General features: G+C 24.4%; 63 protein-coding genes, 1 tRNA gene, 1 other RNA gene and 2 pseudogenes (1 of these 67 running past the window's edge). 20 read left to right on the top strand and 47 right to left on the bottom strand.

The genetic code is table 11. From position 1 onward, the window contains the following. The 6 genes from rpoC to NHG04_01845 all read left to right on the top strand — a co-directional run bounded on the left by rpoC (position 1) and on the right by NHG04_01845 (position 10,564). Entirely contained in the window at positions 1-4,224 is a 4,224-nt protein-coding gene (rpoC, locus tag NHG04_01870) for a DNA-directed RNA polymerase subunit beta' (protein WGH27384.1), read from the top strand. Next, positions 4,221-5,915: a phosphate acetyltransferase gene (pta, locus tag NHG04_01865; protein WGH27383.1), complete on the top strand. Its 1,695-nt coding sequence runs from the start codon at positions 4,221-4,223 to the stop codon at positions 5,913-5,915. Before rpoC ends, pta begins: the two co-directional genes overlap by 4 nt. Further along, positions 5,896-7,083 (top strand): acetate kinase, encoded by a 1,188-nt coding sequence (locus NHG04_01860; protein ID WGH27382.1) that lies wholly within the window; start codon positions 5,896-5,898, stop codon positions 7,081-7,083. Before pta ends, NHG04_01860 begins: the two co-directional genes overlap by 20 nt. A 111-nt stretch (positions 7,084-7,194) precedes the next feature. Beyond that, on the top strand, positions 7,195-10,110 hold the full coding sequence (gene dnaE, locus NHG04_01855; protein ID WGH27381.1) for a DNA polymerase III subunit alpha: 2,916 nt from the start codon (positions 7,195-7,197) through the stop codon (positions 10,108-10,110). Between the two features lie 16 nt (positions 10,111-10,126). Beyond that, complete coding sequence (gene trxA / locus NHG04_01850) at positions 10,127-10,444, top strand: thioredoxin (GenBank protein ID WGH27380.1); 318 nt, start codon at positions 10,127-10,129, stop codon at positions 10,442-10,444. A gap of 46 nt (positions 10,445-10,490) precedes the next feature. Next, a tRNA-Asp gene (locus NHG04_01845) sits at positions 10,491-10,564 on the top strand. A gap of 1 nt (position 10,565) precedes the next feature. Here NHG04_01845 and clpB read toward each other — a convergent pair. The 4 genes from clpB to NHG04_01825 all read right to left on the bottom strand — a co-directional run bounded on the left by clpB (position 10,566) and on the right by NHG04_01825 (position 15,501). Further along, complete coding sequence (gene clpB, locus NHG04_01840) at positions 10,566-13,127, bottom strand: ATP-dependent chaperone ClpB (GenBank protein WGH27379.1); 2,562 nt, start codon at positions 13,125-13,127, stop codon at positions 10,566-10,568. Positions 13,128-13,146: 19 nt separating this feature from the next. Next, complete coding sequence (gene fabG, locus NHG04_01835; GenBank protein WGH27378.1) at positions 13,147-13,884, bottom strand: 3-oxoacyl-[acyl-carrier-protein] reductase; 738 nt, start codon at positions 13,882-13,884, stop codon at positions 13,147-13,149. Between the two features lie 23 nt (positions 13,885-13,907). Continuing rightward, positions 13,908-14,969, bottom strand: a complete 1,062-nt coding sequence (gene prfB, locus NHG04_01830) for a peptide chain release factor 2 (protein ID WGH27377.1) — start codon at positions 14,967-14,969, stop codon at positions 13,908-13,910. Between the two features lie 133 nt (positions 14,970-15,102). After that, complete coding sequence (locus tag NHG04_01825; protein WGH27376.1) at positions 15,103-15,501, bottom strand: type I restriction enzyme HsdR N-terminal domain-containing protein; 399 nt, start codon at positions 15,499-15,501, stop codon at positions 15,103-15,105. A gap of 131 nt (positions 15,502-15,632) precedes the next feature. Here NHG04_01825 and NHG04_01820 point away from each other — a divergent pair, with 131 nt between their 5' ends. The 3 genes from NHG04_01820 to trxB are packed head-to-tail and all read left to right on the top strand — an operon-like array spanning position 15,633 to position 17,408. Beyond that, positions 15,633-16,022, top strand: a complete 390-nt coding sequence (locus NHG04_01820; protein WGH27551.1) for a hypothetical protein — start codon at positions 15,633-15,635, stop codon at positions 16,020-16,022. Next, positions 15,956-16,465 carry a hypothetical protein gene (locus NHG04_01815; GenBank protein WGH27375.1) on the top strand — a complete coding sequence of 170 codons (510 nt, stop codon included), beginning with the start codon at positions 15,956-15,958 and terminating at the stop codon, positions 16,463-16,465. Before NHG04_01820 ends, NHG04_01815 begins: the two co-directional genes overlap by 67 nt. Before the next feature lie 10 nt (positions 16,466-16,475). Then, positions 16,476-17,408, top strand: coding sequence for a thioredoxin-disulfide reductase (gene trxB / locus NHG04_01810; GenBank protein ID WGH27374.1), 933 nt, complete (start codon positions 16,476-16,478; stop codon positions 17,406-17,408). Here the strand turns inward: trxB and truA are convergent. After that, the gene (gene truA / locus NHG04_01805; protein ID WGH27373.1) at positions 17,399-18,139 is read right to left on the bottom strand and encodes a tRNA pseudouridine(38-40) synthase TruA; all 741 of its coding nucleotides are present in this window, start codon (positions 18,137-18,139) and stop codon (positions 17,399-17,401) included. The two genes, trxB and truA, sit on opposite strands and share 10 nt — an antisense overlap. Positions 18,140-18,192: 53 nt before the next feature. Between truA and lgt the strand changes: the two genes are divergently transcribed. From lgt to mnmA, 4 genes are read left to right on the top strand one after another with little or no spacing between them, the layout of a single operon-like run. Continuing rightward, the gene (gene lgt / locus NHG04_01800; protein ID WGH27372.1) at positions 18,193-19,029 is read left to right on the top strand and encodes a prolipoprotein diacylglyceryl transferase; all 837 of its coding nucleotides are present in this window, start codon (positions 18,193-18,195) and stop codon (positions 19,027-19,029) included. A gap of 57 nt (positions 19,030-19,086) precedes the next feature. Beyond that, positions 19,087-19,656, top strand: a complete 570-nt coding sequence (locus NHG04_01795; protein WGH27371.1) for a nucleotide exchange factor GrpE — start codon at positions 19,087-19,089, stop codon at positions 19,654-19,656. A 1-nt stretch (position 19,657) separates the two neighbouring features. Next, complete coding sequence (gene dnaJ, locus NHG04_01790; protein ID WGH27550.1) at positions 19,658-20,758, top strand: molecular chaperone DnaJ; 1,101 nt, start codon at positions 19,658-19,660, stop codon at positions 20,756-20,758. Positions 20,759-20,780: 22 nt separating this feature from the next. Then, positions 20,781-21,962, top strand: coding sequence for a tRNA 2-thiouridine(34) synthase MnmA (gene mnmA / locus NHG04_01785; protein ID WGH27370.1), 1,182 nt, complete (start codon positions 20,781-20,783; stop codon positions 21,960-21,962). Here mnmA and NHG04_01780 read toward each other — a convergent pair. Continuing rightward, complete coding sequence (locus tag NHG04_01780) at positions 21,945-22,727, bottom strand: hypothetical protein (protein WGH27369.1); 783 nt, start codon at positions 22,725-22,727, stop codon at positions 21,945-21,947. The two genes, mnmA and NHG04_01780, sit on opposite strands and share 18 nt — an antisense overlap. A gap of 3 nt (positions 22,728-22,730) precedes the next feature. Continuing rightward, on the bottom strand, positions 22,731-23,813 hold the full coding sequence (locus tag NHG04_01775) for a Nif3-like dinuclear metal center hexameric protein (GenBank protein WGH27368.1): 1,083 nt from the start codon (positions 23,811-23,813) through the stop codon (positions 22,731-22,733). 64 nt (positions 23,814-23,877) lie between these two features. Here NHG04_01775 and lipA point away from each other — a divergent pair, with 64 nt between their 5' ends. Next, positions 23,878-24,732 carry a lipoyl synthase gene (gene lipA, locus NHG04_01770; protein ID WGH27367.1) on the top strand — a complete coding sequence of 285 codons (855 nt, stop codon included), beginning with the start codon at positions 23,878-23,880 and terminating at the stop codon, positions 24,730-24,732. Here the strand turns inward: lipA and NHG04_01765 are convergent, their stop codons facing one another. The 3 genes from NHG04_01765 to NHG04_01755 all read right to left on the bottom strand — a co-directional run bounded on the left by NHG04_01765 (position 24,733) and on the right by NHG04_01755 (position 28,001). Further along, positions 24,733-25,638 carry a DHHA1 domain-containing protein gene (locus NHG04_01765; GenBank protein ID WGH27366.1) on the bottom strand — a complete coding sequence of 302 codons (906 nt, stop codon included), beginning with the start codon at positions 25,636-25,638 and terminating at the stop codon, positions 24,733-24,735. A gap of 118 nt (positions 25,639-25,756) precedes the next feature. Further along, positions 25,757-27,169: an HD domain-containing protein gene (locus NHG04_01760; GenBank protein ID WGH27365.1), complete on the bottom strand. Its 1,413-nt coding sequence runs from the start codon at positions 27,167-27,169 to the stop codon at positions 25,757-25,759. Between the two features lie 13 nt (positions 27,170-27,182). After that, positions 27,183-28,001, bottom strand: a complete 819-nt coding sequence (locus tag NHG04_01755; GenBank protein ID WGH27364.1) for a 2,3,4,5-tetrahydropyridine-2,6-dicarboxylate N-succinyltransferase — start codon at positions 27,999-28,001, stop codon at positions 27,183-27,185. A 52-nt stretch (positions 28,002-28,053) separates the two neighbouring features. Between NHG04_01755 and ruvX the strand changes: the two genes are divergently transcribed. Both ruvX and def read left to right on the top strand, forming a co-directional pair. Continuing rightward, entirely contained in the window at positions 28,054-28,476 is a 423-nt protein-coding gene (ruvX, locus tag NHG04_01750) for a Holliday junction resolvase RuvX (GenBank protein ID WGH27363.1), read from the top strand. Beyond that, positions 28,473-28,982, top strand: a complete 510-nt coding sequence (gene def / locus NHG04_01745) for a peptide deformylase (GenBank protein ID WGH27362.1) — start codon at positions 28,473-28,475, stop codon at positions 28,980-28,982. Before ruvX ends, def begins: the two co-directional genes overlap by 4 nt. On the opposite strand, the gene rplT is transcribed toward def, so the two are convergent. The 11 genes and pseudogenes from rplT to fabZ form a co-directional block, all read right to left on the bottom strand. Beyond that, positions 28,977-29,324, bottom strand: a complete 348-nt coding sequence (rplT, locus tag NHG04_01740) for a 50S ribosomal protein L20 (GenBank protein WGH27361.1) — start codon at positions 29,322-29,324, stop codon at positions 28,977-28,979. The two genes, def and rplT, sit on opposite strands and share 6 nt — an antisense overlap. A 1-nt stretch (position 29,325) precedes the next feature. Beyond that, positions 29,326-29,520, bottom strand: coding sequence for a 50S ribosomal protein L35 (rpmI, locus tag NHG04_01735; protein WGH27360.1), 195 nt, complete (start codon positions 29,518-29,520; stop codon positions 29,326-29,328). Then, the gene (gene infC / locus NHG04_01730; GenBank protein WGH27549.1) at positions 29,501-30,043 is read right to left on the bottom strand and encodes a translation initiation factor IF-3; all 543 of its coding nucleotides are present in this window, start codon (positions 30,041-30,043) and stop codon (positions 29,501-29,503) included. The genes rpmI and infC overlap by 20 nt, the downstream gene beginning before the upstream one ends. Before the next feature lie 23 nt (positions 30,044-30,066). Then, positions 30,067-31,986 carry a threonine--tRNA ligase gene (gene thrS, locus NHG04_01725; GenBank protein ID WGH27359.1) on the bottom strand — a complete coding sequence of 640 codons (1,920 nt, stop codon included), beginning with the start codon at positions 31,984-31,986 and terminating at the stop codon, positions 30,067-30,069. Continuing rightward, positions 31,983-32,672 carry an aquaporin family protein gene (locus NHG04_01720; GenBank protein WGH27358.1) on the bottom strand — a complete coding sequence of 230 codons (690 nt, stop codon included), beginning with the start codon at positions 32,670-32,672 and terminating at the stop codon, positions 31,983-31,985. The genes thrS and NHG04_01720 overlap by 4 nt, the downstream gene beginning before the upstream one ends. Before the next feature lies 1 nt (position 32,673). After that, positions 32,674-33,990, bottom strand: coding sequence for a signal recognition particle protein (gene ffh, locus NHG04_01715; GenBank protein ID WGH27357.1), 1,317 nt, complete (start codon positions 33,988-33,990; stop codon positions 32,674-32,676). Positions 33,991-34,010: 20 nt separating this feature from the next. Beyond that, positions 34,011-35,762 (bottom strand): arginine--tRNA ligase, encoded by a 1,752-nt coding sequence (gene argS, locus NHG04_01710; protein WGH27356.1) that lies wholly within the window; start codon positions 35,760-35,762, stop codon positions 34,011-34,013. A gap of 14 nt (positions 35,763-35,776) precedes the next feature. Continuing rightward, the gene (locus tag NHG04_01705) at positions 35,777-36,409 is read right to left on the bottom strand and encodes a peroxiredoxin (protein ID WGH27355.1); all 633 of its coding nucleotides are present in this window, start codon (positions 36,407-36,409) and stop codon (positions 35,777-35,779) included. Between the two features lie 48 nt (positions 36,410-36,457). Next, positions 36,458-37,336 carry a succinate--CoA ligase subunit alpha gene (sucD, locus tag NHG04_01700; GenBank protein ID WGH27354.1) on the bottom strand — a complete coding sequence of 293 codons (879 nt, stop codon included), beginning with the start codon at positions 37,334-37,336 and terminating at the stop codon, positions 36,458-36,460. Position 37,337: 1 nt separating this feature from the next. After that, a complete protein-coding gene (efp, locus tag NHG04_01695) occupies positions 37,338-37,907 on the bottom strand; it encodes an elongation factor P (GenBank protein ID WGH27353.1) in 570 nt (189 codons plus the stop codon). After that, positions 37,907-38,344, bottom strand: a pseudogene (gene fabZ / locus NHG04_01690) (3-hydroxyacyl-ACP dehydratase FabZ). The gene efp and the pseudogene fabZ overlap by 1 nt, the downstream one beginning before the upstream one ends. A 72-nt stretch (positions 38,345-38,416) precedes the next feature. On the opposite strand from fabZ, the gene tsaE reads away from it, so the two are divergent. Next, positions 38,417-38,824 (top strand): tRNA (adenosine(37)-N6)-threonylcarbamoyltransferase complex ATPase subunit type 1 TsaE, encoded by a 408-nt coding sequence (gene tsaE, locus NHG04_01685; GenBank protein WGH27352.1) that lies wholly within the window; start codon positions 38,417-38,419, stop codon positions 38,822-38,824. A gap of 106 nt (positions 38,825-38,930) precedes the next feature. Beyond that, a complete protein-coding gene (gene rpmH / locus NHG04_01680) occupies positions 38,931-39,077 on the top strand; it encodes a 50S ribosomal protein L34 (GenBank protein WGH27351.1) in 147 nt (48 codons plus the stop codon). On the opposite strand, the gene NHG04_01675 is transcribed toward rpmH, so the two are convergent. Both NHG04_01675 and ligA read right to left on the bottom strand, forming a co-directional pair. Next, positions 39,074-40,216: a peptidase M14 gene (locus tag NHG04_01675; GenBank protein WGH27350.1), complete on the bottom strand. Its 1,143-nt coding sequence runs from the start codon at positions 40,214-40,216 to the stop codon at positions 39,074-39,076. The genes rpmH and NHG04_01675 overlap by 4 nt on opposite strands. 9 nt (positions 40,217-40,225) lie before the next feature. Beyond that, positions 40,226-41,941 (bottom strand): NAD-dependent DNA ligase LigA, encoded by a 1,716-nt coding sequence (ligA, locus tag NHG04_01670; protein ID WGH27349.1) that lies wholly within the window; start codon positions 41,939-41,941, stop codon positions 40,226-40,228. Between the two features lie 45 nt (positions 41,942-41,986). Between ligA and NHG04_01665 the strand changes: the two genes are divergently transcribed. Then, positions 41,987-43,759, top strand: coding sequence for an ABC transporter ATP-binding protein/permease (locus NHG04_01665; GenBank protein WGH27348.1), 1,773 nt, complete (start codon positions 41,987-41,989; stop codon positions 43,757-43,759). On the opposite strand, the gene NHG04_01660 is transcribed toward NHG04_01665, so the two are convergent. From NHG04_01660 to mdh, 3 genes are read right to left on the bottom strand one after another with little or no spacing between them, the layout of a single operon-like run. Then, on the bottom strand, positions 43,760-44,917 hold the full coding sequence (locus NHG04_01660) for a 2-oxo acid dehydrogenase subunit E2 (GenBank protein WGH27347.1): 1,158 nt from the start codon (positions 44,915-44,917) through the stop codon (positions 43,760-43,762). 9 nt (positions 44,918-44,926) lie between these two features. After that, the gene (gene pdhA / locus NHG04_01655) at positions 44,927-45,928 is read right to left on the bottom strand and encodes a pyruvate dehydrogenase (acetyl-transferring) E1 component subunit alpha (GenBank protein ID WGH27346.1); all 1,002 of its coding nucleotides are present in this window, start codon (positions 45,926-45,928) and stop codon (positions 44,927-44,929) included. Between the two features lie 14 nt (positions 45,929-45,942). After that, positions 45,943-46,869 (bottom strand): malate dehydrogenase, encoded by a 927-nt coding sequence (mdh, locus tag NHG04_01650; GenBank protein WGH27345.1) that lies wholly within the window; start codon positions 46,867-46,869, stop codon positions 45,943-45,945. Between the two features lie 70 nt (positions 46,870-46,939). On the opposite strand from mdh, the gene ffs reads away from it, so the two are divergent. After that, positions 46,940-47,039, top strand: an RNA gene (gene ffs / locus NHG04_01645) — signal recognition particle sRNA small type. 7 nt (positions 47,040-47,046) lie between these two features. Here the strand turns inward: ffs and rplQ are convergent. From rplQ to rpsC, 21 genes and pseudogenes are all read right to left on the bottom strand, one after another. Then, a pseudogene (rplQ, locus tag NHG04_01640) lies at positions 47,047-47,415 on the bottom strand (50S ribosomal protein L17). Beyond that, the gene (locus NHG04_01635; GenBank protein ID WGH27344.1) at positions 47,415-48,401 is read right to left on the bottom strand and encodes a DNA-directed RNA polymerase subunit alpha; all 987 of its coding nucleotides are present in this window, start codon (positions 48,399-48,401) and stop codon (positions 47,415-47,417) included. Before NHG04_01635 ends, rplQ begins: the two are co-directional and overlap by 1 nt. A gap of 4 nt (positions 48,402-48,405) precedes the next feature. Beyond that, on the bottom strand, positions 48,406-49,020 hold the full coding sequence (gene rpsD, locus NHG04_01630; protein ID WGH27548.1) for a 30S ribosomal protein S4: 615 nt from the start codon (positions 49,018-49,020) through the stop codon (positions 48,406-48,408). Between the two features lies 1 nt (position 49,021). Beyond that, entirely contained in the window at positions 49,022-49,408 is a 387-nt protein-coding gene (gene rpsK, locus NHG04_01625) for a 30S ribosomal protein S11 (GenBank protein ID WGH27343.1), read from the bottom strand. A gap of 15 nt (positions 49,409-49,423) precedes the next feature. Then, complete coding sequence (gene rpsM / locus NHG04_01620) at positions 49,424-49,801, bottom strand: 30S ribosomal protein S13 (protein ID WGH27342.1); 378 nt, start codon at positions 49,799-49,801, stop codon at positions 49,424-49,426. A gap of 4 nt (positions 49,802-49,805) precedes the next feature. Beyond that, on the bottom strand, positions 49,806-49,922 hold the full coding sequence (gene rpmJ, locus NHG04_01615) for a 50S ribosomal protein L36 (protein WGH27341.1): 117 nt from the start codon (positions 49,920-49,922) through the stop codon (positions 49,806-49,808). Further along, positions 49,885-50,145, bottom strand: coding sequence for a translation initiation factor IF-1 (gene infA, locus NHG04_01610; protein ID WGH27340.1), 261 nt, complete (start codon positions 50,143-50,145; stop codon positions 49,885-49,887). The genes rpmJ and infA overlap by 38 nt, the downstream gene beginning before the upstream one ends. Before the next feature lie 3 nt (positions 50,146-50,148). After that, the gene (secY, locus tag NHG04_01605) at positions 50,149-51,456 is read right to left on the bottom strand and encodes a preprotein translocase subunit SecY (protein ID WGH27339.1); all 1,308 of its coding nucleotides are present in this window, start codon (positions 51,454-51,456) and stop codon (positions 50,149-50,151) included. Continuing rightward, positions 51,453-51,908: a 50S ribosomal protein L15 gene (gene rplO / locus NHG04_01600; GenBank protein WGH27338.1), complete on the bottom strand. Its 456-nt coding sequence runs from the start codon at positions 51,906-51,908 to the stop codon at positions 51,453-51,455. Before rplO ends, secY begins: the two co-directional genes overlap by 4 nt. A gap of 35 nt (positions 51,909-51,943) precedes the next feature. Continuing rightward, positions 51,944-52,465: a 30S ribosomal protein S5 gene (gene rpsE / locus NHG04_01595; GenBank protein ID WGH27337.1), complete on the bottom strand. Its 522-nt coding sequence runs from the start codon at positions 52,463-52,465 to the stop codon at positions 51,944-51,946. A 5-nt stretch (positions 52,466-52,470) separates the two neighbouring features. After that, positions 52,471-52,806 carry a 50S ribosomal protein L18 gene (gene rplR, locus NHG04_01590; GenBank protein WGH27336.1) on the bottom strand — a complete coding sequence of 112 codons (336 nt, stop codon included), beginning with the start codon at positions 52,804-52,806 and terminating at the stop codon, positions 52,471-52,473. A 7-nt stretch (positions 52,807-52,813) separates the two neighbouring features. Further along, complete coding sequence (gene rplF / locus NHG04_01585; GenBank protein WGH27335.1) at positions 52,814-53,365, bottom strand: 50S ribosomal protein L6; 552 nt, start codon at positions 53,363-53,365, stop codon at positions 52,814-52,816. 12 nt (positions 53,366-53,377) lie between these two features. Continuing rightward, positions 53,378-53,767, bottom strand: coding sequence for a 30S ribosomal protein S8 (rpsH, locus tag NHG04_01580; GenBank protein ID WGH27334.1), 390 nt, complete (start codon positions 53,765-53,767; stop codon positions 53,378-53,380). 18 nt (positions 53,768-53,785) lie between these two features. Beyond that, positions 53,786-54,055 (bottom strand): 30S ribosomal protein S14, encoded by a 270-nt coding sequence (gene rpsN / locus NHG04_01575; protein ID WGH27333.1) that lies wholly within the window; start codon positions 54,053-54,055, stop codon positions 53,786-53,788. Positions 54,056-54,058: 3 nt separating this feature from the next. Further along, positions 54,059-54,610, bottom strand: coding sequence for a 50S ribosomal protein L5 (gene rplE, locus NHG04_01570; protein ID WGH27332.1), 552 nt, complete (start codon positions 54,608-54,610; stop codon positions 54,059-54,061). A 2-nt stretch (positions 54,611-54,612) separates the two neighbouring features. After that, complete coding sequence (rplX, locus tag NHG04_01565; GenBank protein ID WGH27331.1) at positions 54,613-54,924, bottom strand: 50S ribosomal protein L24; 312 nt, start codon at positions 54,922-54,924, stop codon at positions 54,613-54,615. A gap of 10 nt (positions 54,925-54,934) precedes the next feature. Then, complete coding sequence (gene rplN, locus NHG04_01560; GenBank protein WGH27330.1) at positions 54,935-55,297, bottom strand: 50S ribosomal protein L14; 363 nt, start codon at positions 55,295-55,297, stop codon at positions 54,935-54,937. A gap of 2 nt (positions 55,298-55,299) precedes the next feature. Beyond that, positions 55,300-55,542 carry a 30S ribosomal protein S17 gene (gene rpsQ / locus NHG04_01555; protein WGH27329.1) on the bottom strand — a complete coding sequence of 81 codons (243 nt, stop codon included), beginning with the start codon at positions 55,540-55,542 and terminating at the stop codon, positions 55,300-55,302. Positions 55,543-55,579: 37 nt separating this feature from the next. Beyond that, a complete protein-coding gene (gene rpmC, locus NHG04_01550; protein ID WGH27328.1) occupies positions 55,580-55,762 on the bottom strand; it encodes a 50S ribosomal protein L29 in 183 nt (60 codons plus the stop codon). Continuing rightward, positions 55,752-56,186, bottom strand: coding sequence for a 50S ribosomal protein L16 (rplP, locus tag NHG04_01545; protein ID WGH27327.1), 435 nt, complete (start codon positions 56,184-56,186; stop codon positions 55,752-55,754). The genes rpmC and rplP overlap by 11 nt, the downstream gene beginning before the upstream one ends. A 5-nt stretch (positions 56,187-56,191) precedes the next feature. Further along, positions 56,192-56,437, bottom strand: the 3' portion of a protein-coding gene (gene rpsC / locus NHG04_01540; GenBank protein WGH27326.1) for a 30S ribosomal protein S3. The gene runs 414 nt beyond the window's last position; the window shows 246 of its 660 coding nt (coding positions 415-660); its start codon lies beyond the right edge, outside the window; its stop codon occupies positions 56,192-56,194.

The following is a 56,437-nucleotide window of genomic DNA, read 5'->3' as shown; positions in this document are numbered from 1 at the left end:
ATGAAAAAAATAGATAGTAAATTCAATAAAATTACTATTAGTTTTTCTTCTCCTGAATCTATTTTAAAAGAATCTTATGGAGAAGTATTAAAACCTGACACAATAAATTATCGTACACATAAACCTGAAAGAGATGGACTTTTTTGTGAACGCATATTTGGACCTGTTAAAGATTACGAATGTGCTTGTGGTAAGTATAAACGTATACGTTACAAAGGTATTGTTTGTGATAGATGTGGGGTAGAAGTAACAGAAAAAAAAGTTCGTCGTGAACGAATTGGTCATATTAATCTAGTTATACCAGTAGTTCATATTTGGTGTTTTAAATCTGCTAATAATAAAATAGGTAATTTATTAGGTTTGTCATCAAAAAAATTGGATATGATTATTTATTATGAACGGTATGTAGTAATTCAATCTGGTATAGCCAAATATCCTAATGGAAAACCTGTTAAAAACTTTGACTTTCTTACTGAAGAAGAATATTTAAATATTTTAGATCTATTGCCCACCGACATAGAAGATGAAAAAAACAAATTTATTGCAAAAATGGGAGGAGAATGTTTACAACATATGCTAAATAATTTAGATCTTAATTTATTATCGTGTGAATTACGTAATAAAATTAATAAAGAAACTTCTAAACAACGTCGTAAAGAAGCAATTAAACGTTTACAAGAAGTTGAAGCTTTTATTGAAGGAAAAAATAAAGGTAGCAATCCTGCATGGATGATAGTTAATGTTTTAGCTGTTATACCTCCCGATTTACGTCCTTTAGTACCTATAGACGGAGGACGTTATGCAACATCTGATTTGAATGATTTATACCGTCGTATACTTCTTCGTAATAATCGTTTAAATCGTTTAATAGAAATTAAAGCACCTGAAGTTATACTTCGTAATGAAAAACGTATGTTACAAGAAGCAGTAGATTCTCTATTTGATAATTCAAGAAAAATTTCTTCCGTAAAAACTGACGCTAATCGTACTTTAAAATCTTTATCAGATTCTTTAAAAGGAAAGCAAGGACGTTTTCGTCAAAATCTGTTGGGAAAACGTGTAGATTATTCAGCTAGATCAGTAATTGTAGTAGGTCCCAAACTTAAACTACATGAATGTGGTTTACCTAAAGATATAGCTGCAGAACTTTATAAACCTTTTATTATTCGTAAACTTATTGAAAGAGGTATTGTTAAAACAGTAAAATCAGCTAAAAATATTATAGACAAAAGAGAATCTATAATATGGGATATATTAGAGAATCTTTTAAAAGGACATCCTGTATTATTAAATCGTGCTCCAACGTTACATAGACTTAGTATACAAGCTTTTCAAGGAAAATTAATTGAAGGAAATGCAATTCAACTTCATCCATTAGTATGTTCAGCTTTTAATGCTGACTTTGATGGAGATCAGATGGCTGTCCATTTACCACTGTCAAATGGATCTATTTTAGAATCACAATTGCTAATGTTGGCATCACAAAATATTTTAAATCCAGCTAATGGATCTCCCATAACTGTTCCTTCACAAGATATGGTATTAGGATTATATTATATGACTAAAGCTTTAAAATCTACAAATAAAATTAAAGTAAAAGGAGAAGGAATTACATTTTATTCACCTGAAGAAGTTTATATAGCATATAATCAAAATGTTGTAGATTTACATGCAATTATAAATGTAAAAGTAAATATTCGTTATTGTGATAAATTAATTAATAAAATTGTTGAAACTACTGTAGGAAGAGTTTTATTTAATCAAATAGTGCCTAAAAAAGTAGGTTATATTAACGAATTATTAACTAAAAAATCTTTACGTGATATTATTAGTAATATATTAAAATTAACTGATGTTCCAACTACGGCCATTTTTTTAGACAATATAAAAGATATGGGATTTTATAATGCTTTTAAAGGAGGTTTATCTTTTAGTTTAGGAGATATTATAGTCCCTAAAGATAAAGATAATATGATAGAAAATGCTTTTAAAGAGATAGATATTGTAAAAATGAATTATAATATGGGGCTAATTACTAATAATGAACGATATAACCAAGTAATTGATATATGGACTAATACTAATGCTAGACTTACAGAATTAGTTATGAAATATATGCAATATGATAAACAAGGATTTAATTCAGTCTATATGATGCTAGATTCAGGAGCCAGAGGTTCAAAAGAGCAAATACGTCAACTATCAGGTATGCGAGGATTGATGGCTAAACCTCAAAAAATAGGTTCTTATGGTGGTGAAATTATCGAACATCCTATTATAGCAAATTTTTATAGAGGTCTTTCAATATCAGAATATTTTATATCTACTCATGGTGCTCGTAAAAGTTTATCTGATTCAAATTTAAAAACTGCAGATGCTGGATATCTGACACGTAGGTTGACTGACGTAGCTCAAGACGTTGTAATAACAATTGAAGATTGTAATACTTTAAGAGGTATAACAATTTATTCATTAAAACGAAACGAAGATATAGTAGAATCATTATATTATCGTATATTAGGACGCATTTCTTTAAATAATATTTATTCATCAAAAGGAATATTAATTGTAAAGACAGGTGAAATGATTGATGAAAATATTGCCAATTTAATAGAAAATGAAGGATTAGAATCAGTAGAAGTTCGTTCACCATTAACTTGTGAAGCTAACGAAGGAGTATGCGCTAAATGTTATGGCCGGAACCTGTCTACTGTAAAAATTGTTCAAATTGGTGAAGCAGTAGGAGTTATAGCAGCACAATCTATAGGAGAACCAGGGACGCAACTAACTTTACGTTCTTTTCATGTTGGAGGTGCTGCTGGTAATATTGTTGAATCTTCACAAATTATAGCTAAAAATTCAGGTATTATAGAATTTGATTATATTAAAACTGTAAAAGTAAAGGATGAATTTGGAAATAATATAAATGTAGTTGTATCTCGTTCTTCTGAAATGAAATTAATAGATACAGGTACAGTAATAATGAATAATCATATTCCTTATGGGTCTACTTTATTTTTTATGCATGGAAATAAAATTAATAAAAACGATATTATTTGTAAATGGGATCCTTATAATGCAGTAATAATTGCAGAAGTAGCTGGTACCGTAGTATATGAAAATATAGAGAAAGGTTCAACTTATCAAGTTGAAATTGATGAACAAACAGGATTTAAAGAAAAAGTAATTTCAGAATTAAGAAATAAGAAATTAATACCTACACTAAAAATTTTAGACAATACAGGAAAAGAATTGAAAGTATATAATTTACCAGTAGGTGCACATTTGATAGTTAATAATGGAGAAAAAATAGAAATTGGTAAAATTTTAATTAAAATACCCCGTAAATCTTTTAAATCAGGAGATATTACAGGTGGATTACCTCGTTTATCAGAATTATTTGAAGCACGTAATACTTCTAATAAAGCTATTCTATCAGAAATAGATGGTACAGTAAATCATGGTAATTTAAAAAGAGGAAATCGTGAGATTATAATAGAATCTAAAACAGGAATTATAAAAAAATATTTAGTAAAATTATCAAATCATATTCTTGTACAAGAAAATGATTATATTAAAGCAGGACAACCTATATCTGATGGTACAATAACTCCTCATGATATTTTAAATATCAAAGGTACTAGAGCTGTTCAAGAATATATAGTTAATGAAATACAAGAAGTATATCGTTTACAAGGAGTTAAGATTAATGATAAACATTTTGAAACTATAGTTAGACAAATGATGCGTAAAGTAGAAATTATGGAAGTTGGAGATACTCGTTTTATAGAAGGAAATATTGAACATAAAGATGACTTTTTAAAAGAAAATAAAAAAATTTTCAGAAAGAAAATAGTAGTTAACTCTGGAGATTCTGAAAATTTTAAACAGAATGATATTATTACTTCTAGTCAGCTTTTATGTGAAAATTCTATACTTAAACGTGAAAATAAAAAATTAATATTAGCTAGAGAGGCAATTACTGCAACAGCAAAACCTATATTGCAAGGTATTACAAGAGCTTCTTTACAAACTAAATCTTTTATTTCAGCAGCTTCATTTCAAGAAACAACAAAAGTTTTATGTGAAGCAGCTATTAGTCGTAAAACTGATTATTTAAAAGGATTGAAAGAAAATGTGATTGTAGGACGTAAAATTCCAGCAGGAACTGGATTAAAAGAATATGAAAATGTAATTGTTGAATCTAAAAATGATAAAAAATGAAGAACTATTCTGTATTTATTACAGCTAATTCAGATACATATGGAAAATATATAATTACATTTGGAATTATACGAATGTTAATTAATAAAAAATTAAATGTAGCTTTTTTCAAGCCTATTAGAGAAGATATAGAAAATAATTACATTAACACAATATTGTCATATTTTAATATGAGTTATAAAGAATCTTTTGCATTTACTACTAAAGAAGAAGCTCTGGAAAATTATCTGAAAAATAAAAATAATTTTTTTAATATTATTATTAATAAATATTACAATTTAAAAAAAAAATATGATTTTATCATAGTAGAAGGAACAAAACAAACAAGTATTTTTGATTTTAATATCAATAATTTAATAGCACCAACTATACAAATACCTATAATTTTAATTATTAATGGAGAAAATAAAAGTGTAGAAACTATTGCTAATAATATATTTCTAGAATATGATTCTATGCAAAAAAAAGGAAATAAAATTATTATGATTGTTATCAATAACTCTATAATTTCAAAACAAAAACTTGAAGTATTATTATATAATCGCATAAATATTGATACAATTATATCAATTATTCCTTATAATGTTACTGATAATGTTACTGATTTAATAATAGCTATAGAACGTTTTGAACGTTATATAGACATAATATTATTGGAGAAAAGAATCATTAATTTTAAAATTAAAATTGTAAATCACCAATTGTTCCAATACAATATTTTTAATATAAGTAAAAAACTTCAAAAACATATAGTATTACCTGAAGGTTTAGATGAACGTATATTATGCGCTTCTTCAAAATTTGCATATAATAAACTTGGTTTATTAACTTTATTAGGAGATAAAGAAAAAATTTTAATAAAAGTTAAAAAATTAGGATTATTTTGGGATGAACAACGCATAAAAATTATCAATCCAATAAAATCTCACAAATATGAAGAATTTTATAAAAAATTATATGAATTAAGAAAAAATAAAGGCTTGCAATATGACCAATCTAAAACACTTATGCTAGATGTCTCTTATTTTGGTACTATGATGGTTTATAATGGATTAGCTGATGGTATGGTATCTGGTGTTATTCATACTACAGCTCATACTATACGGCCAGCACTTCAAATTATAAAAACTATTAATAGTATAAAAACAGTATCATCAATTTTTTTAATGTTATTATATGATAGAGTTATAATATATAGTGATTGTGCTATTGTCCCTAATCCTACATCTGAACAACTAGCAGAAATTGCTATATGTTCAGCTATAACTGCAAAATCATTAGGAATAGACCCTAAAATTGCTATGCTTTCTTATTCATCAGGAGATTCTGGATTAGGAAAAGAAGTAGATAAAGTTAAAAACGCTACAATTATTGTTAAAAATAGAGCACCTGAACTGATAATAGAAGGACCAATTCAATATGATGCTGCAGTAGATTTTAATGTAGGTATACGTAAATTGCCTAATTCTAATGTCATTGGACAAGCTAATGTATTTATTTTTCCTGATTTAAATTCCGGTAATATTACATATAAAGCTGTTCAACGTGAGACTAACACTATAGCAATTGGACCAATTTTACAAGGTATTAAAAAACCTATAAATGATTTAAGTAGAGGTTCTACTGTGGATGATATTTATAATACAATTATTATTACTACTATACAAGCTAATGAAAATACTAATTATTAATTCAGGAAGTTCATCAATAAAATATCAACTAATTTCTATGCCAGAAAAATTGGTTTTGTCTAAGGGTTTAATTGAACGTATTGGTACACATGAAAGTAAAATTAAATATATACATAATAATTATAAAGAAGAAAAAAATATTAACTTAATTATTAATGATCATCAAACAGGTATTGAAAAGATTTATATGTTATTATCAGATCCTAATACTGGTATAATTAGTTCTCGTAATGAAATATCTGCTATAGGACATAGAGTAGTACATGGTGGAGAATATCTTAGAGATACAACTTTAATTACTGAATACGTTAAAAAACTAATTAAATCACTGTTTAATATAGCACCATTACATAATAAAGCTAATTACATGGGTATTGAAGTAGCAGAAAAAATATTTCCTAATATACCACAAGTAGCTGTTTTTGATACAGCTTTTCATCATAGTATGCATGAAAAAGCTTATAGGTATGCAATTCCTGATTTTTTTTATAATAAATATAAAATTCGTTCTTATGGATTTCATGGAATTAGTCATAAATATGTATCACAGTGTGCAATAAAATACTTAAAAAAATCAAAAAAATTAATTATTTTACATTTAGGTAATGGAGCTAGTGCAACAGCAGTGGAAAATGGTCTTTCTGTAGAAACTTCTATGGGATTTGGTCCTAATAGTGGTTTAATAATGGGTACACGTGTTGGAGATATAGATAGTACTGTTATATTTTACGCATTAAAATATAATTATACTCAATATGAATTATCAGAAATTTTAAATAAAAAAAGTGGCATGCTTTCTATATCAGGTTATAGTGATATGCGTGATATTAAATTAGCTTATAATAAAGGTAATCCTAAAGCAATTTTAGCATACGAAATGTATGCACATAAAGTGAAAAAATATATAGGTAGTTTTATTGCAATAATGAATGGTTTGGATGCTTTGATATTTACCGGAGGAATTGGAGAAAATGATGAATTAATTCGTTATTTAATTTGTAATAAAATGGAATTTTTAGGTATTTATTTAGATAAATATAAAAATAAACAAAATTTTAAACAAAATATTGAAGAAATACAAAAAAATGATGAACGTATTAAGATTCTTGTAATACCAACAAATGAAGAATTACAAATTTCTTTAGAAGTATATAACTTATTAAAGTAAAATGTGAAACTATTAAAAACACGTATAGTACCAAAACAAAGTGTTTTTCAGAACTTATAGTAGTTATTTCCCATAATAATAAAAATAAATTTGAAATAGAATAAATCTGAAATGGCAAATTATAAGAATCAAAATATATTATCACACCAATTTGCTAATTTACATAATCATACATGTTTTTCTATTTTGTCTTCTACAATTGATATTAAATCATTAGTAAATAAAGCAGTTGATTGGAATATGCATGCATTAGGTATTACTGACTATGGTAATATGATGGGAGCTTTTTATTTTTTAAATGCTATTCAAGAAGCTAATAAAAAAAAAGATAAATTAATTAAAGGAGTTATAGGGAGTGAATTATTTCTTTCATACAATGATGATAAACGTTATAATCAAGTTTTTTTAGCAAAAAATAAAAAAGGATATCATAATTTATCTAAACTGTGTTCACAAGGTTTTATATACGGATACTATGCTGGTATCCCCCATATAAATAAAAAATTAATTGAACAATACAAAGAAGGTTTAATTGCTTTAAGCGGAGATTTAAATTCAGAAATTCCATATACAATCATAAATTTTGGAGAAGATGCTGGCGAAAAAGTATTCAATTGGTGGATTGAATGTTTTGGTGAAGACTTCTATATTGAATTATTACGTCATGGTATAGAAAATGAAAATTACGTTAATAACGTATTGCTTACGTTAGCAAAAAAATATAATGTAAAATATATTGTACAAAATAATACTTTCTATCTTGAACAAATAGATGCTAATGCACATGATATTTTATTATGTGTACGTGATGGAGAAAAACAAAATACTCCTATAGGACAAGGAAAAGGATATCGTTTTGGTTTACCAAATAATGAATTTTATTTTAAAAGTCCTTTGCAAATGGTAGATCTTTTTAAAGATCTACCAGAAGCTTTTATTAACTTAGATGAATTACTTTCTAAAATAGAAATTTATAAATTAAATAAACCAATTTTAGTACCTAAATTTAAAATTCCTGACAATTTTATTAATAAATATAATCATGAAAATGCATATTTAAAATATTTAACATATAAAGGAGCAAAAAAACGTTATTTAAAATTAAATAATATTATAAAAGAACGAATAGAATATGAACTTAATACAATTAAAAATATTGGTTACTCAGGATATTTTTTAATTGTATATGATTTTATCTTACACGCAAAAAAAATGAATATTGGTGTAGGACCAGGAAGGGGTTCAGTAGCGGGCTCTGTAATTGCTTATTGCATAGGTATAACTGAGATAGATCCAATTAAATATGATCTACTATTTGAAAGATTTTTAAATCCAGACCGTATATCTCTTCCAGATATTGATATTGACTTTGATGATCGGGGTCGCGATAAAATTATTAAATGGGTAGTAAAAAAATATGGATACAATCATGTAGCTAAAATCATTACTTATGGGACAATGGGTGCTAAATCAGCTATACGAGATACAGCTAGAGTTCTAAATTTTCCTTTAAATGAAACTAATAAAATTACTAAACTAGTACCTAATAATATATCACTTAAAAGTATTTATTCAACAGAAATATTGGTGTTAAAGGAAAAATTTAATAAGTCTGAAATAGAAAATATTCTAATTTTAAAAAAATATTTAAATAGCAAAAAAAGTTTAAAAGGAAAAATTATTCAACAAGCAAAAATAATTGAAGGATCTCTACGAAATACAGGAATACACGCTTGTGGAATTATAATTACACCATTAGATATAAAAGAAATTATTCCAGTAGCTATATCAAAAGATTCAGATTTACTAGTTACCCAATTTAACAATAAAATAGTAGAAAGTGCTGGTTTATTAAAAATGGATTTTTTAGGATTAAAAACACTAACTATTATAAATGATACTATAAAACTTATTAAAAAGATAAAAAATATAACTATAAAACAATTTCCTTTAGATGATGCTAAAACTTATGATCTTTTTAAAAAAGGAGAAACAATAGGAATCTTTCAATATGAATCTATTGGTATGCAAAAATATTTACGTAAACTTAAACCTGATCAATTTAATGATTTAATTGCAATGAATGCTTTATATAGACCAGGTCCATTGCAATATATACCTAATTTTATAGCTCGTAAACATGGTAAAGAACCTATAGTTTATGATTTACCTGAAATGAAAAACATTTTAAAAAATACTTATGGTATAACTATTTATCAAGAACAAGTAATGTTATTATCTCAAAAATTAGCAAATTTTAGCAAAGGTGAAGCAGATATTTTAATCCAAGCTATAGGAAAAAAACAAAAAAATGTATTAAATAACATTAAAAAAAAATTTATAGAACAATCTATTAAAAATGGATATTCTTATAAAAAAATAAAAAAAATATGGCAAGATTGGGAAGCTTTTGCATCATATGCATTCAATAAATCACACTCTACTTGCTATGCTTATCTAGCTTTTAAAACTGCTTATCTAAAAGCACATTATCCTTTAGAATATATGACCTCTGTATTAAGTATGCAAAATATAAAAGACATCCCTATATTTGTAGAAGAATGTATAAGAATGGGTATAGAAATTTTAAATCCAGATATAAATAAAAGTTCAGAGACTTTTATAATTAATGATAATGGAGCTATTATGTTTAGTATATTAGCAATAAAAGGTATAGGTGATGTGGCGGTAGCAAATATTTTACGAGAACGTAAATTAAATGGGATATATATTTCAATTTTTGATTTTATTAAACGTATTGATTTACGCATAATAAATAAAAAAATATTAGAAAATTTAATTTTATCAGGTGCTTTTGACAGTTTTAATATAAAAAGAGAACAATATTTAAATGTATTAGAAAATATAATACTTTTTGGTATTAAATATCAAAAATTTATAAAACAAAAAAAACAATCTCTATTTAGCCAAGAAGAAATAGATATAAAAGAACCTATTATACCACATTGTGATCCATGGCCAAATATAATTAAATTAGAAAAAGAAGTATTAGGCCTTAAAAAATAATTAAATAAAAAATATTATGGTACAAGAAATAAATGATATTAATTTTGATAAAAAAGTAATTCAATCCAATAAACCTGTTTTAGTATATTTTTGGGCAGATTGGTGTGGACCATGCAAAATACTTTCTCCTAAAATAGATGAATTATCTAATAAATATGATGACAAAGTCTTTATATATAAAATTAATATTGACAATAATCAAAAAAATGTTAATGAATACTTAATTAAAAGTATTCCTACATTAATTTTTTTTAAAAATGGTAAAGAAATACATAGATCTATAGGAATAGTATCAATAGATACTATAAGTAATAAATTAAATGAATTATTATAAATAATATTTTTATATTATTTTATTAATCAGTAAATTTGTTTTATTTGGTCTGGTAGTTCAGTTGGTTAGAATGCGTGCCTGTCACGCACGTGGTCACGGGTTCGAATCCCGTCCAGACCGCTTATTTATTTATTATAAAACCTTTTTCTTTATTATAGTCTAATAAAACTTTACTATTATCTGATATATTGCCTTTTAACATTTCTTTTGAAAGCTTATTTAATACATAATGTTGAATTACACGTTTTATAGGACGTGCTCCAAAATAAGGATCATAACCTTTTTCAGACAAATATTCAATTACTTCATCAGTTACTTTTAACCTAATGTTTCTTTTAGATAAAATATTGACTAAGTCAGTCAACTGTAATTTGACAATTTTATGTATTTCTTTTATAGTTAACGGTTTAAATAAAATAATATCATCAATACGATTTAAAAATTCTGGCCGTAATATTGTTTTCAACAATGTTATTAATTGATTTTTAATATTTTTAATATCTTTAAAATTATCACGTATAATATCTGACCCAATATTAGAAGTCATGATAATTATAGTATTTTTAAAATTTACTGTACGACCTTTATTGTCAGTTAGCCTACCATCATCTAATACTTGTAATAAAATATTAAAAGTATCTGAATGAGCTTTTTCTATTTCATCAAGTAGAATAACAGTATAAGGACGACGACGGACATATTCTGTTAATTGCCCACCTTCTTCATAACCAATATATCCTGGAGGTGCACCAATTAGTCGACTAACCGAATGAGGTTCTTGATATTCACTCATATCAATACGAACCATATTATTTTCATCATCGAATAAATATTCAGCTAAAGCTTTAGCTAACTCTGTTTTTCCTACTCCAGTAGGACCCATAAAAAGAAAAGATCCTATGGGACGTTTTTCATCTTTAAGACCTGCTCTAGAACGACGTATAGCATTAGCTACAGCTTCAATAGGTAATTCTTGACCAATAACACGTTTATGAAGGACTTCTTCTAGAAGAAGTAATTTTTTACTTTCACTTTGTAACATTTTAGTTATTGGAATACCAGTCCATTTAGAAACTACTTCAGCTATATCTTCACTACAAACTTCTTCTCTAATCATTTTATTACCCTTATATTTTATCAATTCTTTTTCAAGTGCTTTTACTTTAGATTCTTCGTCTTTGATTCTTCCATATCTAAGTTCAGCTACTTTTCCATAATTTCCAACACGTTCAGCTTGTTCAGCTTCAAATTTAAAATTTTCTATAATTTCTTTAGATTTTTGTATACCTTCTACTAATTCTTTTTCACATTTCCATTGATCCGTCAATTGATTACGTTGTTCGTTTAATTTTAAAATCAATTCTTTAATTGAAGCTAATTGTTTTTTATCATCTTCTCTTTTTATAGCTTCTCTCTGTATTTCTAATTGCATTATCTTTCTGTCTAATACATCAATTTCTTCAGGTTTTGAATTAATTTCCATACGTAATTTAGCAGCTGCTTCGTCAATAAGATCTATTGCTTTATCAGGCAAAAATCTATCACTAATGTATCGTTGTGAAAGTTCTACTGACGCAATAATAGCTTCATCTTTAATACGAACTTTATGATGTGTTTCATATTTTTCCTTAATTCCTCTAAGAATAGAAATAGCCGATTCTGTGTCTGGTTCACTAACATATACTTTTTGAAATCTTCTTTCAAGTGCCTTATCTTTTTCAAAATATTTTTGATATTCATTTAGAGTAGTAGCTCCAACAGCTCGTAATTCGCCTCTGGCCAAAGCAGGTTTTAAAATATTAGCAGCGTCCATAGCTCCTTCACTGGCTCCTGCACCTACTAATGTATGAATTTCATCAATAAATAAAATAACCATACCATTAGATTGAATAACTTCTTTAATAACCGATTTAATTCGTTCTTCAAATTCTCCTTTATATTTTGCTCCAGCAATTAATCCAGATATATCTAAAGCAAAAACTTCTTTGTATTTTAAATTATCTGGAACATCACCACTAACAATACGATGAGCAATACCTTCAACAATAGCTGTTTTACCAACTCCAGGTTCACCTATAAGTATAGGATTATTTTTTGTTCTTCTAGATAGAATTTGTAATACCCTTCGTATTTCTTCATCTCTTCCAATAACAGGATCTAATTTTCCTTCACGTGCTAATTTATTAAAATTTTTAGAGTATTTATTTAAAGCGTTATATATATTTTCATTTGTTGGTGAATTTATATTACCATTTTTTTTTCGCATTTCTTCAATAATATTTATTATATTTTTTTCTGTAACTCCTATATCAATTAATAATTTAGATATTTGATCTCCTACTTTTAGGAGACCCCATAATATATGTTCTATAGATATATATTCATCATGTAAATTTTCAGCTAGCCTATTAGCTTGATTTAACATATTAACTACATTGGTACTTAGATGTTGTTGTGTTTGTGATGTTATTTTAGGATAAGTATTAATTATTTTATTTAAATTATCTTCAATTAGTTTTAAATTAATATTTTTTAATATAAAAGGAGCAATATTATCATCAATTTTTAATATACTTTTTAAGATATGCGCATTTTCTATAAATTGTTGCCTATTTTCTTGTGCAATTAACTGAGCTTGTTGTATAACTTCTTGAGTTTTTATAGTGAATTTATTAAAATTCATATTTATTTTTTTTTATTATTTACCAATACATTCCTCCATTTACATTTAATACTTCTCCAGTAACATAAGAAGATAAATCAGAAGCCAAAAATAAACAACAGTTAGCTACATCTATTGGCTTACCAATTTTTTTTAAATAAATATAATTTTTTATTTTTTTATCATTTAATAAGGAAGCATTCATTTCTGTATTAATAAATCCAGGAGCTATAGCATTACAACGAATATTTCTAGAACCTAATTCTTTTGCTATAGATTTAGTAAAACCTATTATTCCTGCCTTAGAAGCAGCATAATTAGCCTGCCCTACATTACCATTTATTCCAATAATAGAACTCATATTAATAATTGAACCATGACGTTGTTTTATCATTGGAATAATTACAGATTTTGTAAAATTAAAAACCGAACTTAGATTTGTTTCTATAACTTTATCCCAATCTTCTTTACTCATACGTAGTAATAAATTATCTCTAATAATTCCTGCATTATTAATAATAATATCTATTTTTCCAAATTCTTGATAAATTTTATTTGAAAATTCTTGAGATGCTTGTAAATCAACTGCATCAACTTTATAACCTTTGATTATTGAATATTTACTAAATTCTTTCTCAATATTTTTAGCTAATTTTGTTGAATTAATAAATGTAAAAATTACTATAGCACCATGTTTACAAAATAATTTTACAATTGCATTACCAATTCCCCTAGTTCCTCCTGTAATAATAGCTACTTTTCCTTCCAACAGTTTCATTATAAAAAAAATTTATTAATCATTTATTTTTTATTAAACAATAAATTTTTTTTTAAAAAAAAATTTATTTCTCCGTTTAAAACTGAATTTATATTAGAAGTTTGATATCCTGTACGTAAATCTTTAACCAATTTGTAAGGATGCATTATATAATTACGTATTTGAGAACCCCACTCAATTTTCTTTTTTATCATTTCATTTTTTTTAATATTACGTTTACAAATTTCAATTTGAAATAATCTTGATTTTAATAATTGTAACGCTCTTTCCTTATTTTGAAATTGTGAACGTGATTCAGTATTTTCAATAATTATTCCTGTAGGTCTATGATGTAACCGCACACCTGTCTCAACTTTATTAACATTTTGACCACCTGCTCCACTAGACCTAAATGTTTCCCAAATAATTTCATAGGGTTTTATATTAATTTCTATAGTATCCTTTACTATAGGATAAACATATACAGAAGCAAAAGATGTATGTCGTTTACTACTATACGGTGATATACGTACTAATCTATGAACACCGTTTTCACATTTAATATAACCAAAAGCATATTGTCCTTTAATTTCTAAGGTTACAGATTTTATTCCAGCAACATCTCCTGGTAAATTGTGAATATTCATAATTTTATATCCATTTTTTTCAGCCCACATTAAATACATTCGCATTAACATGGCAGCCCAATCGCAACTTTCTGTACCGCCAGCTCCCGAAGAAATTTGTAAAATAGCATTTAAAGTATCTTCTTTATCAGAAAACATATTTTTAAATTCAAAATCTGATAATAATTGTTTTGTTATGTTAAATTGATTATTAAACTCGTAATAATTTATTTCTCCTTTTTTGAAAAATTCAAATAATATATTTAAATCATTTACAGAGTTTTTAACTTGGTCATAAGTTTCTACACATAATTTTTTAATACGTAATTCTTCTATTATACTATTATTTTTTTTTTTCCAAAAATTAGTATATGCGATTTCTTTTTCTTTATTTATTATATCTATACGCTTATTTTTAATATCAAGAGATACATATAGTTCTTTAATACGATTATATATTTCTTTTATTTCTTCTTGCATGTATAATTTTTTACATGTAAATTTTTATTAATTAATAATGAATGTATGTAAAAAAAATTTCATAAACAAATTATATGTTTTTGATTAAAGGATTATTATTAAAGGGACTATTATAGGTTATTTTTATATTTTATTAGCTTTTAAAAAAAGGAATTTTTTTTAAAAAAATAAATTTTTTATTTTTTTTTATAAAAAACACATGTTGTATACCATTAGTAATCATTAAATAATGACTTTTAATTACAAGATTATATATCAATATTTGATTAAAATCATTTTGTGATGGTATTATATTTTTTGGTGATTTACATTCTATTATAATATAGGGAATTGCACATTTATAGACTACAATATCTATACGTCTTCGTATATTATTTACCAATATTGGAACTTCTACAGCTATTCCCGATAAACTATAACCTTTTTCAAGTACTAAAAATTTAATAACATGTTGACGGACCAATTCTTCTTGTGTTAATAAGTATTTTTTTTTTCGAATTATACAATAAATAAATTTTTTATTATTTTGCATGCAAAATTAATTATTAAAATGAATATAAAAAATATTAATAATATTATTTATGATATAAAAAAAAAATATATAAACCAATATATTTATTAATTGGTAAAGAATATTATTTTATAGATCAAATAAGTACTTTTATTGAAAAAAATATTTTAAACGAAAATGAAAAAATTTTAAATCAAATTGTAATATATGGTCAATCTACTGATATTAAATCTATTATTACATATGCTATAAAATATCCCATTATGAGTAATTATACTGTTATAATTGTAAAAGAAGCTCAATTATTATCTAATATAGAAAATTTATCTATATATACAGATAATCCTATAAATAGTACTATATTGATAATATGTTATAAAAATATTTTAAATAAAACAAATAAACTTTATCAAAGCATAAAAAAAAATGGTATAATCTTTCAAAGTAACAAATTATATACTTATCAAGTTTTTGATTGGATAGTTTCAAACTTAAAAAAAAAGGCTTTACTATTACTAAAGAAGCAACAATGCTTATTATAGAATATTTAGGTACAGATATTTCACGTATTGCTAATGAATTAAAAAAAATAAATATTCTTTTACCTGAAGGTAGTAATATTACTCACAATTTTATTAAAAAATATATATCAAACTATTATAATTTTAAACAATTATATAAATATATAGCAATTAATGATAGTTTTAATGCGTATAAATTAATTTGTAGTTTTAATGATTCAATCATACCTATTATAAATCTTTTATATAAGTTTTTTACACAACTTATAGAATATCATTTATATAAAAAAAATACAAATGAATATATATATAAAGCTTCAAAAAATTATTCTTTGAAAAAGATTATAAAAATTATTTCATTTATTAGAAAAGCAGATGCTAAATCAAAAGGAATTGATAGTTCTGTAAATAAAAAAACAGAAATTTTAAAAGAACTTATATACAATATATGTCAACAAAAATAGTATACAATATATGTCAACAAAAATAGCTAAATGCGTTATTATTGGATCTGGTCCAGCTGGATATTCAGCCGCTATATATGCAGCAAGAGCTGATTTAAATCCTATTATATATACTGGATTAGAACCTGGAGGTCAATTGACTAAAACTACAATTATCGATAATTATCCAGGATATCCTACAGGAATTACAGGATTTGAACTAATGGAAAATTTTAAAAAACAAGCCGAACGTTTCGGAACTATTATAATACATGATAAAATTTCTAAAGTTTTTATTTCTAAATCAGGTATTCATACTATACAATTTTCTGATAAAACGTTACAAAGTAAAGGTTTAATTATTGCAACTGGAGCTTATTCAAAGTATTTAGGGTTAAAAAATGAAAAACGATTACTTGGATATGGTGTGTCTACATGTGCTACATGTGATGGTTTTTTTTATAAAGAAAAGTATGTAGCAGTAATTGGAGGTGGAGATACTGCCATTGAAGAAGCTATTTATTTATCCAAAATATGTAAACATATATATATATTTGTAAGAAAAAATATATTAAAAGCTTCTAAAGTAATGCAACATAATGTTTCTTATATAAAGAATATTTCAATATTATTTAACCATGAATTGAAAGATATTTTGGGAGAAAAAGAAGTAAATGGAATAAAAGTTATAAATAAAGAAAATGGAATGGAAAAAATATTTGATGTAAAAGGTATATTTATTGCGATAGGTCATAGTCCTAATACCCAATTATTTAAAGGACAACTTAAAATGGATGAAAACAATTATATTATTACTGAAAAAGGAACAACACAAACTAATAAACCAGGAGTATTTGCAGCTGGAGATGTACAAGATCCACGGTATCGTCAAGCAATAACATCAGCAGGAACTGGCTGTATGGCAGCATTGGATTTAGAAAAATATCTAAATTCTCATTCATAAATTTTATTATTATAAATTATTTTAACTAAAAATAAACCATATGGTGGTGCAGAACTACCTAATAAATTACGATTTTTATTTTTAATAATTTTTATAAAATCTTCTATACTAAGTTGTTCTTTTCCTATTTTTATAATAGTACCTACTATAGATCTTACCATATTTCTTAAAAAACGGTTAGCTTCAATAGTAAAACATAATTTTTTATTACCATTAACATCCCAATACGCTTTATAAAGTATGCAATAACTACTTTTAGTACTTTTTTTACAAAAAATACTAAAATCTCTATTTTTAATTAAAATTTTAGATGCTTGGTTCATTTTTTTAATATTCAATTTTCCACATAACAATTGCCAAGTGAAATCATTACAAAAAGGATCTTTTTCTAATAAAATGTGATACTGATAAGTACGGCTAATAACATCGAATCTAGCATGAGCATTATTTTTAACACGAAAAATACGAAATACTTTAATTGATTTAGGTAAAAAACGATTCAATTTATCTACCAAAGATATTTCAATATTTTTTTCAAAATCAAAATGAGCAAACATTTGTAGTGCATGTACACCACTATCTGTCCGTCCAGCTCCTATTAAATTTATAGAACATTTTAATAATTTAGATAGACAATATTCCAAAACTTCTTCTATTGAAATATTATTTTTTTGTATTTGCCAACCATGATAATTATTTCCATTATAAGAAACTTCTATAAAATATCTCAATTTTTTATTTATTATTTAATAATAATATCTAATTTTTATTAATTTTTTTGTTTATGATTATATCAATAATATGGGATCTTAATCCTGAAATTATTAAAATTTTCAATTTCTTCTCAATAAGATACTATAGTGTTTTATTTGTTATTGGTTTATTATTAGGATATAATCTATTAAAATATATTTGTGTTAATAGTAATAGTAGTATAATAACTATTCAGAGATTTGAAACTTTGGTAAGTTATATTTTAATTGGTATTATTCTAGGTGCTAGAATAGGTCATTGTTTATTTTATAATTTTAAATACTATTTCAAAAATCCTATAGAAATTCTTTTACCATTACAATTCAAACAAGGAGAAATTAAATTTATAGGATTTCAAGGATTAGCAAGTCACGGTGGTGCATTAGGTATTTTATTATCAATATTTATTTATAACATAAAAAATAGAATAAATATATTATCTATTTTAGATAGGATATCTATTGTGACTCCATTAACAGCTTTTTTTATTAGATTAGGAAATTTTGCTAATTCAGAAATTATTGGAAAACCTACAAATAGTAATTATGGAATTATATTTAAAAGAATTGATTTAATACCCAGACATCCTACACAAATATATGAAGCTATTGCTTATTTAATAATATTTATTATTATATATTATATATATAAAATAAATATAACAAAAAACAACGGTGTTATTTGTGGAATATTATTAATATTATTATTCTCAATAAGATTTATTATTGAATTTTTCAAAGTAAATCAAACTTATTTTGAATCAAAAATGCCACTAAATATGGGACAAATATTAAGTATACCATTTATAATAGTAGGTATTATTTTAATATTAAATAATAAATATGCCTGTCAAAATGACAATACATAAAATTTGCATAAATTTTGCTTATTTATTTGTTATAAACTCAAAAACATAAAATTACTTATGGTAGATAAATTATCCGAAGACTTATCAAATTCAAATTTGACTAAATCTGAAAAAGATGAAAAAGATTTAAAATCTGAAAAAGATGAAAAAGATTTAAAATCTGAAAAAGATGAAAAAGATTTAAAATCTGAAAAAGATGAAAAAGATTTTTTAATAAAAAAAATAGCAGAAGAAAAAGATAGATTTTTGCGACTTTATGCAGAATTTGAAAATTATAAAAAACGTACTCAAAAAGAGCGGTTTGAACTATTCAAAACAGCAAATAAAGCTCTTATTATGGGGTTATTACCTATTTTAGATGATTTTGAACGAGGAATTGAAGAAATTAAAAAATATAAAGGTATGATACTTATCCAAGATAAATTAATGAAATTATTAGAATATGAGGGTTTAAAAAAAATAAAAGTTGAAAAAGGATCTGATTTTAATACAGATTTTCATGAAGCTATTACGCAAGTACCAGCACATGAAGATAATCTAAAAAATAAAATTATGGATGTTGTTGAATCTGGATATTTATTACAAGAAAAAGTTATTAGACATGCTAAAGTAATTGTAGCAAAATAATATTAATATGAAAGATTATTACGATATATTGGGTGTCTCTAAAAATGCTTCATCAGAAGAAATTAAAAAGGCTTATCGCAAATTAGCTATTAAATATCATCCAGATAAAAATCCTAATAATAAAAAAGAAGCTGAGGAAAAATTTAAAGAAGCAGCTGAAGCTTATGATGTTTTAAGTAATCCAGAAAAAAGACAACGATATGATCAATTTGGTCATACTGGGGTACATAGTCAAAGTTCTTCCATGAATATGGAAGATATTTTTTCTAATTTTGGTGATATCTTTGGAGATGCTTTTGGTTCAGCATTTGGTTTTGGTAGAAGTTCAAGACGTGGACGTATTAAAGGAAGTGACCTTCGTATAAGAGTTAAACTTAATTTAGAAGAAATAGCTAAAGGTGTTGAAAAAACAGTTAAAGTAAAACGTATGAAAATAGCACATGGTACAAAATACAAAATTTGTAATAGGTGTCAAGGAATTGGACATATTTCACATGTTACTAATACTATATTAGGAAGAATGCAAACTACTACTACGTGTAATATATGTCAAGGTATTGGTGAGATAATAGATATTCTACCAAATGGTGCAAATAATCAAGGATTAATTAAAGAAGAAGAATTGGTAAATATTAAAATACCAGCAGGTTTAACTGATGGAATACAACTAAAAGTTCCTGGAAAAGGAAATCAAGCACCATTTGGTGGTGAATCTGGAGATCTTATAGTTATGATTGAAGAAATTCATCATAATTTGTTAAAACGTGAAGGTAATAATTTGCATTATGATTTATATATATCTATACCAGATGCTGTATTAGGTGCTTCTAAAGAAATACCAATTATTGGTGGAAAAGTCCTTATAAAAATAGACAAAGGAACTCAATCTGGTAAAACTCTTAGATTGAAAGGAAAAGGATTACCTAACATTGAAAGAAGTTATGAAAAAGGAGATATTTTAATTCATGTTAATGTTTGGACACCTAAAAAATTAACTAAAGAACAAAAGGATTTTTTTGAAAAAATGAGGGAAAATGATAATTTTATACCTAAACCTAATGAAAAATCATTTTTTGATAGAGTCAGAGAAATGTTTTCTTGAATATTAAGATATTTTATAGATAATGAATAATAATAGTAAAAAACGTGTTGTAGTAGGACTTTCTGGAGGGGTTGATTCTAGTGTAGCTGCTTTATTATTAAAATTAAAAGGTTATGAAGTTATTGGTATTTTCATACGTAATTTGTATGATACAAATTTACGAACATGTTCTTGGATAGAAGATAGTATAGATGCTATGTTAGTAGCAAAAAAAATAGGTATTCCTTTTCAAATAATTGATATTAGCAAAGAATATAAAAATAATGTTATAGACTATATGTTGAATGAATATTCAATTGGTAGGACTCCTAATCCTGATATACTTTGCAATCGCACAATTAAATTCGATATTTTTTTGAAAAAAGCTCATTTGTTAGGTGCCAATTTTATTGCTACTGGTCATTATGCAAAAATAAAAATTTGTTTTGAAAAATATAGGTTATTATCAGGAAAAGATAATAATAAAGATCAATCATATTTTCTTTGTCAACTTAACCAATATCAATTAGATAAAATTATTTTTCCTATAGGAGATTTTACAAAAAAAGAAGTTAGAAGAATAGCCACTAAAGCTGGATTAATTACAGCAAAAAAAAAAGATTCTCAAGGACTTTGTTTTGTAGGAAAAATACGATTACCTGATTTTTTGAAATCAAAACTAAAATTAAAAAAAGGAGATATTGTCGAGATACCTTCATCTGCTCCTATATATAAAAAACAACAATATAATTTTTTATCAAAATATGATTATTTAAATTTTCTTTCTAAAAGAAAAATATATAAAAAAAATGATGGAAAAATTATTGGACAACATATAGGAGCATGTGTATATACTATAGGTCAACGTAAATGGTTAGGAGTTGGAGGATATAAAGAAGCACTTTTTGTTATTGATACTGATATTAATAAAAATATAGTATATGTTGGTATGAGTAATATGCATCCAGGTTTATACCAAAAAGTATTATTCATAAATAATAAAGAATTACATTGGATACGTAATGACTTTTCTCTAAAGAATGGAGAAAAATTAGAAGTAAGTTGTAGAATTCGTTATAGACAATCATTACAAGAAGCTATTTTATATAAAGTATATAATGGTATGTATATAGAATTTAAAAATCCTCAAAGGGCTATAACTAGAGGACAATTTGCAGTTTGGTATCTTGGAGAAGAAGTAATAGGATCAGGAATTATATCTTGAAAAGATTTCATTTTCTACTATTTTTCTTTCTTTTTCAGCTAACTCATTATCTATGAGTATTCTACCACTATGTTCATCTATAATTATTTTTTTTCTTTGAAAAAGTTCTGAATATGTTTGAAGTGGAATAAATAAAAAAGATCCTACTGCAACTCCTCTTTCTATTGGTACTACAGCCAATCCATCTTCAACATTATGGCGTATTTTTTTATAAGTTTGTAATAAATTATCTTCAATTTGTTGAGAACACAATTCTTTTTTTTCTAAAAGAAATTTTTCTTGTTTTTTACTTTCTAAAAAAATTTGATTTAAAATTTCTTTTTTTTTAAAAAGATTATCATTATGATTTTTAATAATAACTTCTAACTCTTGTATATAAATATTATTATTATTAATTTTTAATTTGTATTCTTTAATTTCTTTTAAAGATAATTCTATTACTAATTCTTGATATTCAATTTCTTTATTAAGAAATTCATATTCACGATTATTAACATTTATTTTATGTACGTTGTATTTTTTAATAATGTCTTCTGCTTCTTTAATATTTTTATTTTTTTTATTTATATTTTGAGACAATAAATTAATTTCATTATTAATATTTTCTATTTTTTGTATTAATACTTTAATTTCATTTTCTATTTTTTTTACCTCTAAAGGAAGACTGACTCGATAATCTCGTATTTCATCAATACGAGAATCTATTAATTGTAATTTATATAATGCTCTTAACTGTTTTTCAAATGTAAATTCTTGTTTTTTCATTATTTAAAAATAATTAACTGGATTAGTGTTAATTTTTGATTTAAAAATAGCTAAATTAGGAAATTTATCTATTAAATAAGTTTCTATTAAGTTTTTTGTAAATTGCTCAGATTCATAATGTCCAATATCAGCAATTAAGAAATCTGTTTCAAAAAAATGATGATATTTAAAATCAGATGATATAAAAATATCTGCATTTACTTCTTTAGCATGAAATAATCCAAAACTACCGGACCCACCTATTAAAGCTACTTTTTCAATAGGTTTACCTAAAAAAGGAGAATGACGAATGTTATTCGTACACATTTTTTCTTTTAAAAAAGAAAAAAAAGATTTTTCTGACATACTTTCTTTTAAAAGTCCAAATGTACCTAAACCTAGGTATTGATTATTAATATCAATAATTTCATAAGCAACATCTTCATAAGGATGATTTTTAATAAGAGATTCTATAACTAAACGTTCTTTATGTATAGGAAAAATTACGTTAATACACGTTTCTTCTTTAAAATTAATTTTTCCTTTTTTTCCAATAAAAGGATTTGAATCTTTTTTTCCCCTAAAACTACCTATACCTTCCCAATTGAAACTACAATAATCATAATTACCTATATTTCCTGCTCCTACTTTAAATAAAGATGTTCTTACAATATTGGCATATTTTTTAGGTACATAAGTTGTTAACTTTTTAAGACAACCTAATTTTGGAACTAATACTTGTTGTTTAATTAAACCCAAACGCTTACCAATATAATAATTGGTACCATTCGGCATAAAATCCAAATTAGTGTGAATTACATATATAGAAATATCATGTTTAATTGCAGATATTATTATTCGTTCTCTATAATTAGATCCTATTATTTTTTTTATTCCATTAAAAATAAGTGGATGATAACTAATAATAAGATTATATTCATTATCAATAGCTTCTTTTAATACTGCTTCAGTAATATCTAAAGTTATTAATATTTTAGATATTTTATTATCATAATTTCCTATTAAAAGGCCTACATTATCATAATTTTCAGCATATTCTGTAGGAGCAAGTTTATCAAGTGCATAAGTAACATCTTTTACTTTCATATCTATATAAATAAAATTACTTATTTTAAAATAAGTAATTTTTTTCAAAACCCTAAATTAAATAATGAAAATAGATAATAAAAAAAAACCTAATTGGATAAGAGTAAAATTACCAATAGGAAAAAATTATCATAGATTACAAAATCTAGTAGATAAGTATAAATTAAACACTATTTGCCAAAGTGGAAATTGCCCTAATATTGGTGAATGTTGGGGAAATGGCATAGCTACTTTTATGATATTAGGAAATATTTGTACTCGTTCATGTAGATTTTGTAGTGTAAAAACTGGCCGTCCCCAAATGATAGATTGGAATGAACCTGAAAAAATAGCATTTTCTATAAAAAAAATGAATATAAAACATGCTGTAATTACTTCTGTAAATAGAGATGATTTAGAGGATATGGGATCATTACTATGGATAAAAACTATTAAAACTATACGATATTTTAATCCATTCACCACTATTGAAACATTAATACCTGATTTTAAAGGAAAAACCCAATTTTTAGATAAAATTATAAATACAAAACCTGAAGTTATATCCCATAATTTAGAAACTGTTCGAAGATTAACTAAAGAAATACGTATTCAAGCTAAGTATGATCGTAGTTTAGAACTTTTACGTTATTTAAAATATAACGGACAAAGTCGTACTAAAACAGGCATAATGTTAGGTTTAGGAGAAACTGAAGAAGAAATATTAGAAACAATGGCAGACATAAAAAAATCTAATGTAGATATTATTACAATAGGACAATATTTACAACCATCAAAACAACAGATAGCTGTACGGACTTTTATTTCACCAGAACAGTTTAAAAAATATGAAAATATAGCATTAAAAATGGGTTTTTTGTATGTAGAAAGTGGAGCTTTAGTTCGCTCTTCATATCATGCAGATAGACATGTAAAATAATTATAAGTTTATTCTTTGAAGAATTTTTTTATATATAGGTAATATGCTAAGAAAATATTTAATAGTTTCATTTAAACTTTTATAATAGATGCCTCCTGCAGCATTTTTGTGTCCTCCTCCCGAAAAGTGCTTTTTTGCAAAAGCATTAACATCAAAATTTCCTTTAGACCGAAAGGATATTTTAATAAACTTAAGATTTTCAATAAATATCAAAGAAAATACAATATTTTTTATATCTAAACCATAATTAACAAAACCTTCAGTATCTCCATTATTTTTTAAATCATAAGCATTAATTATGGTATAAGCAGTTCTATATAGAGATATAATTTTGACGTTTTGCAAAGTTTTTCCTAATAGGAACATACGATATTTAGTATATATGCTATATATTCTATTATTTACATAAGATATATCTATACCAGTTTCTAATAATTTGGCAGCTATATAATGTGTTTCAGGAGTAATATACGAAAAACGAAAAGAACCAGTATCTGTTACTAAACTTACATATAAGCAGGTAGCTATACGTATGTCAACATGATTAAAATCACCCATACTGTTTATAATTCTAAAAATTATTATACTTGTAGAAGAGGCTGTAGGATCATAAAATTTTAAATCAAAAAAATCATAATTTTTAAAATTATCATGATGATCAATTAACATTTTTATTGCTTTTGATTCTTGTAAAAAAATATCAATTGGTTTTATTCTATATAAATCATGAAAATCTATAAATATTATTATATCTGAATATATAATTTTTTCTTTTATGACTATTTTGTTTTTTTCTGAATAAATTATAAAATCTTCATTATTAGGTAACCACTTTAAAAAATTAGGATAATTTGTAGGAAGAATCATACAAACATCATGGTTAAGTTTTTTTAAATATAAAAACATTGCTAATGATGAACCTATAGCATCACCATCTGGATTTCTATGTGATAATAATGTAATTTTTTTTTTAAACTTTTAAATATTTTTTTTAAGTCATCCATATATTTATTTATTTATTTATTTATTTATTTGTTTTTAATCCTAATTCTTTTCCTTTTTTTAACATTAATATATAAGCATCATTTTTTTCATTATTTATTTCTCCTTCTAAAATAGCTTCTTTTATAGCATTTTTTATAATACCTACTTGTTTACAAGGTTTTAAATTAAAAGTATTCATAATACATTCTCCTGATATAGGATGTTGCCAATTACGTATTTTATCTTTTTTTTCAATTTGCTTAAGTTTAGTACTTACTAAATTAAAATTACTTTTGTATTGTTGTTTTTTTGATAAATTTTTTGTTGTAATATCTGCTTCGCATAACATTATTAAATCTTCAATATCATTTCCTAAATCAAATAATAATCTACGTATAGCAGAATCAGTAGTTTTATCACTTATTAATGCAATTGGACGTGAACTATATCGTATTATTTTTTGAATATATCGCATTGTAACTCCCATAGGAAGTTTAAGACGTCTAAATATATACGGTATCATTTTAGAACCTAAAACTTCATGTGAACGAAACGTCCAGCCAATACCTGACAAATATTTTTTAGTATTAGTTTTTCCAATATCATGAAGTAATGCTGCCCATCTTAGCCAAAGATAATTTGTTTTTTTGCTAATATTATCTATTACTTCAATAGTATGAATAAAATTATCTTTATGTGTGTAACCATCTTTTTCTTCTATTCCTTTCAGTGCTGTCAATTCAGGTAATATAATATTCAATAACCCAGAATCATAAAGTAAATTAATACCTATAGATGGTTTTTCACAAGAAAGTATTTTATTAAATTCATCCATAATACGTTCTATAGATACAATATGTATTCTTTCTTTATTTTTTTTTATAAATTCATAAGATAAATCTTCAATTTTAAATTTTAATTGTGTAGCCAAACGTATAGCACGCATCATTCTTAGAGGATCATCATAATAAGTTATATTGGGATCTCTAGTAGTCCGTATAATTTTTTTTTTTAAATCATCTTTTCCCATTAAAGGATCTATTAACCTTCCGTAATCATTATTATTAAGACTAATAGCTATAGAATTAATAGTAAAATCTCTTCTATTTTGATCGTCTATAAGTAAACCTTTTTCTATTAGAGGATTTCGACTATTAATATTATATGATTCTTTTCTAGCTCCTACAAATTCTACTTTATCATTTTCGTATATCAACATAGCAGTACCAAATTTTTTGAAAAAATTTACTTTAGGTTTTTTTTCAATATTTTTAGATACTTGCTCTGCTAAATGAATACCACTTCCTGTAGTTACAATATCAATATCTTGAGATTGCTTACCCAATAAAAAATCTCGTACGTAACCTCCTACAATATAAGAATCTTGTTTAATTTCTTTAGAAGATTTACTTATTATCTTAAATATTTTTTTATTAAATATATTATTTAACATTATTATGTTAAACTTAAATAATATTATGTTCTCGTAAAACTTCATTAAGTGATGTTTTTTTATTTGTACTTTCCTTACGTTTTCCAATTATTAAAGCACATTGAACATTATATCGTCCAGCAGGATATTCTTTAGAATATGATCCTGGTATTACTACTGAACGTTTTGGTACTCTACCTTTTATTTCAATAGGATTGTTACCAGTAACATCTATAATTTTAGTTGATGCTGTTAAAACTACATTAGCGCCTAAAACAGCTTCTTCTTCTATATAAACGCCTTCAACTAAAATACATCTAGATCCAATAAAAACATTATCTTCAATAATAACAGGTGCAGATTGTAAAGGTTCTAAAACCCCACCTATCCCAACACCTCCACTTATATGGACATTAGATCCAATTTGCGCACAACTACCTACTGTAGCCCACGTATCTATCATACTATTAGTCCCTATATAAGCACCAATATTAACATAAGAAGGCATTAAAACAGAACCAGGAGAAATATAAGATCCATATCTAGCTATAGCAGGAGGAACTACACGAACTTTTTTTTCGTCATAAGAATTTTTTAAGGGAATTTTGTCATAAAATTCGAATGGACCTACTTCTAGAAGTTCCATTTCTTTGATTGAAAAATACATAAGAATTGTTTTTTTAATCCATTCATTTATTATCCATTTTTTATCATTTTTATCATATGTAGCTATCCTAAGTGTACCGTTATCAAGTTGTTTTATAACATCAAAAATAATATTTTTTATTTCGGTAATTTTCCAATTTTGTTTATAGTGCCAAACTTTTTCTATTGTTGTTTTATATTTATCCATAGTTTATTATATTTTTACATATTTTATACAATTTATAGTAATATTTCAACATATGTCAAAAATACTAGGTATAGATTATGGCCGCAAAAGAACAGGTATTGCAATTACTGATCCTCTAGAAATAATAGCTTATGGATTAGAAACTATAAATACAGAAAAATTAATGTTATTTATAAAAGAATATCTTTATAAAGAAGAAATAAAAAAAATTGTTATAGGATTACCTAAGCAATTAAATGGTAAATATGCACCTATTGAAATAGATATTAGACAATTTATTAAATTAATAAATCAAAAATATAATCATATTATTATAAAACGTATAGATGAACGTTTTACTTCTAAATTAGCAAAACAATATATGATAGAAGGAGGATTAAATAAAAAAAAAAGAAAAAATAAAACATTAATAAATAAAATTAGTGCTACTTTAATTCTACAATCTTATCTTTTGCAAAAAGATAATTTATTATGATATTACCTATAATAATTTATGGTAATTCTATTCTAAGAAAAAAATGTGTTAACATTTCTGATTCTTTTCCTAAACTTAATTTATTGATTTCAAATATGTTTGAAACGATGTATAATGTAGAAGGAATAGGATTAGCAGCACCTCAAATTGGACAAAATATAAAATTATTTATTATAGATTATTCTAATAATTCTAAGTATAAGATTTCTAAGTATAAGAAAGTTTTTATTAACGCTAAAATAATAAAAAGTTATGGTCCAAAATCAATTTTTAAAGAAGGTTGTCTTAGTATACCCAATATTATTGAATTAGTCAAAAGAGAATCTCACATCTTGATAAGATATTATGATGAATATTGGAATAGACATACAGAAATATTAAATGGATTACCAGCAAGAATTGTACAACATGAATATGATCATCTTTATGGAAAACTTTTTATTGATCGTTTATCTACTGGTAAAAAAAAAAATATTTATAATAAATTAAATAAATTATATTTATAGAATATATTCTATAATAATTTTTTTTAAAATATTAGGATTGTTCATTGCTAAATCCGCAATAACCTTGCGGTTAAGATTGATATTTTTATTATATAATAAATCTATAAATTTTGAATATGACATTCCAAATGTTCTAACTACTGCATTTATTCTTTGAATCCATAAAGAACGAAATATTCTTTTTTTTTGTTTCCGACCAATATAAGCATGCTGAAATGCTTTTTCAACTCTATTTTTAGCTATTGTATATACTTTACTTCCTACTCCATAATAACCTTTAGCATTTTTAAGTATTTTTTTTCTTTTGCGTTTTGAAGCTACTGAATTTACAGATCTTGGCATATTATAATAATAATTGTTTTTTTATATTTTTAATATCTGCTTTTGTTATTATAGCATATTTAGTTAAATATCGTTTTTTTTTGGTAGATTTTTTAGTCAGAATATGATTTTTAAATGCATGTTTTCTTTTAATAAGACCACTAGCAGTAATTTTAAATCTTTTTTTTGATCCAGATTTACTTTTCAATTTTGTCATGTTTTGAATATTTTATTGGTGATATAATCATATACATTTTTTTTCCATCCATTATTGGCATTTTTTCTACTTTTCCATAAAGATTTAGTGCATCTGCAAATTTAAATAAAAGAACTTTTCCATGATCTTTATACATTATAGAACGTCCTTTAAAAAAAATAGATATTTTAACTTTTTCTTTATCTTTTAAAAATTTTTTAGCATTTTTTATTTTAAATTCAATATCATGAATATTTGTTTGTGGCCCAAGACGTATTTCTTTTATAATAACTTTATCTTGTTTTAATTTAATTAATTTTTGTTTCTTTTTTTGTTCGTATAAAAACTTTTTATATTCAAGTATTTTACATATAGGTGGATCAGTTTTAGAATTAATTTCTACTAAATCTAGTTCATTATATTTAGCCATTTTAAGTGCATTTTTTAATGTATAAATACCTATTTTTACATTTTCTCCAACTAAACGTACTTTAGTAGCAACTATATATTCATTTATACGATAATATTTATCTTTTATATTTATAATATTAAAATGTTTTTAACTATTTAAAAAGTTAATTCTTTTTTTATAATTTTCAAAAATTTTTCTATTTGAATTTCTTCAAAATTATTTGATCCTCTCCGTCGTAGAGAAATTGATTTATTTTTTTCTTCTTTATGTCCTATTATAATCATAATAGGAATTTTACTAATTTCTGCATCTAGTATCTTTTTACCTATTTTTTCATTTCTATCATCCATTAACAATCTTATATTTGAACTTAATATATTAAATATTTTTTTAGCATATACTAAATATTTTTTACTTATAGTAAGAATAACTCCTTGATAAGGAGCTAACCATAATGGAAAATCACCTCCAGTATGTTCAATAAGAATTGCAATAAAACGTTCTAAAGATCCAAAAGGAGCACGGTGAATCATTATTGGTCTATGTAATTTATTATCATTTCCTTTATAATTAAGATCAAAACGTATAGGCATATTATAATCTACTTGAATTGTTCCTAATTGCCAATTACGTCCTAAGGCATCTTTTACAATAAAATCAAGTTTTGGACCATAAAAAGCTGCTTCACCATAAACTAATTTTGTTTTTAAATCTTTTTCTTTAGTGGCTTGAATTATATATTCTTCTGATTTTTTCCAATTTTCATTAGTACCAATATATTTTGAAGTGTTATTATAATCTCTTAACGAAATTTGGGCAGTATAGTCTTTAAATCCTAAAGAATTTAATATATAAATAACTAAATCAATAACCAATTTAAATTCATTTAATAATTGATCAGAAGTACAAAAAATATGAGCATCGTCTTGTGTGAAACTTCGTACACGTGTTAGTCCGTGAAGTTCTCCACTATGCTCATAACGATATACAGTACCAAATTCTGCAAAACGTTTTGGTAAATCTTTATAAGACAATTGATGTGAACGGTAAATTTCACAATGATGAGGACAATTCATTGGTTTTAAAATAAATTCCTCTTCACTATTAGGAGTTAGAATAGATTTAAAACTATTTTCCATATATTTATCCCAATGTCCAGAAGTAGTATATAAATCTTTATGCCCAATATGCGGGGTTATCACCATTTCATAACCTATTTTTTGTTGAAGTTTTGTTAAAAACTCTTCTAAAAGTTTACGCAACAAAGTTCCTTTAGGTAACCACAAAGGTAATCCTGATCCTACACGTTTAGAAAATGTAAAAATTTCCAATTTTTTTCCTATTTTTCTATGATCACGTTTCTGATATTCAGAAATATTAGATAAATATTTATTGAAATAATATTCATTAGGGAATGAAATTCCATAAATACGTGTTAATTGTTTATTATTTTTATTACCACGCCAATATACTCCTGAAATATTTATTAATTTTATATATTTTATAAATGCTGTATGTGGAATGTGACCTCCTTTACAAAGATCAATAAAATTATCGTGCTTACAAAAAGTAAGATCTTTATCTTTAATATTTTTTATTAATTCAGTTTTATATATATTATCTTTATAATAAGATAAAGCTTCTATTTTAGAAATATTATATACTTTAAATTGTGAAGCTTTTTTAGCATTTTTAATCATTATTTTCTCTACAATAGAGAAATCTTTTTTAGTAAATGATGTATTTACAAAATCTATATCATAGTAAAATCCATTATTAATAGCTGGTCCAATAGTAAGCTTAACTTGTGGATATAATTCTAAAATAGCTTGAGCCAATAAATGAGCAGAAGAATGCCAAAATGCTTTTTTACCTAATTCATCTTCCCAAGTATAAAAACATAATTTTGCATTTGCATATATTGGAGTATTTAATTCTATTTGATTATCATTAATACTAGCAGATAATAATTTATCTATTTTTTTTTTACAAAAAATATCTTTAGCAACTTCAATTGGTGTTACTCCTACTTTGTATTCTTTAACTGTATTATCAACTAATGTTATATATATCATAACAAACAATATAAAATATAAGCAATTATAGTACCTATTATTGGTCCTACAACAGGTATCCAGGCATATTCCCAATCGCTTGATCCTTTTCCAGGAATAGGTAAAATAAAATGCATTAGTCTTGGCCCCAAATCACGAGCAGGATTAATTTCGCTACCTGTTGTACCTCCTAAAGATAGACCTATACTCCAAATTAAAAAAGATATTGGTAGTGCATCTTTAGAGTCTGTAAAATTAAAAATGAAAAACATTAACATAAAAGTAGCTATAATTTCACTTGTAATATTTAATAGAGGATTTTTTATAGCTGGAATTGTATTAAAAACCGATAGTTTAACTAAAGGATCTTTAGTTATCAAAAAATGATCTTTATAAATTAACCATACTAAAAATGCTCCTATCATAGATCCAATAAATTGAGCTAATATTAATAGAGGAACTTTTATCCATTCAACTTTTTTTATCAAAGCTAAACCAATAGTTATTACAGGATTTAAATGGACTCCACTACTATATTTACTGGTAATTACAATACTTACAAAAACTGCTAATGCCCAACCGGTTGTTATTACAATCCATCCAGAATTATTTCCTTTAGTTTTAGACAAAACTACATTAGCTACCACTCCATTTCCTAATAAAATTAGGAATATTGTACCAATTAGTTCTGCGTAAAATTCTGTCATTTTATTGATTATAAAATTTTGATTTTATCATTGATAAAGCATCTTTTATTGAAATATTTTTCAGGGGTTTAAGCATATTACTAATATATGAAAATTTAGAAATAATATTATTAATATCTTCAAGTGAAGTACCAGATCCTTTAGCAATACGTATTTTTCTACTTTTATTTAAAATTAAAGGTTGTTTACGTTCCAGAGGTGTCATTGAATAAATAATTGCTTCTATTTTACTAAAATTTTCTATATTAATATTAGTAGTAGGACAAGGTATCATATCTATGATATCTTTTATATTGCCCATTTTTTTTATTTTTTTAATATGCTCTAAAAAATCATTAAAATTAAATGTACTTTGTTCTATTTTTTCTTGTATATTTTTAACTTGTGTTTCATCAAATTGCTCTTTAACTTTTTCTACTAAAGAAACAATATCACCCATACCTAAAATACGACTAGCCATCCTATTAGGATAGAAAACGCTTATAGATTCCATATTTTCACCAGTACTAATAAATTTAATAGGTTTATTAATAACACTACAAACAGTTAAAGCAGCTCCACCCCTAGCATCACTATCTAATTTAGTTAAAACTACTCCATCCAAATTAATCTCATTATTAAATGATTTAGCTATATTAATAGCATCTTGACCCATCATAGCATCAATTATAAATAAAGTCTCTGTTGGTTTTATTGAATTGTAAATATTTTTTATTTCATTCATCATAAATTTATTAACAGATAAACGACCAGCTGTATCAATAATAATAACATTATTATTATTAACTTTTGCTTGTTCAATAGATTTTATAATTATATCTACGGGATCTTTGTTATTTTTAATAGAAAAAACTGGAACATTAACTTTTGTACCTAAAATATTTATTTGATTAATAGCTGCTGGACGGTAAACATCTGCTGCCACTAGCAAAGGATTCTTATGTTTTTTTATTTTTAAAAATCTAGCAAGTTTAACTGAAAAAGTAGTTTTACCACTACCTTGTAAACCCACTATAAGAATGATATTAGGATTTTCTAACAAATTAATATCTACATTATTTCCACCCATTAAATTAGTTAATTCACTATAAACAATTTTTATTAAATAGGTTCTATAATCAATTATATTAGTAGAATATATGACTTTATTTTTTATTTTTTTAATAAAATCTTTTGCTATGTGATAGTTAACATCAGCATAAATTAAAGCATTATGTATTTCTTTAAGTGTGTTTGTAATATTTTCTTCATTTATTATTTTTTTTCCCTTTAACAATTCAAAAGCTTTATTTAATTTTTTTTGTAAAATGTTAAACATATTATTTATTTATTTTTGTGTTACATACGTTCAAGCATTGAAATTCCTAATAATTCCATACCATGTTTTAAAATATCTCCTACAATTGATGATAAATTAATACGAAAATATTTTTTATCTTCATTTATTTCATTAATAACCTTAATATTTTGATAAAAATCATTGAATTTTTTCGATAAATTATATATATAATTTGCTAAAATAGAAGGATCTAAATTATTTGCTACACTTTTAATAATTGAAATATACTGTTCCAACGTTTTAATAATAGTACGTTCATATATATTTAATGATATAGATTTACTATAATTTTTATTATTTTGGATTTTTATTTTTAATGAGCAAATACGTGCGTAAGTATATTGAATATATGGACCAGTACATCCTTTAAAATCAATAGACTCCATAGGATCGAATATAATACTTTTCTTAGGATTAACTTTAAGTATATAATATTTTAAAGCAGCAATACCAATTTTTTCAAATAATTGATATTCTTCTTGTTTTGAACAATTTTTAAATTTTCCTAGTTGTTTAGTAATATTCATAGCTGTATGATGCATTTTGCTCATTAAGTCATCTGCATCTACAACAGTCCCTTCTCTTGATTTCATTTTTCCATAAGGTAAATTTACCATACCATATGAAAGATGGAAAAGTTTTTTAGCCCATGGATACCCTAAACGATTTAAAATAATAAATAAAATTTTAAAATGATAATTTTGTTCTTCACCTACAGTATAAATTAATTTATCTATAGGATATTTTCTAAAACGTTCTACAGCTGTTCCAATATCTTGAGTAAGATATACTGAAGTGCCATCAGATCGTAACAGTAATTTTTTATTTAATGTTTTATTTTTAAAATCAATCCATACAGAACCATCATCTTTTTTATAAAAAATACCTTTTCGAATACCTTCTTTTATAATTTTTTTTCCTAAAATATAAGTATTACTTTCATATTGAACTTCATCAAAAGTAATTCCTAATCTACGATAGGTTTCTTCAAACCCTTCATAAACCCATTTGTTCAATTTATTCCAAATTTCAATAGTATAATGGTCACCATTTTCCCATTTACGTAAAGTTTCACGGACAGATTGCATTATTTTAGATTTTTCTTCAGCTTCATTATGATTATATCCTAATGATAATAATGTTTCAATTTCTTTACGTTTCAAATTTTCAAATTCTACATAATATTTACCAACAAAATGATCTCCTTTTATATTTGTATTTTGTGGAGTTTTTCCTTTACCCAATTTTTTCCAAGCAACCATAGATTTACAAATATGTATTCCCCTATCGTTAATAAGTTGGGTTCTGATTACTTTGTATCCTAGAGTATCAAATATATTGGCAATTGATTGGCCTAATATACAATTACGAATATGTCCTAAGTGTAAAGGCTTATTAGTATTAGGTGAAGAATATTCTATCATTAATAATTGTTTTTTTTTTTTATTTATTTGAAATAATCCTTGTTTTATTATTAATAATAATTCCAAATAATACTCATCTTTAAATTCTAAATTTAAAAATCCATTAATAACATTAAATGATTTAATAAATGATAATTTTTTTTTTATGTTATTGCCTAACTCTTGTCCAATTTCTTTCAAAGGTTTTTTAATAATCTTTAATAATGGAAATATAATTAATGTAACATATCCTTTATATTTTTTGTCAGTATATTGAATTTCTAATTCCCGCGTATCTATAAATTTAATATCTTTTAAAACTGATTTTATACATTTTATACTATTCATTATTTTTAAAAGGATTATTTCTTTTTAGATAAATATAGTGCTACACTTTTATGATCAGTTTTTATACCTTTATCACCTAATTTCCAATTAGCTGGACATACTTCTCCATTTTTTTCAAAAAAAATTAGTGCATCTACGATACGTAGCGCTTCATTTACATTTCTACCTATTGGCATATCATTAATTAATTGATGACGTATAATACCTTCTTTATCAATTAAAAAAAGTCCTCTATAAGCCACCAATTCTTTATCTGCTTCTATTTGATCTTTTTCTTCATCATAAATCCAATCACCTGCTAAAACTCCATAATTATAAGAAATAGTTTTATTAGTATCAGCTACAATAGGATAGGTAATGCCTTTTATTCCACCTTCTTGTTTTGATAGCTGCATCCATCCCCAATGGGATTGTTCTGTATCTGTAGAGACAGCAATAATTTGTACATTTCTTGATTCAAAATCTTGTAGTTTTTCTTGAAAAGCATGTAATTCAGTAGGACATACAAAAGTAAAATCTTTAGGATAAAAAAATAATAATACATACTTTCCTATAAATTGTTTTAATTTAAAGTTTTCTATTATTTTGTTATTTATTATAGCATTCGCTTTAAAATTAGGAGCATATTTTCCAACTAAAACTTTCATATATATTTTATTTATTACAAAGTAATAAATATATATAATTATATTTTATTATTTCATAAGTATTTTACTTATATCATCTCCTATTTTAGCAATAGATGTTACTACATATATACCACATTTTTTCATTATTTCAATTTTAAATTGTGCTGTTTCATTATGGCCACCAATTATAGCTCCAGCATGTCCCATAATACGTCCTTTTGGTGCAGTTAAACCAGCAATAAATCCAATTACTGGTTTATTACACTTATTTTTTTTTATCCATTTTGCTGCTTCAATTTCAAGTTGTCCACCAATTTCTCCTATCAATACAATAGCATCAGTATCTGGATCGTTCATAAATAATTTTATTATTTCTAGTATACTAAAACCAATAATATAATCACCCCCAATACCAATTGCTGTAGATATACCATAACCTGCTTTAACTATTTGATCAGCTACTTCGTAAGTTAATGTTCCAGATCTAGATATAATACCTATATTTCCTTTTTTAAATATATAACTAGGCATAATACCTATTAAAGTTTCTTCAACTGTTATTATTCCAGGACAATTGGGACCAATTAATTTACAATTTTTATTATTTAGATAATATTTTACTTTAATCATATCTGAAATAGGTATACCTTCAGTAATACAAACTATAAGTGATATTCCAGCGTAAGCTGCTTCAAGTATAACATCAGCAGCAAATATTGCAGGAACAAAAATTATGCTTACATCAATTAATCCTAATTCTTTTACTGCTTCTTCTACTGTATTAAATACAGGTTTTTCTAAATGTATTTGGCCACCTTTACCTGGTGTAACTCCTCCTATTACATTAGTTCCATAATCAATCATTTTCTCTGAATGAAAACTTCCCTCTTTTCCAGTAAATCCTTGTACAATCACTTTTGAATTTTTGTTAACTAAAATGCTCATTTTAATTTTTTTTTATATCTTTATATCTTTCTATATATGAACATTTTTCAATGTTTATTTTAATATATTCTCCAATATCTATAAATAAAGGGACTTGCACAGTAATTCCATTTTCTAATTTAGCCTGTTTTGTAGCATTTATAATAGTGTCTCCTTTTATACATTTCTCTGTATAAATTACTTGTAATATTACATTATTAGGCATATCTACATATAATGGAATATCATTACGAAAAATTATTTTAACTGTAATCCCTTCTTTCAAAAATTGGTAATTATTTATAACTTTTTTATCTAAAAAAATTTGATCATAATTTATAACATTCATAAAATAAAACAATGTTTTATCTCTATATAAATATTTGTAATTACGAGTTTCTATACGGACGTTTTCTATCTTATGTCCAGATGGAAAAGTATTTTCTAATATATGTCCTGTAATTATATGTTTTAGTTTAGTCCGTACAAATGCCGATCCCTTTCCAGGTTTTACATGTAGAAATTCTATTACTTTATAAATTTCACCATTTAGCAATAAACATAAACCTTTTTTAATAGTTGTTGATGCCATTAATTATTTTTTTTAGATATTTTTGATATTAATTCTGTTTCTACTACTATATTATTATTAACATATCCATACCCCTGCATATTTATTATGTTTTTTATAATAGGTCTTAATAAAATTAATTTAAATATAATAATATCTCCAGGAACTACTTTTTTTTTAAATTTTGTTTTATCTATTTTTAATAAATAAGTAGAATATTTTTTAGGATCATCTACTTTACTTAGAACAAAAATACCACCTACTTGTGCCATTGCTTCAATTAATAATACACCTGGCATTATTGGTTCATTAGGAAAATGTCCTACAAAAAAAGGTTCATTTATAGTAACAGCTTTTATTCCAACAACATGATTATCTGTAAATTCTATAATTTTATCTACAAAAATAAAAGGTGGTTTATGTGGTAAAATAGACATTATATGATTAATATCATATAATGTGTTGTTATGTTTTTTTATCAAATTTTTATTAATTAATAATTAGTTTAATTTAAATTAAAATTTAATTATATGCATTTTTATATAAAAAAAATAAATAACTTATTACAAGTAGGCAATTACATTTCACAACATTATTATCATAATATAATAGCTGTTTATGGAAGTATGGGATCAGGAAAAACTACTTTGATAAGTTATATATGTAAATGTTTAGGAAGTACTAATTTAGTAAATAGTCCTACTTTTACTATAGTAAACGAATATTTGTATGCAAACACAAAAAAAATTTATCATTTTGATTTCTATAGAATAGAAAACGAATATGAAATATTCGATTTAGGATATGAAGATTATTTTTTTTCTAAAAATATTTGTTTAATTGAATGGCCTGAAAAATATGAACATATTTTACCTATTAATTATCATAAAGTAATAATAAAAAAAAATGGAAATATTCGTAATATTAAATTTATATAAATTATTAATTTTATTATGAATTTTTATAAACGTTTTTTATATTTTTTATTTGGAATTTTATTAGGTATAATTATTTTAATTTTATTAGGCAATAGAAAAACAAAAAATGAAAAGAACATATCAACCATCAAAAAGAAAAAGAGTCAACAAACACGGATATCTTAAACGTATGATAAATAATAATGGTAGGAAAATTTTAGCACGAAGACGAAAAAAAAATAGAAAAAAATTAACAGTTAGTAATGAAACTTAAATAAGTTGGAAGTTAGCAACTTCACCAATGTTAGGATAAGTTTTACCATATTGGCCAATATAATTTTTTCCATAAGCTTTTACCTCAGTTCTACAAAAAAAATACTTAAGATCACCTATTTCAATTATTTTAGGAATAAAATCAATAGTATTTGTGTCAATATTATATTTTTCTTCATACATAATCCCAATATCTACGGAAAATTCCATTCCTTTTTTTCTAATTTTTACATTTTTATAAATTATATCAATAAGATTTTTGCTATTTTCGGGAATAGAAAAATAATATCTATAATCTTGTTCAATATTTTCTTCATTAGCTAAATAAAACAATCCTGCTAAAATTGCAATTGCATTATATTTTCTAACTTTAATTTTTTGCCAATCATTTAAATAATACCCTGCCTCAAACAGTACACATGGATATCCCATTCTTTGAAGATTATCTCCTGTAGCTGTAGGATAAAATTCGTCATAATATCTTCCAATCATACCTGGTAAAATGATTTTAATATTTTTTTCAATAAAATTTATTATATTCATAGTTTTTTTTCTATAATATGTTATAGTACGTTTTTTATCTTCAGAAGGAGCTAAAAAAGATAATACTGCAGGTTTATGTGTATCACCTACATTGTATATGCTTTTTTGATCATGTAAATTAAAAAGAATATCAGGATTTAAAGATTTAATATTATTAAAAAGTATATTACTTTCAGGAGACTTTAAAGCTCTTGCATCTCTATTTAAATCAATATCTATTGCATTATTACGTTTAAATATTTCTGATCCATCAGGATTAAGTATTGGAATATATGAAATATTCAACTTTTCTTTTAAAAAGTTAGTCAATGAGTTATCCTCATTAAGATAACGTAATACATCAAACATAGCTATTGTACCGGTCGTTTCATTTCCATGCATTTGAGACCATATCATTATTTTTTTTTTTCCTAAACCCAATTGTAGTTTATAAATTTCTCTTTTTTCTATAGAATGTCCTATTAAATCAATAATACATTTATTACTATATTTTTCTAATTGTATTAATAATTCAGAATGTCTAAATATTCTAGAGGTAATTGTATGTTCTTTAAATATATCATAATATTTATCTAAATAAATAATGTCAAATATCATTTTTAAATTTTAAATGGTAAATTTAATACCATTTTTTTTTAGTTTATTTATAATTTTTATGTTAAAATCTTTTGAAAAATATTCTTTTAAAGAAAGAATAATTTTATTTCCTATATTGTTAATATTTATTAATTTATCGTAATCAGCCAACATTAATTCATCAATATTAAAAAATATATGTGTTAGTTTTTTAGCTATATATTCTCCAACATTAGGAATACATAATGCATATAAAACTTTATAAAAAGGATTTTTTTTAGATTTTTCGATTTCTTCTATAATATTTTGTGCATTAAAAAATGGCTTTACTTTTTTTATTGTATATAAATCTGCAATTGTACGTAATAAATTAGCATTATATAACTGTCTAATAGTATTACGACCTATATTAGCAATATTCATTGCTTTTACAAAATGCTGTATTTTTTCTATTATTTGTGAATAACAACCAATTTCATTGGTACAGTAATATATATTATTTTTTTTAATTAAAAATGTATTACAAGCAGGACATATATTTATAAATTTATATTTTTTATTAGTAGTCCGTTTATCAACGCCTATTATTTTAGGAATAATATTTCCACCTTTTTCTAAAACAACAAAATCATCCTTATAAAGACCTAATTTATTTATAAAAGCTTCGTTATATAACGAAGCTCGTTTAACAGTTGTTCCATCAAAACCAATAGGTTTAAGTTCTGCTACAGGAGTTACTACTCCAGTACGTCCTACTTCAAAATTAACATTTAAAATTTGCGTTATTACTCTTTGTGATTTGAATTTATAAGCAATAGCCCAACGTGGATATTTAGAGGTATAACCTAATATTGCTTGTTGATGATAATTATTAACCTTTATAACAATTCCATCAATATCATATTCTAAATTAGATCTAGCAATATTCCAATAATCAATATAATTAAAAATATTTGTAATTGATTTACAAATCTGAATACTTTTAGGAACTTTAAATCCCCATTCGCGAGCATACATTAAATTATAATATTGATAATTATAAATATTATTATTAATATTATTATTATTAATAATAGAATAAACTAAACATTCTAAATAATTTAAATAATGTTTTTTATTTTTTTGTTTTAATAAACCATTAACTGTATTGCGAGGATTAGCATAAGGTTTATTTCCTTTTTTTATACGTTCTTGATTAATTTTTTTAAATTCTATTAAAGGTAGAATAATTTCTGCACGAACCTCAATATCATAAGGATAATTACCTTTTAGTTTAAGTGGAACTGAATCTATAGCACGTATATTATTAATTATTTCATTTCCATGAATACCATCTCCACGAGTTAAAGCACTAATCAAATATCCATTTTTATAACGTAAACTTATTGATATTCCATCATATTTTAATTCACATACATATTCTATATAAGATTTTAAATGTTTTTTTATACGTATTTCCCAATCAATAACCTCTTGTTGACTATAAACATTATTTAATGAGTACATTTGATAACGATGATTTACAACAGGAAAAAATTTAATAACATCTTCACAAATTTTTTTAGTGGGAGAAGCTAAATCATTATATTCAGGATATTCCTTCTCAATGCTATCTAATTCTTTTAATTTCATATCAAATTCATAATCTGATATTTCAGGATTATTAGATATATAATATTTATAATTATGTTCATAAATTTCTTTTCGTAAAGAAATTATTTTTTTTACAATTTTTGTTTTATTCATTTTATATTATATTATTGATTTTTACCTTTGATAGAATTTAATTAAATGGAACATTTGAAAATAATATTACATTATTTAATATATTATAAATATTATTATTTATTAAATATAATATTTCATGCACTTTATTCTTTGCTGTCAGTTATATCTATAATATCTATTACTCCTGTTTTAAGTATATTACTTGAACCCAATTCACAAAATACTGCTATATCTATTCATAATAATCGTAATATATTTGATATAATCAAATTCTTTTTTAAAAAGAATATTCTTATTCTGTATCAAGAATTTGGTAAATCATATACATTAGCAATATTTTGTGGATTAACTATTTTTCTTTTTTTTATTAGAAATATATTTCATTATATATATGAATATTACATGATTATTATCAAAAATTCTATGGTCTGTGATATTCGAAACGATTTATATAAAAAAATATTATACTTACCAATTTTTTTTCTTTATTCTAAAAAAAAAGGAGATATAATGTCAAGAATATTTAACGATGTTATTGAAATAGAACACACTATAATTATTCCATTAGCAAATATTATAAGTTTGCCTATAATGTTATCTTTTCATTTTATTGCTCTATTCTTCATGAATCATAAACTTACAATTTTTGCAATAATGATATTACCATTAATGGTAACTGTTATATATTTGATTGGAAAAAATCTACAAACAGATTCTTATAAATCTCAATATGAATTAGGAAAACTTTTTTCAGTTACTGAAGAAACTATTAATGCTATAAAAATTATTAAAATTTTTAATGCAGAAAATAAAATGCAAAATATATTTGAAAATATATCACTTTTACAGAAAAAATTTTCCTCACGTGTAAATATAAAAAAAGAATTAGCTTCTCCAATAAGTGAATTTTTATCTTCAATTATAATGATATTAATAATTTTGTATGGTGGAATTCTTATAGAAAGAAAAGAGATTTCAACTGAAATTTTATTTCCTTTTATTGGTTTATTTTATCAAATAATTAATCCAGCTAAAAATATTGTAAATTTTGCTTCAAATATACATAAAGGAAAAGCTTCAGTAGAACGTATATTTGAAATATTAAACTCAAATGCTAGTGAGTATTATTCTATGTATAGAATAGAAAATTTTAAAAATGAAATAGTATTTAAAAATGTATATTTTGGATATAACGATACCTTATTAATTAAGAATATTAACTTTAAATTGAAAAAAGGAAAAACTATTGCATTAGTTGGACGTTCTGGAAGTGGTAAATCTACTATAGTTAATTTATTGGCACGTTTTTATAATGTTACTTCAGGTCAAATTCTAATCGATGGTATCAATATAAAAGACATAAATATAAAAGATTATAGAAATCTATTTGGAATAGTTCTAGAAGAATCAGTCATATTTAATGATTCTGTTTTTAATAATATCGCTATAGGTAATGAAAATGTATCTTTTAATTCTGTAATTAACGCTGCTAAAATAGCTAATGCTCATGATTTTATCCAATCTCTTAATCAAGGATATAACACTTTAATAGGAGATTGTGGAATTCAATTATCTAAAGGACAAAAACAAAGAATTAATATTGCTAGAGTTATACTAAAAAATCCTAAAATTATTATTTTAGATGAAGCTACATCTTCATTAGATACTGAATCAGAAAAAGCAGTACTAAACATTATGAAAAATCGTACTTCATTAATTATTGCTAATAGAATTTCTACCGTTAAAAATGCCGATAACATTATTGTATTAGATAAAGGTAATATTATAGAAGAAGGCACTTACAACAAACTTTTACGAAAAAATAAATTACTATAATTATATTAAAATAAGTATAGGATTTTCAATTATATCTTTAAAAGTTTGTAAAAAAGCACTACCTATAATACCATCTACAATACGATGATCACAAGCAAGAGTGACTTTTATTGTTTTACCTATTACGATATTTCCTTCTTTAACAATAGGTTTTTCTAAAATAGAACCTATAGAAAAAATACAAGAATTAGGTTGATTTATAATAGAAGTAAAAAATTCTATTCCAAACATTCCCAAATTAGAAACAGTAAATGTACTACCACATATTTCATTAGAATATATTTTATTGGCTTTAGCACGATTAACTTTATCTTTTATTTCAAAAGATATTTGAAGCAATGATTTTTGATCAACTTTTGAAATAACAGGAACTACTAAACCATCTTTTATTGCCACCGCTACACCTATATTAACATCAGAATGATAAATTATTGAAGAATCTGTCCATGAAGAATTAATTTTTGGATTTTCACGTAATGCAATAGCAGAAGCTTTAATAATGATATCATTTATAGATATTTTTTTATCCTCATCAAGTTTATTGTTAATATCAAGTCTTAATTGAATAAGATTATCCATATTAATTTCCCTTATTAAATAATAATGAGGAGCAGTAAATTTAGATTCAGTTAAACGTTTGGCAATAATCTTACGCATTGAAGAATGCGTAACAATATTATCTAGTTGTTCTATACGTTGTTTTTCACGTAAATATTTTTCCACATCACGTTTAACAATACGATTATTAAAACCACTTCCTACAATATCCTGTAAATATATATTTTTTTCTATAGCTAGTTTTTTAGCTAATGGTGAAGCTAAAATTTTATCTTTAGTTTCCTTTATGTCTTCCTTTATGTCTTCCTTTATGTCTTCCTTTATGTCTTCCTTTGGTGAAATTAATGAACTTATGTTTTCATTAGATTCTCCAATTATAGCTAATATATCATTAACTTTAGCACTTTGTCCTTCAGGGACCCCAATATAAAGCAATATGCCATTAATGTCAATTTCAAAATCTTGAATAGCTTTATCAGTTTCTATTTCAGCTAAAATATCACCTTCGAAAACTTTATCACCTACTTTTTTATACCATTTAATTACTTTACCCTCATTCATAGTGTCACTTAAACGGGGCATTGATACTACTTCTGCCATATATTTTTTTTATGTTATTATTTTATCTACAAAAGGATAATCCTTTTGATAATAAACTGTATTATACATTGTCTCAATATAAGGAAAATCAGATTTTTCAGCAAAATTAACACATTCATCAATTTTTTTATTAATATTAGATTCAATCTCTTTAATATCTTTTTCTGTATACCACTTATTAGTTATGATCATATTTTTTATTTTTAAAATAGGATCTTTTTTTTTGTATTTAAGTACTTCCTCTTTAGTTCTGTAAGTTGATGCATCAGAAACTGAATGTCCTCTATATCTATAAGTACGCATTTCTAAAAATGTTGGCCCACATCCTTTTCTAGCATTTTCAATAGCTTCATAAGTAGCGTATGCTATTTTGTTAGGATCCATACCATCTACTTCTATAGATGGCATATTATATGCTGAACCAATTTTATAAATATCTTTTATGTATGTACTTCTTTTAAATGAAGTCCCCATTGCATATTTATTATTTTCACATATAAATATAACTGGTAGTTTCCAAATCATAGCCATATTAAAAGTTTCATGTAAAGATCCTTGATTAACGGCTCCATCTCCCATAAAAGTTAACGTTACAGAATTACGACCAAAATATTTATCTGCAAATGCTATACCTGCTCCTATAGGTATCTGTGATCCTACAATCCCATAACCTCCATAAAAACGATTTTTTTTACTAAAAATATGCATTGATCCACCCAGTCCCTTAGAAGTACCAGTAATTTTTCCAAAAAGTTCTGCCATTACCATTTTAGGATCAACCCCCATAGCTATTGCCAGTATATGACACCTATAAGCTGTAATGACTATATCTTTGTTAAGATCCATTGCGTGAGTAATTCCTGCGGGAATAGCTTCTTGTCCATTATATAGATGTAAAAATCCTCTAATTTTTTGTTTAAAATATAAATAACGACATTTATCTTCAAATCGTCTCCATAAATACATATCCTTAAACCATTTGAGATAAGTTTCATAGGTAATATTTTTCATGATTAATAAATATATTATAAATCTATTACTTTTATCATATTTTTTATATGTTTTGCTGATTTATTCAATAAATTCATTTCTTCATCATTTAATTTTAGTTCTAAAATTTTATCTATACCATTTTTTCCTAAAATTACAGGAACACCTAAATATATATTTTTTAAACCATATTCTCCTTGTAACCAAGCACAACAAGGAAATATACGTTTAGAATCTTTAATTATTGATTCTACCATTTGAGCAACAGAAGCACCTGGAGCATACCAAGCAGAAGTACCTAACATGTTAACAATTTCTATACCACCTTTTTTAGTACGTTCTATAATAGAATCAATCCTTGATTGATCAATTAATTCTATTATTGGAATACCAGATACAGTAGTATAACGAGGTAAAGGTACCATAGTATCTCCATGACTTCCAATTAATAAAGTTTGAATATCTTTAGGATAACAATTTAATTCCTTAGCTAACAAAGTACAATAACGAGCTTTATCTAAAATTCCAGACATTCCGAATACACGATAAGCATTATTTATTTTAGATGAAATAAAAGCAACATATGTCATAACATCAATCGGATTAGATACAACAATAAATATTGTTTCAGGAGAATATTCTATAGATTTTTCAATTACTGATTTTACAATACTAGCATTTATATTGATTAAATCATCTCTACTCATACCAGATTTTCTAGTAATTCCTGAAGTAATTACTATTACTTTAGAATTGGCTGTTTTAGAGTAATCATTAGTTACGCCAATAATATTACTTGAAGATCCATTTAGAGTAGCAGTTTGCGAAATATCTAGAGCCTTTCCTTCAGAAAGATTTTTTTTGACATCTAATAAAATTATTTCTTTTACAACATTTTTTTTAAATAAAATATCAGCACATGTAGCTCCTACATTACCTGCTCCTATTATTGTAATTTTCATTATTAATAAAAATTTTATATATTATGTATATATATATATTATGTATATATATATGTATGTATTTAAGGATAGGCAAGTTTTGCACAATCAGCTACTACTAAATCCCTCCAGGGTGGGAACACAGCAAAGGTAAGGTAGTTTAGCGATGTGTAGCATATTACTTGCCTATTCTTTTTTATTATATGTTTTATTAAAATCAACTAATTCAATCATAGCCATATCTGCTCCATCTCCTGAACGATATACAGTTTTTATTATTCTGATATATCCACCTAAACGATTTTTTACTTTATTAGAAATTACTTCAAACAATTCTGAAATAATTTTTTTATTTTGCAATTGTTTAAAAATTATGCGTCTTGTATTAAGATCATTTTTTTTGCTTTTAGTTATAATGGGTTCTATATATTTTTTTAATGCTTTGGCTTTAGATAAAGTAGTATTAATCCTTTTATATTTTAAAAGCGATATAGCCATATTTGAAAGCATAAGTCTGCGATGAGCAGATTTCATACCTAAATGATTTATTTTTTTTCCGTGTCTCATTATAGTTCATATTTTGATATATCCATTCCAAAATACAATTCATTATTATTCATTTCTTCTTCCAATTCAGATAAACATTTTTTTCCAAAATTTCTTACTCTTAAAATATAATTTTTATCATGAGATACTACATCAGCCCAAGTTTCTATTTCAGCTGAATGTAAACAATTTAATGTACGTCTAGATAGCTTATCTGTATCAGTCAATTTTGACTTTAACAATTTTTTAATACGTATAAATTCATTATCAACATTATCAACATTATGTGGTTTAACCTCATTATTTTCAGATTTTAATTTTGAAAAATTATTATCATTAGATAAAAGTAAAAAATGATCTATTAATATTTTTGAAGCTTTATTTAAAGCATCTTTTGGATAAATTGAACCATCTGTTTGAATATATAATAAAAGATTTTCAAAGTCAGTTTTTTGTCCAACTCTACAATTTTCAATTGTATATTTTACGTTTATTATAGGGGTATATATTGCATCTATAGCTATAGTACCTATATCTTGACTCCTATTAGCTGGTACATATCCTATACCCTTTTCAATACAAAAGGTTATATTAAAGGGAACTGATTTATCCTTATTACAAATAACTAAATTTGTATTAATTACTTTAAATCCTGTAATAAATTTATTAAAATCTCCAGCTATAATTTGTTCTTTATCTGTTATAGACGCTGTAACAATTTCTTTATCTATTTCTTCTATTTCTTTTTTAAATCTAACCTGTTTAAGATTAAGAATAATTTCAGTTACATCTTCTACTACTCCTTTTATAGGACTAAATTCATGCGTTATACCTATAATTTTAATATAAGTTATAGCAAAACCTTCTAAAGAAGATAATAAAACACGTCTCATAGCGTTACCTATAGTACAACCAAAACCAGGTTCTAAAGGTTTAAATTGAAAAATTCCATTGAAATTTGTTGACTCCAACATTATATATTTTTCAGGTTTTACAAAATTTTCCATGTTTTTAGAATTTAGAATAAAATTCAACTATTAAATTTTCTTTTATGTTCTCTGGAATTTGTGATCTATTAGGAATAGCTTGAAAAGTTCCTATCATTTGTTCATCATTCCATGTTAACCAATCTATTAACAATTTTTTATTTTTTTTATTTATTAATTGTTGTTTAATTACAGTATGATTTTTTTTATTATTAATACCTATTATATCACCAGGTTTTAATAAATAAGAAGGTATATTAATAATTTTATTATTTACTGTAATATTACGATGGGAAACTATTTGACGAGCTTCAGATCTAGAACGTGCAATATTCAATCTATATACAATATTATCCAAACGAGATTCACACATTTGAATAAGCAATTCTCCAGTAATTCCCTTTTTTTTTGATGCTTGCTTAAATAAGTTTAAAAATTGACGTTCTAATATACCATAAATATATTTTGCTTTTTGCTTTTCAAATAATTGAATAGCATATTCAGAACGTTTTTTACTTTTCCTACGATTATTACCATGTTGTCCTGGTGGATATTTTCTACGTTTAAGTATTTTAGTTCCAAATATTGGTTCTCCAAATCGACGTTCTATTTTCCCTTTAGGTCCTATATATTTTGCCATATTAAACTCTTCTTCTTTTAGGTGGTCTACAACCATTATGAGGTAATGGGGTCACATCTTTTATTACATTAATTTGTAGACCCATATTATTTAATGTTCGTATAGCTGCATCTCTACCAGATCCAGGTCCTTTAACAATAACATCTACTCTTTTTAATCCAGCATTCAATGCTGCTTTAGCAGCATCTTCTGCTGCAATTTTAGCAGCGTAAGGTGTATTTTTTTTAGAACCTTTAAATCCCATTTTACCGGCTGATGACCAAGCTATAACTTCTCCTTTAGTATTAGTTAATGTAATAATAATATTATTAAACGTAGAACTTATATGTGCCTCTCCTTTAGCTTCAACTATAACTTTTCTTTTTTTTGATTTTATAGATTTAACCATTTATTTTAAAATTTATTATTTAGTAACTTTTTTCTTATTAGCTACAGTTTTTCTTTTACCTTTTCTAGTACGACAATTATTTTTTGTTTTTTGTCCTCTAACAGGTAATCCAATTCTATGACGCATACCTCTATAACACCCAATATCTATCAAACGTTTGATATTTAATTGAATTTCAGAACGTAACTCACCCTCTACTTTTAATGTATTTGATATATATTCTCTAATATTATTAATTTGTTCATCTGTCCAATATTTGACTTTAATATTTTTATCAACGTTATTTATATTTAAAATTTTTTTAGATGTACTTTTTCCTATACCATAAATTTCTGTTAAAGCTATCATGCCTATTTTATTTTTAGGTAAATCTATACCTGATATTCTAGCCATTTTTTTAACCTTGTTTTTGTTTTAATCTAGGATTTTTTTTATTTATAATATAAAGACGTCCTTTACGTTTTACTAATTTACAATTAGCACTTCTTTTTTTTATTGATGTTCTTACTTTCATATGTATTTTTATATCTAAATATAATTCTAGCTCTACTCAAATCATAAGGAGACATTTCTAATTTTATTTTATCACCAGGTAATAATTTAATATAATGCAATCTCATTTTTCCCGATATATGAGCTATGATAAAAGATCCATTATTTAATTTAACACGAAATGTAGCATTGGGCAATGCTTCAGTAATAATACCGTAAATTTCTATATTTGCTTGCTTGGCCATATATTATCCATATATAAAATGATCATATTTATAATTTAATAAATAAATATTAATTTGTTGAATTGTTTCAAATATTACACCTATTATAATAAGTAATGAAGTACCTCCATAAAATAAAGCAATATTTTTGGTTATACCTATTTTAATTACTAATGAAGGTAATATTGCTATTATAGATAATAATAAAGCTCCTGGAATAGTAATTTTATATATAATATTATCTAAATAATTTATTGTATTTTTTCCAGGTTTTACATTAGGTATATAACCACCATTTCGTTTTAAATCATCAGATATTTTGCTAACAGATATAGTCAGAGAAGTATAAAAAAATGTAAATATTATAATCATAATTACAAATATTAAATTATACCAAAAACCATATATATTATTAAATATATCCAATATATATTTAATTTTTTCGTTTTTAATATATGTTGATATAGTCATTGGAAATAACATAATAGATTGTGAAAATATAATAGGCATAACTCCAGCTGTTGTTACTTTAATAGGAATATGTTGAAATATATTATTAGAATAATAACTATTTACATATCGTATTGGTATTTTTCTTACTGCTTGAATTACAAGTAGACAAAAAATTATAACTAAAATCCACAATAAAAATTCTAAAAATATTAATCCATAATTCCACTTACCAATTCCCATTCCCATTTTATTATTAATTTCATTAATTACAGAAATAGGAAAACGTGATATAATACCAGTCATAATAATTAATGATATTCCATTGCCTATTCCTTTCTGAGTAATTTTATCTCCTAACCAAACAGTAAATAAAGTTCCTGTAGTTAATATTATTACCGATATTATTATAAATAATAATTTATTATTGTAAATAAAATAAATTTCATTTGTATATAAAGGTATAAAATGTGTAGTTAGTGCTATTATGTATGCAGGAGCTTGAATTAAACATACTAATATAGTAACCCATTTTATAATATAATTCATTTTTCTATTACCACTTTCCCCATCTTTTTGTATTTTTTGAAAATAAGAAAATGCAAAACTCATTAATTGTACAATAATAGAAGCTGATATATAAGGCATTACACTTAATGCTAAAACAGATACACGATTAAAAGCACCTCCTGTAAATGAAGATAATATTTGCATAATTCCACTATAACTAGCATAAGAACTATAACCATTAGGATTTATTCCTGGTAATGGAACATAAGACCCAAAACGATATATTAATAATAATATTATAGTTATACCTATTCTATTACGTAATTCACTAATATTATATATATTTTTTATAGTTGAATATATATATTTCATATTTTTATAGTTTCTCCTCCTACTTTTTTAATTAATTTATCAGCTTTTTTGCTAAATTTATTAGCGGTTATTTTTAATTTAACTTTTAATTCACCCCTACCTAAAATTTTAATTAATTCATTGGTTTTTTTTATCAAACCATTAGCTACTAAAATATTATTGTTTATAATATTGTTTTTAAGTTTTCCTTTATCAAATAAAATTTGCAAATCATCTAAATTAACTATTGAATATTTTTTTTTATTAAAAGGTTTAAAACCTACTTTAGGAACACGTCTTTGTAAAGGCATTTGTCCTCCTTCAAACCCCAATTTTTTACTAAATCCTGATCTAGACTTAGCTCCTTTATGTCCTCTTGTAGATGTTCCACCTCTACCTGATCCTTGACCTCTTCCTAAACGTTTATTCGTTTTGACAGAACCTTTTGCTGGACTTAAATTATTTAATTTCACTTTTTAATTATTTATTAAATATTTTAAATATTTTTTTATCCATTAAAAACTTTATTAATAGAAATACCTCTCTCTTTAGCAATTATATTTACATTTCTAATATTTATTAATGCTTTAATTGTAGCTTTAACAACATTATGAGGATTAGATGATCCTTTAGATTTAGATAATACATTATATATACCTGCAATTTCTAAAACATACCGCATAGCACCACCAGCAATTATTCCAGTCCCTTCAGAAGCGGGGCGTATAAATATTTTAGATCCTCCAAACTTAGCACTTTGTTCATGAGGTATTGTTCCTTTATATATTGATATTTTTACTAAATTTTTATTGGCTTGTTCACCAGCTTTATGAATAGCATCCGATATTTCATTAGATTTTCCTAAACCATAACCAACTATTCCATTTTCATTTCCTTTAATAACAATAGCACTAAAACTAAAATAACGTCTACCTTTAGTAACTTTGCAAACTCTTTCAACTGTTACTAAACGTTCTTTTAATTCAATATTTTTGGATATTTTTAATTTTTTTCTAAATGAATAAAACATAAATTTTATAATTTTAAATATTTTTTAACACCTTCAGCTAAATTTTTAATTCTACCATGATATAAATATCCATTTCTATCAAAAACTACTTTTTCAATTCCTATATTTTTAGCTTTCATACCTAAACGTTTACCTACTTCAGTAGCAAATTTTGATTTATTATCCTGTTTAGGTAGTTTTAAAGAAGACGCTGATACCAATGTTATACTTTTAGTATCATCAATAATTTGTGCATAAATTTCTCTATTACTTCTAAAAACAGATAATCTAGGAATTTTCGATGTTCCAAATATTTTTTTTCTAATTCTATATTTTATTCTTAATCTTCTATTAGTTTTCATTTTTAATTTAAGCTGATTTACCAGTTTTTCTTATAATATATTCTCCTAAATATCTTATGCCCTTACCTTTATAAGGTTCTGGTTTTCTAAACGAACGAATTTTAGCAGCAACTATTCCTAATAGTTGCTTATCATAAGATGACAAAATGATTAATGGATTTTTTCCTTTTTCATTTTTAGTCTCTACTTTAATTTCATCAGGACATTTAATCATAATATTATGAGAATAACCTAAACTTAATTCTAAAATACGTCCATTATTAGAAGCTTTATATCCTATACCAACTATTTCTAATACTTTTTGAAAACCTTTAGTAACACCAATTATCATATTATTGATTAGTACTCGATATAATCCATGCATAGCTCTTCCTTTTTTTTCATTTAAAACTATATTATTTATATATAAATAATTTTCCTTAATTATTATTTCAATATTTTTTATTGAAAATGATTGATATAATTCTCCTAATGGACCTTTTATTATAATTTTTCCATTTTCTATTTTTATAATAACTTCTTTAGGTATTAATATAGGAATTTTACCTATTCTAGACATTATTTTTAATATTTAATAAATATAACATAATATTTCTCCTCCTATATTTTTTTCTTTAGCTTTTTTACAAATCATTATCCCTTTAGATGTTGAAATAATTGCTATTCCTAAACCATTTAATACACGAGGAATTTTTTTTGAACTACAATATTTTCTTAATCCAGGTTTGCTAATACGTTTCATAAATTTTATAACTGGATAATTTTTATGGTATTTTAATGCAATTTTAATATATTTTTTATTATCATTTATTACTTTGTAATTTAAAATATATCCTTGATCTAAAAGAATCTTAGTAATTTCATTTTTTAAATTAGAATATGGAATTTTTACTATCCTATTACATGCATGTAAAGCATTACGGATACGTGTTAAATAATCAGCTATAGTATCTATATTCATTTTTTTTTTAATTTAAGTTTACCAACTTGCTTTTCTTATTCCTGGTATTAAACCTTCAGAAGCAATACGTCTAAATTCTATCCTAGATATTCCAAAATCACGTATATAACCTCTTTTCCTGCCTGTAATATTACATCTATTACATAATCTTACAGGAGATGCATTTTTTGGTAATTTTTGCAATGAATCATAATCTTTAGCCTTTTTTAAAAGGAAACGTTTTTTTTTATATTTTAAAACTATTTTTTCACGTTTTATTTGTCTAGCTTTTACTGATTCTTTAGCCATTTTTTAATTTTTTTTAAAAGGTATTCCAAAATATTTTAATAAAGATAGAGCTTCTTTATCTGTTTTAGCAGATGTTACAAATGCAATATTCATACCTAAAATTTTTTTTGTTTTATCAATATTTATTTCAGGAAATATGATTTGTTCAATAATTCCCAAATTATAATTACCTTTTCCATCAAAACTATTATTTTTAATTCCGTTAAAATCTCTTACTCTAGGTAAAGCTATAGTAATTAATCTATCTATAAATTCATACATTTTTTGTCTACGTAAAGTTACTTTACATCCTACCAACATTCCTTTACGTAATTTAAATCCTGCTTCATCACGTTTTGAAAAACACGGTATAGCTTTTTGTCCCGTAATAATAGAAATTTCTTCTATTGCATTATTAATAATTTTTTTATCATTAAGAGCATAACCAATTCCTTTACTAATAACTATTTTTTTTATTTTAGGTACCTCCATAATTGATTTATACCCAAATTCTTTAATAAGAATAGGAATTATTTTTTTTTTATATAAAAGTTGAGGTCTAGGTGAATAAAACATTTTTAATTAATATTTTCATATATTTTTCCAGTTTTTTTAATTATGCGAATTTTTTTATCATTATTTATTTTAAATCCTATACATCCTATACGTATAGGATTTCCACTATCATGATCAATAAGAGATATATTAGAAATATGAATTGGTGCCTCTATCTTTAGAATTCCATCTTTTTTTATATGTTTTTTTATTAAATTTATACCACTAACAATTACTTTATTTTTTTTTTTCAAAATTTTCATAATAATACCTTTACGGTTCTTATAATTTCCCGATAAAATAATAACTTTATCTCCCACTTTAATTTTTAACATATTATTTTTTTTATAAAACTTCAATAGCCAATGAAATAACTTTCATATATTCTTTATCTCTTAATTCTCTTGCTACTGGACCAAATACCCTAGTTCCTAATATTTCTTTCGAAGAAGAAAGTAATACACACGCATTATCGTCAAATGAGATATATGATCCATCTTTACGACGTGTTTTATATTTTGTTCTAATAATAACTGCTCTAGATATTTGTCCTTCTTTAATACTTCCTCCAGGAATAGCTTCTTTTACAGAAACTATAATAGAATCTCCTACATATCCATATCTTTTTCCTCCTAATACACGTATAAGCAAAACTTCTTTTGCACCAGTATTATCAGCTACTTTAAGTATTGATTCTTGTTGTAACATATTCAAATTTTTTTTATTAATCTCCAACGTTTTTTTTTACTTAATGGACGAGTTTCCATAATAATTACATTATCTCCTTTATTAGAAACATTTTTTTCATCATGTACCATATATTTTTTAGACTTTACTATACTTTTTCCATAACGTGGATGATTGACACGTTTAGTTTCCAAAACTACTATAGTTTTATTCATTTTAGTACTTATTACTAATCCTGTCCTTTCTTTTCTAGAATTTCTAGTCATATATATTCTTATTATTGAAATAGAAATATAATATTATTTATAAATTATTTATAATTGTATTAATACGAGCTATATCTTTTCTAAGATTCTTAATTAAAAGAGGATTTTTTATAGTTGATATTGTATTATCAAATTTTAATTTTTGATAATTATCTTGTTTCATTTTTAATAATGACTTAAGTTCTTCAATAGATAATTTTTTTAATTCATTAATTTTCATTGTTTTTAATATTTAAATCATTTGCAATAACAAATTTAGTTTTCACAGGTAATTTATGTGATGCTAATCTTAAAGCTTCCTTAGCAATAGTTATACTAACACCACTAATTTCAAACAAAATACGTCCACGTTTAGTATTTGCTACCCAATGATCTACATTCCCTTTTCCTTTTCCCATACGTACTTCTTGGGGTTTTTTTGTAATAGGTTTATCAGGAAATATATTAATCCATAATTTTCCTTCTCGTTTCATATAACGAGTAGCTGCTATACGTGCAGCCTCTATTTGACTAGCAGTAATCCATGATGATTTTAGAGTTTTAATACCATAGTCACCATATGAAAGCCTAGTTCCTTTTGTAGAATTACCTTTTACAGGTTTTTTTTGTTGTTTATTATATTTTGTTCGTTTAGGTTGTAACATATTTATTATCTTTTTCCACCTCCACCTACTATTAAAAATTCTTTTTTATTATAAATTTCTCCTTTATTTATCCATACTTTAATGCCTATTCTTCCATAAATAGTATGTGCTTCCACCATAGCATAATCTATATTTACACGAAAAGTAGATAAAGAAATGCTACCTTCTTTATAAGATTCTTTACGCGCCATTTCTACTCCATTTAATCTACCTGACACTTGTATTTTTATACCTTCTGCACTAAGACGCAT

Origin of the sequence: Candidatus Bostrichicola ureolyticus, assembly GCA_029851125.1 — a bacterium.
GTDB lineage: Bacteria > Bacteroidota > Bacteroidia > Flavobacteriales > Blattabacteriaceae > Bostrichidicola > Bostrichidicola ureolyticus.
Note: the sequence above shows the minus strand (reverse complement) of the source record. Positions and strands in the feature narration are given on the sequence as shown.

Bases quoted from the DNA above. Each gene is read 5' to 3' on its own strand.
- NHG04_01825 (WGH27376.1), bottom strand. From the start codon at position 15,501: ATGCAAAATAATAAAAAATTTATTTATTGTATAATTCGAAAAAAAAAA.
- NHG04_01675 (WGH27350.1), bottom strand. From the start codon at position 40,216: ATGATATTTGACATTATTTATTTAGATAAATATTATGATATATTTAAA.
- mdh (WGH27345.1), bottom strand. From the start codon at position 46,869: ATGAAAATTACAATAATAGGAGCAGGTAATGTAGGAGCTACATGTGCT.
- pdhA (WGH27346.1), bottom strand. From the start codon at position 45,928: ATGAAAAATATTACCTATGAAACTTATCTCAAATGGTTTAAGGATATG.
- rpmH (WGH27351.1), top strand. From the start codon at position 38,931: ATGAAAAGAACATATCAACCATCAAAAAGAAAAAGAGTCAACAAACAC.
- NHG04_01635 (WGH27344.1), bottom strand. From the start codon at position 48,401: ATGGAAAATTTTGTAAAACCTGAAAAATATATAATGTTGGAGTCAACA.
- infA (WGH27340.1), bottom strand. From the start codon at position 50,145: ATGGCCAAGCAAGCAAATATAGAAATTTACGGTATTATTACTGAAGCA.
- NHG04_01860 (WGH27382.1), top strand. From the start codon at position 5,896: ATGAAAATACTAATTATTAATTCAGGAAGTTCATCAATAAAATATCAA.
- NHG04_01775 (WGH27368.1), bottom strand. From the start codon at position 23,813: ATGAAAGTAAAAGATGTTACTTATGCACTTGATAAACTTGCTCCTACA.
- mnmA (WGH27370.1), top strand. From the start codon at position 20,781: ATGAATAATAATAGTAAAAAACGTGTTGTAGTAGGACTTTCTGGAGGG.
- NHG04_01660 (WGH27347.1), bottom strand. From the start codon at position 44,917: ATGGCAGAAGTAGTATCAATGCCCCGTTTAAGTGACACTATGAATGAG.
- dnaE (WGH27381.1), top strand. From the start codon at position 7,195: ATGGCAAATTATAAGAATCAAAATATATTATCACACCAATTTGCTAAT.
- pta (WGH27383.1), top strand. From the start codon at position 4,221: ATGAAGAACTATTCTGTATTTATTACAGCTAATTCAGATACATATGGA.
- ligA (WGH27349.1), bottom strand. From the start codon at position 41,941: ATGAATAAAACAAAAATTGTAAAAAAAATAATTTCTTTACGAAAAGAA.
- NHG04_01760 (WGH27365.1), bottom strand. From the start codon at position 27,169: ATGTTAAATAATATATTTAATAAAAAAATATTTAAGATAATAAGTAAA.
- def (WGH27362.1), top strand. From the start codon at position 28,473: ATGATATTACCTATAATAATTTATGGTAATTCTATTCTAAGAAAAAAA.
- secY (WGH27339.1), bottom strand. From the start codon at position 51,456: ATGAAATATATATATTCAACTATAAAAAATATATATAATATTAGTGAA.
- NHG04_01720 (WGH27358.1), bottom strand. From the start codon at position 32,672: ATGACAGAATTTTACGCAGAACTAATTGGTACAATATTCCTAATTTTA.
- NHG04_01755 (WGH27364.1), bottom strand. From the start codon at position 28,001: ATGGATAAATATAAAACAACAATAGAAAAAGTTTGGCACTATAAACAA.
- rpsH (WGH27334.1), bottom strand. From the start codon at position 53,767: ATGAATATAGATACTATAGCTGATTATTTAACACGTATCCGTAATGCT.
- fabG (WGH27378.1), bottom strand. From the start codon at position 13,884: ATGAAACTGTTGGAAGGAAAAGTAGCTATTATTACAGGAGGAACTAGG.
- rpsQ (WGH27329.1), bottom strand. From the start codon at position 55,542: ATGACTAGAAATTCTAGAAAAGAAAGGACAGGATTAGTAATAAGTACT.
- NHG04_01795 (WGH27371.1), top strand. From the start codon at position 19,087: ATGGTAGATAAATTATCCGAAGACTTATCAAATTCAAATTTGACTAAA.
- rpoC (WGH27384.1), top strand. From the start codon at position 1: ATGAAAAAAATAGATAGTAAATTCAATAAAATTACTATTAGTTTTTCT.
- ffh (WGH27357.1), bottom strand. From the start codon at position 33,990: ATGTTTAACATTTTACAAAAAAAATTAAATAAAGCTTTTGAATTGTTA.
- rplR (WGH27336.1), bottom strand. From the start codon at position 52,806: ATGAAAACTAATAGAAGATTAAGAATAAAATATAGAATTAGAAAAAAA.
- lipA (WGH27367.1), top strand. From the start codon at position 23,878: ATGAAAATAGATAATAAAAAAAAACCTAATTGGATAAGAGTAAAATTA.
- ruvX (WGH27363.1), top strand. From the start codon at position 28,054: ATGTCAAAAATACTAGGTATAGATTATGGCCGCAAAAGAACAGGTATT.
- rpsM (WGH27342.1), bottom strand. From the start codon at position 49,801: ATGGCTAGAATATCAGGTATAGATTTACCTAAAAATAAAATAGGCATG.
- rplT (WGH27361.1), bottom strand. From the start codon at position 29,324: ATGCCAAGATCTGTAAATTCAGTAGCTTCAAAACGCAAAAGAAAAAAA.
- NHG04_01780 (WGH27369.1), bottom strand. From the start codon at position 22,727: ATGAAAAAACAAGAATTTACATTTGAAAAACAGTTAAGAGCATTATAT.
- rpmJ (WGH27341.1), bottom strand. From the start codon at position 49,922: ATGAAAGTAAGAACATCAATAAAAAAAAGAAGTGCTAATTGTAAATTA.
- tsaE (WGH27352.1), top strand. From the start codon at position 38,417: ATGCATTTTTATATAAAAAAAATAAATAACTTATTACAAGTAGGCAAT.
- rplN (WGH27330.1), bottom strand. From the start codon at position 55,297: ATGTTACAACAAGAATCAATACTTAAAGTAGCTGATAATACTGGTGCA.
- clpB (WGH27379.1), bottom strand. From the start codon at position 13,127: ATGAATTTTAATAAATTCACTATAAAAACTCAAGAAGTTATACAACAA.
- thrS (WGH27359.1), bottom strand. From the start codon at position 31,986: ATGATATATATAACATTAGTTGATAATACAGTTAAAGAATACAAAGTA.
- lgt (WGH27372.1), top strand. From the start codon at position 18,193: ATGATTATATCAATAATATGGGATCTTAATCCTGAAATTATTAAAATT.
- sucD (WGH27354.1), bottom strand. From the start codon at position 37,336: ATGAGCATTTTAGTTAACAAAAATTCAAAAGTGATTGTACAAGGATTT.
- rplX (WGH27331.1), bottom strand. From the start codon at position 54,924: ATGTTAAAAATTAAAGTGGGAGATAAAGTTATTATTTTATCGGGAAAT.
- prfB (WGH27377.1), bottom strand. From the start codon at position 14,969: ATGCAAGAAGAAATAAAAGAAATATATAATCGTATTAAAGAACTATAT.
- rplF (WGH27335.1), bottom strand. From the start codon at position 53,365: ATGTCTAGAATAGGTAAAATTCCTATATTAATACCTAAAGAAGTTATT.
- NHG04_01765 (WGH27366.1), bottom strand. From the start codon at position 25,638: ATGTTTTTATATTTAAAAAAACTTAACCATGATGTTTGTATGATTCTT.
- rplE (WGH27332.1), bottom strand. From the start codon at position 54,610: ATGTTTTATTCACCTAGACCTCAACTTTTATATAAAAAAAAAATAATT.
- rpsN (WGH27333.1), bottom strand. From the start codon at position 54,055: ATGGCTAAAGAATCAGTAAAAGCTAGACAAATAAAACGTGAAAAAATA.
- rpsK (WGH27343.1), bottom strand. From the start codon at position 49,408: ATGGTTAAATCTATAAAATCAAAAAAAAGAAAAGTTATAGTTGAAGCT.
- NHG04_01665 (WGH27348.1), top strand. From the start codon at position 41,987: ATGGAACATTTGAAAATAATATTACATTATTTAATATATTATAAATAT.
- rpsE (WGH27337.1), bottom strand. From the start codon at position 52,465: ATGTTTTATTCATTTAGAAAAAAATTAAAAATATCCAAAAATATTGAA.
- rpsD (WGH27548.1), bottom strand. From the start codon at position 49,020: ATGGCAAAATATATAGGACCTAAAGGGAAAATAGAACGTCGATTTGGA.
- rpmC (WGH27328.1), bottom strand. From the start codon at position 55,762: ATGAAAATTAATGAATTAAAAAAATTATCTATTGAAGAACTTAAGTCA.
- trxB (WGH27374.1), top strand. From the start codon at position 16,476: ATGTCAACAAAAATAGCTAAATGCGTTATTATTGGATCTGGTCCAGCT.
- efp (WGH27353.1), bottom strand. From the start codon at position 37,907: ATGGCATCAACAACTATTAAAAAAGGTTTATGTTTATTGCTAAATGGT.
- rplP (WGH27327.1), bottom strand. From the start codon at position 56,186: ATGTTACAACCTAAACGAACAAAATATAATAAACAACAAAAAAAACCT.
- trxA (WGH27380.1), top strand. From the start codon at position 10,127: ATGGTACAAGAAATAAATGATATTAATTTTGATAAAAAAGTAATTCAA.
- rpmI (WGH27360.1), bottom strand. From the start codon at position 29,520: ATGACAAAATTGAAAAGTAAATCTGGATCAAAAAAAAGATTTAAAATT.
- argS (WGH27356.1), bottom strand. From the start codon at position 35,762: ATGAATAGTATAAAATGTATAAAATCAGTTTTAAAAGATATTAAATTT.
- NHG04_01705 (WGH27355.1), bottom strand. From the start codon at position 36,409: ATGAAAGTTTTAGTTGGAAAATATGCTCCTAATTTTAAAGCGAATGCT.